Origin of the sequence: Methylobacterium sp. DB0501, from assembly GCF_011043735.1 — a bacterium.
Lineage (GTDB): Bacteria > Pseudomonadota > Alphaproteobacteria > Rhizobiales > Beijerinckiaceae > Methylobacterium > Methylobacterium alsaeris.
Map to the genome: position 1 here is coordinate 1 of NZ_JAAKGV010000005.1, position 57671 is coordinate 57671.

General features: G+C 66.2%; 48 protein-coding genes, 6 pseudogenes and 1 other annotated feature (1 of these 55 running past the window's edge). Of the genes and pseudogenes, 34 read left to right on the forward strand and 20 right to left on the reverse strand.

Features of this window, described 5'->3' with window-relative positions; all coding sequences use genetic code 11:
- The 5 genes and pseudogenes from G4G93_RS08885 to G4G93_RS08905 all read right to left on the reverse strand — a co-directional run.
- A pseudogene (locus tag G4G93_RS08885) lies at positions 1-893 on the reverse strand (glutamine--fructose-6-phosphate aminotransferase); the annotation flags it as partial.
- A gap of 287 nt (positions 894-1180) precedes the next feature.
- Complete coding sequence (locus G4G93_RS08890) at positions 1181-4108, reverse strand: polysaccharide deacetylase family protein (RefSeq protein ID WP_165083252.1); 2928 nt, start codon at positions 4106-4108, stop codon at positions 1181-1183.
- Positions 4109-4350: 242 nt separating this feature from the next.
- Complete coding sequence (locus tag G4G93_RS08895) at positions 4351-5373, reverse strand: NAD(P)-dependent oxidoreductase (RefSeq protein ID WP_165083254.1); 1023 nt, start codon at positions 5371-5373, stop codon at positions 4351-4353.
- A 4-nt stretch (positions 5374-5377) separates the two neighbouring features.
- Positions 5378-6217, reverse strand: coding sequence for a sugar phosphate nucleotidyltransferase (locus G4G93_RS08900; RefSeq protein WP_246736635.1), 840 nt, complete (start codon positions 6215-6217; stop codon positions 5378-5380).
- 268 nt (positions 6218-6485) lie between these two features.
- Positions 6486-7190 carry a LuxR C-terminal-related transcriptional regulator gene (locus G4G93_RS08905; protein WP_165083256.1) on the reverse strand — a complete coding sequence of 235 codons (705 nt, stop codon included), beginning with the start codon at positions 7188-7190 and terminating at the stop codon, positions 6486-6488.
- A 109-nt stretch (positions 7191-7299) separates the two neighbouring features.
- Between G4G93_RS08905 and G4G93_RS08910 the strand changes: the two genes are divergently transcribed.
- From G4G93_RS08910 to G4G93_RS35800, 5 genes and pseudogenes are all read left to right on the forward strand, one after another.
- The gene (locus G4G93_RS08910) at positions 7300-7755 is read left to right on the forward strand and encodes a hypothetical protein (RefSeq protein ID WP_165083258.1); all 456 of its coding nucleotides are present in this window, start codon (positions 7300-7302) and stop codon (positions 7753-7755) included.
- Positions 7756-7977: 222 nt separating this feature from the next.
- Complete coding sequence (locus G4G93_RS08915) at positions 7978-8844, forward strand: hypothetical protein (RefSeq protein ID WP_165083260.1); 867 nt, start codon at positions 7978-7980, stop codon at positions 8842-8844.
- Between the two features lie 29 nt (positions 8845-8873).
- Entirely contained in the window at positions 8874-10016 is a 1143-nt protein-coding gene (locus tag G4G93_RS08920; RefSeq protein WP_165083262.1) for a TAXI family TRAP transporter solute-binding subunit, read from the forward strand.
- Positions 10017-10559: 543 nt separating this feature from the next.
- On the forward strand, positions 10560-10772 hold the full coding sequence (locus tag G4G93_RS36725; RefSeq protein ID WP_395414428.1) for a DUF6894 family protein: 213 nt from the start codon (positions 10560-10562) through the stop codon (positions 10770-10772).
- 216 nt (positions 10773-10988) lie between these two features.
- Positions 10989-11222: pseudogene (locus G4G93_RS35800) on the forward strand (IS5/IS1182 family transposase); the annotation flags it as partial.
- Between the two features lie 382 nt (positions 11223-11604).
- On the opposite strand, the gene G4G93_RS08925 reads toward G4G93_RS35800, so the two are convergent.
- Both G4G93_RS08925 and G4G93_RS08930 read right to left on the reverse strand, forming a co-directional pair.
- Positions 11605-15723 carry a glycosyltransferase gene (locus G4G93_RS08925; protein ID WP_165083264.1) on the reverse strand — a complete coding sequence of 1373 codons (4119 nt, stop codon included), beginning with the start codon at positions 15721-15723 and terminating at the stop codon, positions 11605-11607.
- Positions 15724-15764: 41 nt separating this feature from the next.
- The gene (locus tag G4G93_RS08930) at positions 15765-16175 is read right to left on the reverse strand and encodes a hypothetical protein (protein ID WP_165083266.1); all 411 of its coding nucleotides are present in this window, start codon (positions 16173-16175) and stop codon (positions 15765-15767) included.
- 664 nt (positions 16176-16839) lie between these two features.
- On the opposite strand from G4G93_RS08930, the pseudogene G4G93_RS36730 reads away from it, so the two are divergent.
- The 8 genes and pseudogenes from G4G93_RS36730 to G4G93_RS35515 all read left to right on the forward strand — a co-directional run.
- Positions 16840-17091: pseudogene (locus G4G93_RS36730) on the forward strand (hypothetical protein); the annotation flags it as partial.
- A gap of 463 nt (positions 17092-17554) precedes the next feature.
- Complete coding sequence (locus tag G4G93_RS08945) at positions 17555-18397, forward strand: PaaX family transcriptional regulator C-terminal domain-containing protein (RefSeq protein ID WP_246736636.1); 843 nt, start codon at positions 17555-17557, stop codon at positions 18395-18397.
- A 218-nt stretch (positions 18398-18615) separates the two neighbouring features.
- Positions 18616-19617, forward strand: coding sequence for a 1,2-phenylacetyl-CoA epoxidase subunit PaaA (gene paaA / locus G4G93_RS08950; RefSeq protein WP_165083270.1), 1002 nt, complete (start codon positions 18616-18618; stop codon positions 19615-19617).
- A 62-nt stretch (positions 19618-19679) separates the two neighbouring features.
- A complete protein-coding gene (paaB, locus tag G4G93_RS08955) occupies positions 19680-19964 on the forward strand; it encodes a 1,2-phenylacetyl-CoA epoxidase subunit PaaB (protein WP_165083272.1) in 285 nt (94 codons plus the stop codon).
- Positions 19964-20845 carry a 1,2-phenylacetyl-CoA epoxidase subunit PaaC gene (paaC, locus tag G4G93_RS08960; protein ID WP_165083274.1) on the forward strand — a complete coding sequence of 294 codons (882 nt, stop codon included), beginning with the start codon at positions 19964-19966 and terminating at the stop codon, positions 20843-20845. The genes paaB and paaC overlap by 1 nt, the downstream gene beginning before the upstream one ends.
- Positions 20846-20851: 6 nt before the next feature.
- On the forward strand, positions 20852-21376 hold the full coding sequence (gene paaD / locus G4G93_RS08965) for a 1,2-phenylacetyl-CoA epoxidase subunit PaaD (RefSeq protein WP_165083276.1): 525 nt from the start codon (positions 20852-20854) through the stop codon (positions 21374-21376).
- 110 nt (positions 21377-21486) lie between these two features.
- Positions 21487-22563, forward strand: coding sequence for a 1,2-phenylacetyl-CoA epoxidase subunit PaaE (paaE, locus tag G4G93_RS08970; RefSeq protein WP_165083278.1), 1077 nt, complete (start codon positions 21487-21489; stop codon positions 22561-22563).
- A 17-nt stretch (positions 22564-22580) separates the two neighbouring features.
- Complete coding sequence (locus tag G4G93_RS35515; protein ID WP_312891826.1) at positions 22581-22883, forward strand: hypothetical protein; 303 nt, start codon at positions 22581-22583, stop codon at positions 22881-22883.
- On the opposite strand, the gene G4G93_RS08980 is transcribed toward G4G93_RS35515, so the two are convergent.
- Entirely contained in the window at positions 22871-23554 is a 684-nt protein-coding gene (locus tag G4G93_RS08980) for a VCBS domain-containing protein (RefSeq protein ID WP_165083280.1), read from the reverse strand. The two genes, G4G93_RS35515 and G4G93_RS08980, sit on opposite strands and share 13 nt — an antisense overlap.
- A gap of 279 nt (positions 23555-23833) precedes the next feature.
- On the opposite strand from G4G93_RS08980, the gene G4G93_RS08985 reads away from it, so the two are divergent.
- From G4G93_RS08985 to G4G93_RS08995, 3 genes are all read left to right on the forward strand, one after another.
- Positions 23834-24232 (forward strand): hypothetical protein, encoded by a 399-nt coding sequence (locus G4G93_RS08985; protein ID WP_165083282.1) that lies wholly within the window; start codon positions 23834-23836, stop codon positions 24230-24232.
- Positions 24233-24583: 351 nt separating this feature from the next.
- Positions 24584-25912: a hypothetical protein gene (locus tag G4G93_RS08990; RefSeq protein WP_165083284.1), complete on the forward strand. Its 1329-nt coding sequence runs from the start codon at positions 24584-24586 to the stop codon at positions 25910-25912.
- A 38-nt stretch (positions 25913-25950) separates the two neighbouring features.
- Positions 25951-26640: a glycosyltransferase family 2 protein gene (locus G4G93_RS08995; protein WP_165083718.1), complete on the forward strand. Its 690-nt coding sequence runs from the start codon at positions 25951-25953 to the stop codon at positions 26638-26640.
- A 26-nt stretch (positions 26641-26666) separates the two neighbouring features.
- On the opposite strand, the gene G4G93_RS09000 is transcribed toward G4G93_RS08995, so the two are convergent.
- Positions 26667-27551 carry an AraC family transcriptional regulator gene (locus G4G93_RS09000; RefSeq protein WP_165083286.1) on the reverse strand — a complete coding sequence of 295 codons (885 nt, stop codon included), beginning with the start codon at positions 27549-27551 and terminating at the stop codon, positions 26667-26669.
- 335 nt (positions 27552-27886) lie between these two features.
- On the opposite strand from G4G93_RS09000, the gene G4G93_RS09005 reads away from it, so the two are divergent.
- The 3 genes from G4G93_RS09005 (at position 27887) to G4G93_RS09015 (ending at position 30974) form a co-directional block, all read left to right on the forward strand.
- Positions 27887-28663 (forward strand): DUF2064 domain-containing protein, encoded by a 777-nt coding sequence (locus G4G93_RS09005; RefSeq protein WP_165083288.1) that lies wholly within the window; start codon positions 27887-27889, stop codon positions 28661-28663.
- 87 nt (positions 28664-28750) lie between these two features.
- On the forward strand, positions 28751-29815 hold the full coding sequence (locus tag G4G93_RS09010) for a radical SAM protein (RefSeq protein ID WP_165083290.1): 1065 nt from the start codon (positions 28751-28753) through the stop codon (positions 29813-29815).
- A gap of 19 nt (positions 29816-29834) precedes the next feature.
- Entirely contained in the window at positions 29835-30974 is a 1140-nt protein-coding gene (locus tag G4G93_RS09015) for a pyridoxal phosphate-dependent aminotransferase (RefSeq protein ID WP_165083292.1), read from the forward strand.
- A gap of 7 nt (positions 30975-30981) precedes the next feature.
- Here the strand turns inward: G4G93_RS09015 and G4G93_RS09020 are convergent, their stop codons facing one another.
- Positions 30982-31401, reverse strand: a complete 420-nt coding sequence (locus G4G93_RS09020) for a hypothetical protein (RefSeq protein ID WP_165083294.1) — start codon at positions 31399-31401, stop codon at positions 30982-30984.
- Between the two features lie 85 nt (positions 31402-31486).
- Between G4G93_RS09020 and G4G93_RS09025 the strand changes: the two genes are divergently transcribed.
- Together G4G93_RS09025 and G4G93_RS09030 are read left to right on the forward strand one after the other, a co-directional pair.
- Positions 31487-32125, forward strand: a complete 639-nt coding sequence (locus G4G93_RS09025) for a cytochrome b/b6 domain-containing protein (protein WP_165083297.1) — start codon at positions 31487-31489, stop codon at positions 32123-32125.
- A gap of 13 nt (positions 32126-32138) precedes the next feature.
- Complete coding sequence (locus tag G4G93_RS09030) at positions 32139-32912, forward strand: molybdopterin-dependent oxidoreductase (protein WP_165083299.1); 774 nt, start codon at positions 32139-32141, stop codon at positions 32910-32912.
- Between the two features lie 561 nt (positions 32913-33473).
- On the opposite strand, the gene G4G93_RS09035 is transcribed toward G4G93_RS09030, so the two are convergent.
- From G4G93_RS09035 to G4G93_RS09045, 3 genes and pseudogenes are all read right to left on the reverse strand, one after another.
- A complete protein-coding gene (locus G4G93_RS09035; protein ID WP_165083301.1) occupies positions 33474-35861 on the reverse strand; it encodes a bifunctional diguanylate cyclase/phosphodiesterase in 2388 nt (795 codons plus the stop codon).
- Positions 35862-35968: 107 nt separating this feature from the next.
- Positions 35969-36130, reverse strand: a pseudogene (locus tag G4G93_RS35805) (Hpt domain-containing protein); the annotation flags it as partial.
- 38 nt (positions 36131-36168) lie between these two features.
- Positions 36169-37647, reverse strand: coding sequence for a PAS domain-containing methyl-accepting chemotaxis protein (locus G4G93_RS09045; protein WP_165083305.1), 1479 nt, complete (start codon positions 37645-37647; stop codon positions 36169-36171).
- Between the two features lie 426 nt (positions 37648-38073).
- On the opposite strand from G4G93_RS09045, the gene G4G93_RS09050 reads away from it, so the two are divergent.
- Positions 38074-39192 (forward strand): PAS domain-containing protein, encoded by a 1119-nt coding sequence (locus G4G93_RS09050; RefSeq protein WP_165083307.1) that lies wholly within the window; start codon positions 38074-38076, stop codon positions 39190-39192.
- A gap of 159 nt (positions 39193-39351) precedes the next feature.
- Here the strand turns inward: G4G93_RS09050 and G4G93_RS09055 are convergent, their stop codons facing one another.
- Both G4G93_RS09055 and G4G93_RS09060 read right to left on the reverse strand, forming a co-directional pair.
- Positions 39352-39687, reverse strand: a complete 336-nt coding sequence (locus G4G93_RS09055) for a hypothetical protein (protein ID WP_165083309.1) — start codon at positions 39685-39687, stop codon at positions 39352-39354.
- A gap of 7 nt (positions 39688-39694) precedes the next feature.
- The gene (locus G4G93_RS09060) at positions 39695-41704 is read right to left on the reverse strand and encodes a PAS domain-containing methyl-accepting chemotaxis protein (protein WP_246736637.1); all 2010 of its coding nucleotides are present in this window, start codon (positions 41702-41704) and stop codon (positions 39695-39697) included.
- Positions 41705-41914: 210 nt separating this feature from the next.
- Between G4G93_RS09060 and G4G93_RS09065 the strand changes: the two genes are divergently transcribed.
- Positions 41915-42382: a PAS domain S-box protein gene (locus tag G4G93_RS09065; protein ID WP_165083311.1), complete on the forward strand. Its 468-nt coding sequence runs from the start codon at positions 41915-41917 to the stop codon at positions 42380-42382.
- Between the two features lies 1 nt (position 42383).
- Positions 42384-42488: pseudogene (locus G4G93_RS35810) on the forward strand (integrase); the annotation flags it as partial.
- A 421-nt stretch (positions 42489-42909) separates the two neighbouring features.
- Here the strand turns inward: G4G93_RS35810 and G4G93_RS36565 are convergent.
- Entirely contained in the window at positions 42910-43734 is an 825-nt protein-coding gene (locus G4G93_RS36565; RefSeq protein ID WP_165083313.1) for an AraC family transcriptional regulator, read from the reverse strand.
- Positions 43735-43961: 227 nt separating this feature from the next.
- On the opposite strand from G4G93_RS36565, the gene G4G93_RS09080 reads away from it, so the two are divergent.
- A complete protein-coding gene (locus G4G93_RS09080; protein WP_165083315.1) occupies positions 43962-44786 on the forward strand; it encodes a sterol desaturase family protein in 825 nt (274 codons plus the stop codon).
- Positions 44787-44805: 19 nt separating this feature from the next.
- Here the strand turns inward: G4G93_RS09080 and G4G93_RS09085 are convergent, their stop codons facing one another.
- A complete protein-coding gene (locus tag G4G93_RS09085; protein WP_165083317.1) occupies positions 44806-46521 on the reverse strand; it encodes a GMC family oxidoreductase in 1716 nt (571 codons plus the stop codon).
- 5 nt (positions 46522-46526) lie between these two features.
- Entirely contained in the window at positions 46527-47915 is a 1389-nt protein-coding gene (locus G4G93_RS09090; protein ID WP_165083319.1) for a UbiD family decarboxylase, read from the reverse strand.
- Between the two features lie 205 nt (positions 47916-48120).
- Between G4G93_RS09090 and G4G93_RS09095 the strand changes: the two genes are divergently transcribed.
- On the forward strand, positions 48121-49047 hold the full coding sequence (locus tag G4G93_RS09095; protein WP_165083321.1) for a LysR family transcriptional regulator: 927 nt from the start codon (positions 48121-48123) through the stop codon (positions 49045-49047).
- 204 nt (positions 49048-49251) lie between these two features.
- Here the strand turns inward: G4G93_RS09095 and G4G93_RS36735 are convergent, their stop codons facing one another.
- Both G4G93_RS36735 and G4G93_RS36740 read right to left on the reverse strand, forming a co-directional pair.
- Entirely contained in the window at positions 49252-49479 is a 228-nt protein-coding gene (locus G4G93_RS36735) for a hypothetical protein (RefSeq protein WP_395414398.1), read from the reverse strand.
- Positions 49405-49521, reverse strand: a sequence feature (AL1L pseudoknot). (Overlaps the previous gene by 75 nt.)
- 80 nt (positions 49522-49601) lie before the next feature.
- Positions 49602-49802 (reverse strand): annotated as a pseudogene (locus G4G93_RS36740) (IS3 family transposase); the annotation flags it as partial.
- Positions 49803-50166: 364 nt separating this feature from the next.
- Here G4G93_RS36740 and glnH point away from each other — a divergent pair.
- From glnH to G4G93_RS09140, 8 genes are all read left to right on the forward strand, one after another.
- The gene (glnH, locus tag G4G93_RS09105; RefSeq protein ID WP_165083323.1) at positions 50167-50913 is read left to right on the forward strand and encodes a glutamine ABC transporter substrate-binding protein GlnH; all 747 of its coding nucleotides are present in this window, start codon (positions 50167-50169) and stop codon (positions 50911-50913) included.
- Positions 50914-50980: 67 nt separating this feature from the next.
- Positions 50981-51637 (forward strand): glutamine ABC transporter permease GlnP, encoded by a 657-nt coding sequence (glnP, locus tag G4G93_RS09110; protein ID WP_165083325.1) that lies wholly within the window; start codon positions 50981-50983, stop codon positions 51635-51637.
- Positions 51634-52362 (forward strand): glutamine ABC transporter ATP-binding protein GlnQ, encoded by a 729-nt coding sequence (glnQ, locus tag G4G93_RS09115; RefSeq protein ID WP_165083327.1) that lies wholly within the window; start codon positions 51634-51636, stop codon positions 52360-52362. The genes glnP and glnQ overlap by 4 nt, the downstream gene beginning before the upstream one ends.
- The gene (locus G4G93_RS09120; RefSeq protein WP_165083329.1) at positions 52352-53374 is read left to right on the forward strand and encodes a C45 family peptidase; all 1023 of its coding nucleotides are present in this window, start codon (positions 52352-52354) and stop codon (positions 53372-53374) included. Before glnQ ends, G4G93_RS09120 begins: the two co-directional genes overlap by 11 nt.
- A gap of 19 nt (positions 53375-53393) precedes the next feature.
- Positions 53394-54329 carry a MurR/RpiR family transcriptional regulator gene (locus G4G93_RS09125; RefSeq protein WP_165083331.1) on the forward strand — a complete coding sequence of 312 codons (936 nt, stop codon included), beginning with the start codon at positions 53394-53396 and terminating at the stop codon, positions 54327-54329.
- 451 nt (positions 54330-54780) lie between these two features.
- Positions 54781-55671: a MurR/RpiR family transcriptional regulator gene (locus tag G4G93_RS09130; protein WP_165083333.1), complete on the forward strand. Its 891-nt coding sequence runs from the start codon at positions 54781-54783 to the stop codon at positions 55669-55671.
- Positions 55668-56999 (forward strand): aspartate aminotransferase family protein, encoded by a 1332-nt coding sequence (locus tag G4G93_RS09135; protein WP_165083335.1) that lies wholly within the window; start codon positions 55668-55670, stop codon positions 56997-56999. The genes G4G93_RS09130 and G4G93_RS09135 overlap by 4 nt, the downstream gene beginning before the upstream one ends.
- Positions 57000-57134: 135 nt before the next feature.
- Positions 57135-57671, forward strand: the 5' portion of a protein-coding gene (locus G4G93_RS09140) for a transporter substrate-binding domain-containing protein (RefSeq protein ID WP_165083337.1). The gene runs 363 nt beyond the window's last position; only the first 537 of its 900 coding nucleotides appear in the window; it begins with the start codon at positions 57135-57137; its stop codon lies beyond the right edge, outside the window.

Below are 57671 nucleotides of genomic sequence, written 5' to 3' on the forward strand. Positions count from 1 at the left end.
GGCGGTGATCGAGATCCGAGTGAGGGTCGCGAAGTCGAAGGGCAGCGCCTCCGGCAGGGCGACCCGGCCGGCGGCGAGGTCGACGTAATGGGCGAAGGTGCGGCCGACCACCTCGGGCTGCTCGTGGATTTCCTTGGCCATGAAGTGGCGGTAATTGCCCTTGTCGACCAGGAAGGCCTGGGTGGCGATCTTCTGGCGCGGGCGGGCGACGACGTGGCCGGCGCCGTCGCGGATCTCGGCGCCGTCGCGGGTCAGGATGGTCCAGTCGCCCTCGTCGAGATAGGTGATCTCGTCGGTGAGGGGGCGAGCGCCAGGGCATCGGAGCCGAGATAGGTCTCGCCGTCGCCGAAGCCGACGGCGAGCGGCGCGCCGTGGCGGGCGCCGATGAGGAAGTCCTCCTGGCCGGCGAACAGGAAGGCGAGGGCGAAGGCGCCGCGCAGGCGCGGCAGGGCGGCCTCGACGGCGGCGACGGGGCCGAGGCCGGTCCGCATCAGGTGGGAGACGAGCTGAGCGACGACCTCGGTGTCGGTCTCGGTCTCGAAGGCGCAGCCCTGGGCGGCGAGCTCGGCCTTGAGCTCGCGGAAGTTCTCGATGATGCCGTTATGGACGACCGCCAAGCGCTCGGTGGCGTGGGGATGGGCGTTGGTCTCGTTGGGCCGGCCGTGGGTGGCCCAGCGGGTATGGCCGATGCCGATGGCGCCGGCGAGGGGGTTCTGGAGCAGCTTGAGCTGGAGGTTCGACAGCTTGCCCTCGGCGCGCCGGCGCTCGAGGCGGCCGGCCTCCAGGGTGGCGATGCCGGCCGAGTCGTAGCCGCGGTACTCGAGCCGGCGCAGCGCGTCGACCACCTGTCCCGAGACCGCCTCACGCCCCACGATTCCCACGATCCCGCACATGCCGCCATGCTCCTGTTGCGGAGGGTGAATGACCTTCCGGACGACCCGAGGTATCGGGCCGGCCTGCTCGGGCGCCATCCGATCGCGCTGCCGTCGGATGGCGCGCCATGCCTTGGATTTCGCTGAAATTCCTTCGACGAACCGGCATGCGTTTCGTCGAAGGTGCTCCCGCGCGATCGGCTCGCGCGACATCCGCCGGCGCCGGAGGGGTCGAAGGGGAGGGTGGTCGATGCGGCAGCCCCGGTCGCCGTGTCCGACGACCGCGCAGGGTCCGATCGACGGGGTTGTCAGACGATCGCGAAGTCGCTCGCCGTCAGGGTCGGCTTGTTGTCCAGGGTTGCGAACAGCGTCGGATTGCTGCCGGCCTGTGATCCGTCGGCATCGTAGTAGAGCGTGCCCAGCGCCTTGTTGTACAGGATGCGTGTGGCGGGATTCTCGGCAGCATTGGTCACGCTGGCCGGATTCGTCGAGCTCATGCTCTTGAAGGCGGTGCTGGCGAGCGTGCCGGTCGGGATGTTGAACACGCTGCTCGACAACTGGATCGTGTCGTTATTGCCCGTGGCCGACGGGCTGAAATCGGTGATGTGGTCGGCGTTTCCCGTCACGAGTGCGGCGCTGAACGCGAAGGTGTCGTTGCCCGCGCCGCCCGTCAGGGTGTCGGCGCCTGCACCGCCGTCGATGAAGTCGTCGCCGCCGAGCCCGTTGATCGTATTGGCCGCCGCCGTCCCGAAGATCAGATCCCGCGCCGCCGTCATCGTCGGTGCCGAGACTTCGTTGACCGCGATCGTGTGCTGACCCAGGCCCGACACGTTGAGGTCGAGCAGGTTGCCGGACAGGCTGGCGCTGTCGGCGCCGGTCACCTGGACGAACTGGTTCTGCGGCGACTTCAAGGTGACCTGGAATTTTCCCTCGCCGACGGCGGTGAAGCTGAGATTGGTGCCGTCGCCCGTGACCGACACGAGATCGGAGCGGTCGGCCAGCTTCGAGAGGTGCGTCACGTCGTCGGGCGTCCCGCCGAGGGCGATGTTGAAGGTGCCGCCGTCGCGGTCGGCGAAGACGCTGTCCTTGTCGTAGGCGTACCATCCGCCGACGTTCTTGATCGTCTGGCCCGCGCCGAGATCGAGCGCGAACTTGCCGAGATCACCCGTCGTCGCCGTGGTGACGGTGGCCGTCAGCACGCTGGTCGCGGCGTTCCAAGAGGTGCTTACATCGGATTTCTCGAGCGTCGAGACGCGCTGCGCCAGGTCCCCCAGCGTCACGAATTCGGATCCGGCCTGGTACGCACGCTGGATGAAATCCGTGAACATCTGCTGGGTGTAGTTCGACGCGACGCCCGGATCGAGCGGCCAGTTGGTCGGGCCGTAATCGTGCCAGGGCCAGACCACCACCGGCATGTCCGAGTGGGTCGTGAGGTCGCTCCATTCCGATGCCCATTTGGCTTCGGCCTGTGCCGGCGTGAGCTTCTGGTAGCCGATGAGGGTGAAATCGAACGACGTGTTGGGGGCGATGTAGACCTTCGAATCCGCGGCCGCCGGGCTCAGGTAGCCGATCGCTCCCGGATACCCGGCCCCGATCATCGACGCGCCGCCGGTCATGTAGGGATAGTACTGGGCGATGTTGCGCGACGTGGTGATATTCTCGCCGGCCCCGGGAACGGCGACGCCGATATTCGTCAGGCCGAGCTGCTGCTCGATCACCTGCCGCGATTGCTGGAACTCGAACTGGTACTGGGCCGCCGTCAGGACGTTCGTGTCCTCCGGGTGCGTGTAGGAGTGCGAGCCGATCTCGTTGCCCATCGCGAGCAGCTGATTGTAATATTTTTTCGAATATGTCCAGTCCGTATACTCTCCGTTGGCCTGGTTGTTGCCGATGTCGATGTAGTACGAGCCGACGAAGTTATAATCCTTCTTCCACTGCGCCAGGATCGGCATCAGTGCGTCGTAGATGCCTGGGCCGGAGGCCGGCTTCACGTCGTCGATCTGCATGGCCTGATCCATGTCGACCCGGGCGGCGACCACCGCCTTGTCGCGGCTCAGATGCAGGCTGACCTGTGGTCCGCTGGCCGGCGCCGTCACCCAATCGATGGCGTGCTGGAGCATGTTGTTGTCGCCCAGCATCCCCTCGGTGGCGAAGTGGACGTTGTTGCCGCCGGTCTTCGTCGCCAGCACGGCCGCCTGGGACTGCCCGTTCACGATCTGGTTGGCGAGCGTGGTGCCGAGACCGTCGGTGCTGGTGAAGTAGGAGGTCGAGATGCCGGAGTAGTTGCGGATGACCTCGCCGGGCGTATAGCCGGCCATCATCGGGTTCGTGCTCGACCCGGCCGCCACCTGGACGTTCACGCCGCTGGCATATCCGGTGAGATTGACGTCGAGCAGGGCCTTCATGCGCGCGTAGGAATCGCCCGGCAGGGCGGCGCCGGTCGCGTCGTTGGTCATGAAGTTGCCGGCCGCGATGATCCCGGTATGGTAGTTCTTGGTCAGCGTGGTGAGCGTGTCGGTGATCGCCCCGACCTTGTCCGCCGCGACGTTCTGGAACGAGGGGAACACCAGCGCGTCGTAGTTGACCAGCTTCGACAGGTCGGTGAGGTCGGCTTCGGAGAGCAGGTCGTACGGCACGCCGGCCTGCGCGGCCTGGTCCTGCGCCGTCATGAACAGCTGCGAGTAGGCGGTCGCGCTGAAATACTTGCTGGCGCTCGTCTCCGAGTAGACGATGCCGATCTTGTGACCGGTATAGGTCCGAGCCGGCAGCGTCGATTTGTCGGCGAGGGCGTAGGGGCCGGCGCTGTAGTCGCCGGGCAGGTAGGTGTTGTTGTCGACGTCGGCGAGAACGTTGAGCGCGGTCGTGTTCCCGATCTGCGCCACCGGCACGGTCACCTCGACGGTGGTATGGTCGGCGCTGTAGGCGTAGGCGAGCGGGGTCGGGCTGACCAGGTTCTGGCCGTCGGCCCCGGTATAGAGATAGGGCACGCCGTTCGTGAAATTGATATTATAGTCGTAGCCCGGGAAAAGTCCCCAGATATTGTAGCCGGTCGCGGTCGACTTGTCGGTGTTGAGCCAGATCGTCGAGCCGGTCGTGAGCGCCGTCGGCGCCTTCATGGCGAAGGTCAGATAGCCGCCCGAGAGATCGCCGTAGAGCTGATAGCCGGCCGGCACGCCGGTCGTCGTCAGGAGGTCGGCGCTGGTCCAGTCGGACAGATTGCCATCGATCGTGCGCATCGCGGTAGACTTCCTGTCAGAGTTGCTCGGCCAGCCGATCCCGCGGACGGCCCGTGCTGCGAGCCGAAGCGCAACGATCGTCCGGTTTTCCGGCCTGGACGCCCAAGATGCCGCGCACCAAGTTGCAGAGCATCGAGTTGCTGATCAGGGGCGGGGCGTGTCGAAGTTTCGTTGTTGCGAAAGGGAAGACATCATCGCATGCCGGCGGCATTGCTGGATATAATACTGAGGGGTTACTGGAATTACGCCTTGAAGGAGGGCCGCTCGGCACGGCCGATTTCCACGGCCGGCGGCACGTCCGCGACGAGGCGATCCCGGACCGCTGCGCCCTCCGGCGCGCATGCGTCCTCTCTCCCCTCCGGACGAGGACCGCCGGCCGTCGACAGGACGAGGACCGCCGCTTCCCGCACGCTGCTTTGCGCTAGGCGACCCGTCCAGGCGCGCAGTCGCGACGTGTCGCCGACGATGATGCGCGGCTCGTGCGGTCTGTAGCGAGCCGGATCGGCGCAGGTCGCGACGGCCTTGCCGGAGGCGGCGATCATCGCGTCGAGCAGGTCGCCGAGCCGGGTCGGAACGCCGGTGCAGACGTTGCAGGGGCCGGTGGCGTCGCCGGAGGCTGCCAGGGCCTCGAGCGCGATCGCGACGTCGTCGACGTGGATGAAGTCCCGCTGCGCGTCGAGGTTGCCGGTGGTCAACCGCCCGCCTGCGGACGGCATCCGGGCGATCTGAGCCGCGAAATCCGCGAGGGCCAGGTGCGCGGGCATGCCGGCACCGACCGGATTGAAGATACGCGCCAAGACGACCCGCGACCGCGTTTCGTCGCCAAAGGCGAGCGCGGCCCGGCCCTGGGCGAGCTTGCTGCGCCCATAGGCCGTGTAGGGCTCGCAGACGGCGTCCTCCCTCACGGGGACCCCGTCATGCGCCGCCGCCCCGTATTCCGCCGCGCTCCCGGCGACGACCAGCGTCGGATGCAGGCCCGTCCCGCGGAGCGCGTCGAGGAGCGCCTCGGTGAGGCCGAGATTGACCGATCGAAGCGTCGGCTCGTCGCCCTGCATGGCGCCGGCGAGGTGATAGACGACGTCGGGCCGCGCGCGGTCGAGAGCATGGCGCCACCGCGCGACGGGCGAGGGCGCGACGCCGTCGCGACGGCCCCCCTCGTCGGCCCGGAGGCTGACCGTCGCGACCGGACCGCCGCTGGCGCGCAGACGGCGCGCCAGCGCCTGGCCGACGAACCCGCCGGCCCCGCTGATCAGGCTGCCACCCATGGGATCACGAGGCCAGGAACTGGTTGCGCTCGCTCACGAACATCTGCTGCGCGAGCGCGAAGTCGTCGGGCCGGCCGATATCGAGCCACACGCAATCCTCGTGGTAGCAGTTGATGTCGCCGCCGGTATCCTTCACGCTCATGATCAGGCTCGGCATATCGAGGTATTCGTCGCTGATCAGGTGGTTGCGCACCGCATCCCGACGCAAGGCATAGACACCCATGCTCACGAAATGGCTGCTCGTGGGCTTCTCGCGATAGGCGGTGAGGCGGCTGCGCTGGTCGATTTCGATGAGCCCGAAATCGATCTTGACCTCTCTCTTGTACACGCCGACGGAAATTGCGGCCTCCGACCGATAATGCGCGGCCATCATCCTCTCGAGGCTGAGAGTCGTGAGGAGATCTCCGTTCGTCACGAAGAAATCGTCGTCCAGCTCGTCGAGCATGCTGCCGAGAGCGCCGGCCGTTCCGAGCGGCTTGCTCTCCAGACGATAGCGGATCTTGAGGCCGAGACGGTCGCCATTGCCGAAGAACGCCTCGAGTAAGTGGCTGAGATGGTTGACGGCCAGGATCACGTCGGTGATTCCGGCAATCTTCATCTGCCGCAGCAGCAATTCGAGGACCGGCATATCGTTGAGCGGCATCAGAGGCTTGGGAAACAGGGCCGAATAGGGATGGAGCCGGGTTCCCTTTCCTCCGGCCATGATGACGGCCTGCGTGATCCTGGGCCTGGGCACGGCATGGATGAAGCCGCTCGGCACCATCGTTTCACTGTCGTCGCGGGAGAGGAGGTCGTCGTGCATTCCGCGCCGAAGGTCGGCGTAGTCGTCCAGCCTGTGAGACATCGTCATCTCCATTCCCGATAGCAGAGCAATTCAGCGCGGGCAGCACCTCTTCGCTGAATTATCCTCGTGATATGTCAGGATCGGCGCTTAATTTGCAAGTAAACCGATGTGGGTATACATTTATGAGGAGTTAACTGTCGATCGTGCGTAGCCCGGCGCGGCACGAGTTCCGATCCCGGTCGCAATTGTCTGATCCGTCCGCAGGCCACCGCGAGCGCCCTGCTCTTCGGGCAGGGCCGCCCGCGCCGGCCCACGCTCGGCACGTCACTCATGCCACCATCAAAGGCGAGTCTTTCGAAGACAAATCCTTGGCCCACAGCGCCGCTTGAGTGCGATTGTTGAAATTCAACTTTCTCAGTATGTGCCTCACATGAACCTTGACGGTCGCCTCCGTGATATTGTGCTTGCGCGCGATCACCTTGTTCGAGTTTCCCTCCGCCAGGGAGGAGAGAATCTCCCTCTCGCGCTGGGACAGGCCGCCGGCGACCGTGGCGCGGGGCGCGCGCTGATCGGGAAAGGCGCGGGCGAGCAGGATCGGCAGGTTGCCCCTCGGCCGGACCGCAGACGGTGGGTTGCCCTCGTCGAGGACGTCCGCAAGCGTCGGGTCATGAACGATGACGCCGGTCAATACCGCCTGTATCGTGATGAGCAGCTTCTTGGGACTGCTCGCACGGTCCAGCATCGCGGCGGCTCGTGCACGCACATCGGGGTGCAAGCAGGTATCCATGCGGCGATCCATGAGAATCACCAGCTTCGTATCGCTGGACATCCTGCCGAGACAATCAGCATCGGACAGGATCGATCCACCGCTATCCGAACATACGATGAGAAGATCGCACTCCATGTGATCCGGCAGTCGCGGGAGGCAGCCGCTGACAGTGTACTCCGCCGAGCGGAGGAGCAGCGCCAATCCTTCCCTCAGCAGCTCGTCGTCGCCGACCACGACGACATCTGGATGAATGTTCATGTCCATGGCGTTTCCCTTCAGAAGTCAAGAAAGCACAGAACGGCATTACGCCCGTGCGATAATATTCGCTCTGCTTCCTCTGCGCTGACTATATTCAGCATCATTGACCTTCTGGATGCGCCGTTCCCAGCGCGGCCTCATTTGTTTCTTTTTAATGAACGGCAAAATTGACATACATTCGAGCGGACATGTTGTCGTGCTCGCCCCGATGCGTGTCGGGCAAAACCTGCATTGTCAGGAAAAACCCGTAAAAAACGGTGATCCCGGAGTGGCCGCCAACCGCGTGCCGGCCAGGATGGCCGCTGAGTCGCGTCGGGGCGCGAAAAGCGGGCGGATCCTGTCCGGCCTCGCATACCCTCGCGCGGCGGGGCCGCCCTGCGCCCCACGGGCTGAGGCGATCCTCACGAAGCATTACGCCCAGCATTTGTTAATGTTCCCTGCCTCGGGCAATCTAAATTGGTTCGGAGAAATTTTTATATCACAGTGCTTATATCACAGTGCATGCGCTGATTTCTTGATTGAGAATTTGCTCCGCCACTTCGGATTCGGTGGCCGGATTCACTATCAGTAGCGATCTCGAGTCGGTCTCTGCCTGCAACATGCCGCCCTGCGGCATGTTGCAGGCAGCAAGTAAAAACGGGGAGGACGTACAATGCGGCATGGCTCACACGGGGTCCGCCGTCGACACGCGCGACGTGCGGCGACTCTCCTTCTGGCGACCTGGGTGGTCCCGGGTAGCCTTGCCGCGGCCGAGGGCGGCGGGCATCCCGGCGCGGCCGCCGGGCGCCCCTTCGTGTCCGCGCGGAACGTTGCGGGAGAAGCGGGCGCACCGATCCGGCTGGCCATCGAGGTCGTGCCGCCTTCCAACAAGCAGATCGCCAGCACCTACCTGCTCGGCCTGCCCCCCGGTGCCCGGGTGAGCGACGCCACCCATACCGCCGCCGCCGCCGAGGAGGAATCGGTCATCGAGGTGACGCGGTGGAACCTGCCGGAACTCTCCATCACCGTCCAGCCGGGGCAGGTCGGGACCTTTGCCATGCGCGTCGCGGCGATGTCCGACGCGGTGGACGGCGGTGCGCAACAGGTCGTGAGTTCCGGCTTCACCGTCAGCACGCAAGTCCCTGATCCGCACGCGCCCAGACACGCCGTCCGGACCCAGGTCTCGCTCATCGACAAATCGCCCACCGATGGGTCGTCCACCGATGGGGCGACCGTCTCGAGGAGTACGGCCATCCACGTTCCGGCTCCCGAGCCGGCCGCAGCCCCCCCCTCGACGCCTAAGCCGCCGCGCCCCGAGCCGCGCCCCGAAGCGATTGCGCCAACGCCTCCTGCAGCTCCGCCACCGGCGAGCGCGTCGTCTCCCTCGGCGGCGGCCCCGGTCGCAGCCGCGGAGCCGGGCGCGACGGCGCTCGTCGGGCGCGCGGAGCAGCTGATCCGCCGGGGTGACATCAGCGGTGCGCGGCTCGTGCTGGAACGGGCGCTGAGCCGGAACGAGCCGCGGGCCGCGCTCCTGCTCGCCCAGACCTACGATCCGATCGTGCTGCGCACGTGGAAGGTGCTGGGTCTGCGGCCCGACCCCGAACGCGCGCAAGCCCTCTACGCCCAGGCGGCGCGGGACAACCCTGCCCAGCCGACGAATCTCGCTGCCTCTCCCCGCTGACGCCTCGACGATGACGGAGCACGCCGACGATGCCGACCCGCTCTCCCCTGCCTGCCGTGTTCGCTGCGGCAATCCTGCTGACGGCACCATTCTGGCACGCCCGCGAGGCCGACGCGCAAGCGTCCGCGCCGCGTGAGGCGATGACGGAAGCGATGCTCGGCGAAGCGATGAACGCCAACACCGTGTCGGTGATCACGGGGACGGCCGGAGGCACGTACTTCCGCATCGGCGCCGATCTCGCCTTCGTCCTCAACGACGGCGACAAGATCCGGGTCCTGCCGATCCTCGGCAAGGGTGCCGGTGAGAATGCCTACGACCTGCGTTTCCTGAAAGGGATCGATCTCGCCTTCCTGCGAACGGACACCATCGAGCAGCTGCGCCAGGACAAGCGCCTGAAGAACGTCGAGCAGCATATCCAATACGTCGCAAAGCTGTTCGATGACGAGCTCCACGTCGTCGCCGCCAAGGAGATCGGCGATGTGCGTGGGCTCGCCGGCAAGCGCGTCACCTTCGACGTCAAGGGCAGCGGCACCGACTATAGCGGCCGCGCCATGTTCCGCGGCCTCGACATCGCGGTGACGGCGATCAACGTCGACCAGCCCACCGCCTTCACGATGCTGCAGAAAGGCGAGGTCGATGCCGTGGTCTCGGTGGCGGCCAAGCCCGTTTCGGTCGTCGCCGGCTTCGATCCGGGCGACCGCTTCCACCTCGTGAAGGTCCCGTATCCGGGATCGATCAGCGATGCCTACGTGCCCGCCACGCTCACCAGCACGGATTATCCGAAGCTCGTCGACGGGGCCGGACCCGTCGAAACGCTCGCGGTCGGGACCATCCTGGGGGCCTACAATCATCCGAAGGGCTCGGAGCGCTACCGCAAGCTCGAGCGGTTCGTGGAGGCCTTCTTCGGTCAGTTCGACAAGTTCCTCGCGCCGCAACGGCACGCCAAGTGGCGGGAGGTCAATCTCGCCGCCACGGTACCGGGCTGGACGCGCTTCCGGCCCGCCCAGGACTGGCTCGATGCGCGCCGGGAGGACGTCTCGCCCCGGGCCGATATCGAGCGTTTCCTCAGCGAGCAGCCGCAAGGGCTCAGGGCCGACAAGGACCAAGTCTACCAGGCCTACCTGACGTGGCGCCGTCTCAAGGATACGGCGCAAGGATCCGCGCGCCGCTGATCTCCCCGTGGAGGGATGGGGCCGAGCGTGACGCAGGCCGCCCCGGTTTCCAGGTACGGCGTCAGGTCCGCTCCGTGATCTTGCTCCGCGCCGGACCGTCGGCCCGTCGTCGAGGTCGGGATCCGCGCGACCCTGCGTCGATGTCGAGCGCCGAGGCTGCCGTGCCGCGAATAACGGGGCACGGAGCCCCATGAACCGTGAGCGGCGGGTTTCTTCCTTTCCCCGCCGCTCGTCATCCCCGCCTTCGTATCGTCGATCGGGTCGACCCTCCGTCCGGCGACGACATCGGTCTCATTCCTTCACGCGATACATGCGCCATCTTCGACCATCGCTGCCGAGGTACCGCCATTGTCGCAATTCAGCTGTGCTCATGATGGGAGCGTGATCGAGGGAATTCGATTATATTTTGGCCTATTGAAAATTTTCGTAGTTCTGTTGGAAGTGCATCGAGATATTTCTTATTGATTTCGATCACAATCATCGTTAATCAGATAAGCGAAATCTGATCGATTTGTTCGTGAAAATCTCTCGAAAGGGAATGTCATGCCCCGGTTTTACTTCGATTTATCTGACGAGATTCAGACGATTATCGATGAGCAGGGGGTGTGTGCCAATACAAGCTATGAGGCGATTCTCCACGCCCAAGAGGTCATTCGAGAAATGCGCGAAGAAGGCGACGAAAATTTTTTTGATAAGGGGTGGTCCTTCAAGATCAGATCGGAGGACGGAATGATCGTAAATGTGCTGCCAATTTAATTATGTTGAACGTAATTGGCGAAATATATTTTAATTTTAAAAATTAATTTTACTCTCTCGATTGAAATTGGCGCATAAGACCCAGTCCCATGACATGTCGAAATGTCGGAAAATATTTCCGACAATCGCACTGTTTTCCGATTGCCGGCATGTGATCGCAATGAGGTAGACGGAAGACATTGCAAGGGCCCGCTTGGTTGATCCTGGCCTTCGATCCTCTACCCGTTTCTCCTGAAGCTGTATGCGGATGGCGGGTGCCAGGTCCGGGAAGCGTTGGAACGGGTGTGCCCATCTGTGACGCTGGAGATCGTCAAGCGCCCGGATCACGCGGTCGAGTTCGATGCCCTGCCCAAGTGCGAGATCGTGGAACGGACGATCGGCTGGCTCAATCGGTGCCGGCGGGTGGCGGATCTACGCCTTGCTTCCGTCTGGGTCATGTTGAGAAAGCTTTACCAGAAATCAATGCAGCCTAGCACAAACACTTGGAGATTTAATTTTATCGGAAATAAAGCTTTCATAGAACTAGTTCGGGGGCATAAAACCCTCCTGACTACACCGCGTCGTAGCAGGCCCGCCGCAGGGGTGGCGGGTCCCACAAGATCCGCTTCGCGCAGCAGCTTGGCTGCACCGGGTCTCATCGCACGAGTGCGATGAGACCCGGACTCGCGGCTTGCCTAACCCCGCGCCCAGGACCGGTCAGCCAAACGTAGCGCCCGGTTTTCTGAATGCCGTGTTGGCGATCGGTCCATGCGCGTGGTTCACGCCCATGGACCGAAAGATCCCGCCGGCAGAACTCTGGCCTCTCGTGCAAAGCAAGTAAATTTGAGCATTATCAAAGAAAACCGATCCCTACACCAGTCTGCAGCAACGTTTCTCGGACATGCTTGGCGACTGCCGGCCAGGTAAAATTCTCAATGGTTGATGCAAATCCATCGCCACCAAACCGAGTGCATTTTTCGTCATTTATCATAATATCTTCCATTGCAGCAGTAAGCTCCTCATCGGACTCGACGAGATATCCCCCACCGGTCTTTTGTATCAACTCACGAAACGAATAGCATGCGGCGTTCGCGATGACGGGCTTCTTAAAAAGCCATGCCTCACATAACACTATCCCAAAACTCTCGCTGGTGCTCATAGAAATCAATCCTTTACAGGCCGACAGCGCTCCAAGCACCACATCTCGTGGCTGAGGACCGAGATAATATACACCGGCAACATCAATTACTTCCTTGTCTTCGTCTTGACCTATCATAACCAAGTCAAAGTCGCTCCTCGATTTGGATGCCATATATGCACGTATAGCAGCATCATATCCTTTAGAAGCAGTTTTGCGCCCTAAAATAAGATAAAATGGACGGGTGCTTTTGTGCGCGCTTCTAAAGCTTCGAATACAAGTTGGACTTCCAAGATCTCCAATATTTACACCCCCACCAGGTACCACCGTCGAGTAGCCATGACGACCCATCTGCTGAGCGACCACATCTGAAAAAAAGATATTGGCAGAGGAACGTTCGAAGGCCTGAAAGTAGCTATTCCAATAGTAAAATCTGTCATCACCATGAAAATGCGGCAAGGTAACAATTCTACCGCGGTAATTAATTGACTCAAGAGCATTAACAACTTCTGGTATAGTATTAAATGGAATCCCTTGTACAATTATGTGGGTATAATTGTGTGCAAATTCTTTTATCCAGCGAATCTGGTCGTTCGACGTCGGTCCGCGAACTTCATTAAATTTTGCATCAAGGGTCATGTTGCGCGCTGATGCAACTTTATCCAATGTTTCCATCCATTTTTCTAAATATTTGACGCCTATGATTTGATCGTTTCTGACGCTCAAGTCACACACTTGCGACTGATGCATATCATCAGATAAAACTTCGATGCGCTCAATATAAAGACCAAAGACTCGGTGATCGAGATCAGATGTATGTTCGGGAACTTCGATATGAATAGCCAATATATCAGGCCAAGAGTGCGTTTCAATCTTAATTTTCAACTCAAACCAAGTATCAAGCTGAACTGAAAAATTCTTTATTACCTTACCGTCGATATCACGAATGGAGACAAGTGCTGCCTTTGGCACACTGCCGAAACCTTTCAATATAACGTATCGAGAATTAGATTTGATTGCAAAAGCAAATCGTGGAGCGGACCATCTGCAAAAACCATTTTCGGTTCGCTCAGCGTCGTAGAACCCGCTCAACAAAGCGACTCCATGTTGACCAAGGAGAGCTTCTACAAAATGAGAAAAAACTAGTTCCTCTTCATTTTTCCAAAAAAGTTCGAGCTCCTGACAATTTTTAATAGCAGCAGATTTATCTATCTCAGACGGCATGAAGTAGAACTGTTGATCGAATAATTCAGCGACCCGTGAGCTTGCCCTCCCGGATTTAACGGTATATGTAGATCCAAAATGATATTGATTTGTAATATCATCAATATTTGTTGCGGATAAATCAATCCACTCAAAACTATCACGAATTTCTTTTAGAATTTCTATTAAGTATTCTTCAGCGCCCCCTCGCGAGGGTTCTGTGTACCTGTAAGTTACAACAAGCAATGACGGCTTATTTATAGTACGCTGTGCTCGAGGAAAATTATCAATATAAGATTTATAATCTTTACTTACAGCAGGCCATGTCAACGCTCGTTTCACATAAGAATAAGCATTCTTCGACATTCTATCTATTTCTTCGGGATATAGAGATAATCTTTTTATCTCCCGTGCGAATTCCGATCTCACAGCAATTTTTCCGGATCGTGTCTCTTCGATCCGGAACCCACGCGCCCCAGTCGGAGTATTTATTGTTGCAAGACCATGAGCCATGTAATCAGGAAGTTTCAAACTCGAACCACCACCTTCATCCACAGGATTGAGAGCAAGGTTCCATTTAAGCATTGTTTTTGTTTTTTCGAAATCATTAAGCACTCCCATTAGTGTAACGTTCGGCGGCACTACATCACTCAAGGCAGAACAGACGCCGCCGACTATTTCAAATTGGATATTAGGTAATTTTTTAGCAAGATCGTAACAGATAAACTTGGCCGCATCGATATTCGGGCTATGCGACGAAGCGACGAAACCACATACGAATGTACCAACTCGAGCGATTTTCGACTCAGATTCTGCCGACTCGATTAGGTTAGACCCATTGGCACAAACAATGACATGATTCCCCTTGGAGCGAAAAATTTCAGCATCCGCTTCCGTTACGCACACAACCATATCGGCAAACTTGCAAACCAATGCCTCCAGATCGTTAACAAAATCAGTTAGTTCAGTGAATGATCTATGATTTTGTAACAATTGCGTTTTAAGTGCAGATTCCACATTGTGTGCGCTATATATAATCGGAATATCTTGGGCATTGGATTTAATGACATCAATCAGAGATCCCATATAACAATGCTCAAGCACAATAACGTTAGTGCGACGTACAAAGTACTTGCACAAGCGCCGAAGAAGGTAGTTACTTGGAGCAAACAACGCAGCCACGATATCATTCGCCGAAACCTGCTCGCCCGCAGCAATTTTTCGTTCAAAATAAAGATGCGCAGGTGTTTTCGGTATAGTTACTTTTAAATTTTTTGGACCTATCAAATCGACCTTGAAGCTGTCACTAAAGGAAATTAGAATATTTCTTCCGCGCTGACAGTTAATGATCTGCATTATTCGGGCGGCTCCTCCCCATTCCCCTGTCCCAATATCATAATCATTAACAAATAAATTAACTCGATCGTCATAATACTCTTCACTGATCGACGTTCTTATGTTATTCTCGAAATGTTTGCATATTGCTTGCCAAGAGTAGGTACTCTGTACCTCGACTCGTGCCGCCAGAGCGACCGCACGTAACCGGTGTTTGTCAAAAATTAGCTCGTTTAGACGATCTGCAAACTGCGCCCGATCAGACACGAAGACACAATTCGCGGGGTCGATCTCTAGTCCGCGAATCCCTTCAACAGTTGTCAGCATCGGAACGCCAAAAGCCATTGCTTCAATTGATTTGAGGCTTGTACCAGATCCAAGTATAACTGGATTTATTAGAATTGTTGTTTTTGATAATAACAAAAACTTTTCTGACGGTTGTAGGTGTCCAACAATTTCGAGGTTTGATGGTGCTTCCAAGCCTTTGAGGTGATCGCATACAGCGCCTGCAATAATGAAATCGGCATCAGGAACTTCAGAAGCTATTGAAAATATCTGTTGCGCAGCTTCGACATTCGGATAATGCGCCGATCCTAAGAAGGAAACCACAGGTCTCTGATAAAAAATCGAATCTTGATTGCTTTGTCTTATGTCGTAAACTTTCTGTGCCTCGCTCTCATCATAACCGTTGGCACAGATCGATATCTTATGTGGAGACACGCCGTAAAAAACTTCAAATTTCTCTGCGTCGGCCTGAGATGTTGCAAATATCCGATGGGCGCGATGACAAAGATTTCCCTCGATTCGCATTAGTTTTAATATAGATTTATCAAACCCACTTCCTCTTACGACCGAAGATAGCAGGCTTGCCTCGAAATTGTGGGAATTATAGATCTCCGGGCCAAATATTCCATCAGAGAAAATTGGTTCCGAAAATGGAAACTCATGTATGATAAAATCGACCTCTGAAGCGATCTCTCGGGCCACCATCCTTAATTTGCAGCTGGAATCAGCGACAGCAAGTGCAAACGCGAGGCCGGACATTTCACCTTCAATTCCAAGATTTGTTAGTGCTTCATAGGCATTTCTCCAATCAATATCCTTAGGAAAACGTATTTCTTTAAATGATTGAGAGTGATTTATTTCTTCATAACGCGCGCCGAAATCAGTTGAGGTGATCATAATTATTTCATTAGATTTAGCCAATTGATTATACAAATAATACACTCGCATTTCGCCACCGCTGAGAGGCGGATAAAAGCAAGGAAAAAAATTGAGGACGAGAAATTTAGCCATTTGAGATTCAGCCTGTATTTCTTTATGATAGCCTAGTGATATTACAAACGTTCTTTTGTATATTTATAATAGACCCCCTGCTCAGCAAATTTGTTTAGCGCTTCTGCATATTTTATTACTAAATCTTCCACTGAAGATGCTTCTGTTAAAGAGCTTGAAAAAAAATTTGTAAATTCCGAATTTTCTTTCTGCGCAGACGCATGGATGAATTTAGAAATTTCTTGTGACGATGCGCTATCAGATATCTCTGAGATGGTTTCGGTACGGTAGGTGTTGTTTCCGGTATAATCTTTTATATAGCATATTATAGAAAATTTATATTCTTTTTTACTATCTATGCCTCGCGATATAATCGAAATTTCACTCTTATTGATTGATTTTGACACTAAGGCATCTCTCTCTAAACTATTCCGAATTGACTCCATATGTCGTGCTACTAAGGATTCAAACATCGAATGCTATCCTATACGAAATCTTTTTTTTTATATCATGCTTGGTGCTAACCAGGCAAGGACCCAATCCCCGATAATGACCAAACATAAACAATTGAGACAAAAGCGAATAGAAAAATATATTTGCCATATCTGCAAATATATAAATTGTTTATCAAAATTATATACTACATAAAAAGAGAATCGGGAATATGCTATAGTGAGCAAAAGCGCCTTATATTTCGCTTTATCTTGTAAACGGGCCGTGGACTCGTTCGCCTCCCTATTGTTTCGGCGATCTAACGCTCGCTTGATCGGAAGCATGTCGCATATGCGCTTCGTCGAATCATTCGCGGAGCGTGTTCGAGGAACTCCGCCAGAAGCGGTACGCGAGAAGGGATGACGCGGTTGGCATGAAAGCGTCGTATCGAGTTTGCCGAGACCGCTCAACGAGAGCGATATGCCATCGACAGCCCTGCCACCATCGTCCGGCTGCGTCGGCCTGAGGAAATCGACGATCCCCCTCGAGGTGCGGAGGGAAGGCGCCCGCTGCCTGCTGTGAGCAGGCAGCGAAAATTTCCCGGTCGGTGCCCTGGCCCGCGGCGGCGGGATGCCCCCGATCCCTCGGGCTCGTCCATCCTCAGCCACCATGCCAGTCGACGTGTATCGGTCGGGAGCGACGAGGATGGTCCTGCCCGGAGAACTCCTCATCATCCTGGACCTGCCCCGACAGGGCCTGTCCGTCACCGCCATCGCCCGCCGGACCGGCCGCGACCCCAAGGAAGGTCCGTATTGCCATCGGAAGCGGATTGTGGCTGCAATCCGGCCGGTCAGCAGGCTCACGTCGACTTCCCCCGCTTCGTCGTCACCGTCACGGGCGGCACCGGACACGGCCGGCGCCGTCCGGCCGTTCACGCCGGTGCTCGGCCATTCCCGGCCCCGCATTCGCCGGGCGGCGCAATCCGCGTCACGGTCAATCACAAGCGGCCCGCCCGCAAGCCCGAATACGGCGAGGTGCGCGGGAAGGTGGAGGTATTCAACCAGGACGGCGAGACGCCCGCCCGCTACGACCTTCTCACGATGCGCGTCCGGACCGGTGCCGCTTGAGCGGAACGGGTTTCCGCATCGCGAAAGCGGTGGGGCAGCGCTCGTCGGGCGATCGACCGGAGCCCCGATGCCCCCCTGGCAGCCCGGTTGTACGGCCGGGGGATTCGACGTAAGTCGCTGTGTTCGTTTCGTTCCACTTCGGTCGAGGACGGGGCGGGGAGGGCGGATGCCGGCGGTGCTGCGCTCGCCCGGGACGGGGAGACGGTGTGAGCGACGCGCGCGGATCCTCGGCGGATCGCAACGGAGAGGCCCGGGGAGAGGCTTTGGTCTCGCGCCTGTTGATGTCGCGTCTCATGGACACGCTGCCCCTGCGCTCGGGCGGCTTTATCGTGACCCTCTACGGCGACGTCGTCGAGCCGCGCGGCGGCCGCCTGTGGATGGGCAACATCGTCGAGACCTGCCGGATGGTCGGCATCAGCGAGACGCTGGTGCGGACCGCGGTGTCCCGGCTGGTGGCCGCGGGGCAGCTCACCGGCGAGCGCCAGGGCCGGCGCAGCTTCTACCAGCTCACCGAGGCGGCGCGGCGCGAGTTCCTGTCCGCCGCCCGGACCCTGTTCGAGCCGCAGCCGGAGACCGGCTGGCTGTTCGTCTGGCTCGGGCCCGACCAGGCCGGCGAGGCCGGGCCGGCCTTGGAGCGGGCGGGCTTCGCCCGCCTCGGGCCGCAATGGATGCTCGGGCCGGCCCGTCACCGGCCGGCGGATCCCGCTCTCGTGGTCTTCGAGGCCGGCGCCGCAACGGGGCCGAGGCTCCGGGACCTCGTCACCGCGCAGTGGGACCTTGCCGCCTTCGGGGCGGCCTACGATACCTTCCTGGCGGCCTTCGCGGGCATCAAAGACGCGCTCGATGCCGGTCTGCGCCTGGCGGATGCCGAGGCGCTGCAGCTCCGGCTGCTGCTGGTGCACGCCTATCGCCACGCGGCGCTGCGGGATGCGCGTCTGCCCGCCGCTACCCTGCCGCCCGACTGGAGCGGGCACCGTGCCCGCCGGCTGTTCGCCGACCTCTACCTGCGCCTTTCGCCCGCCGCCGACCGCTATGTCGGGCGCCACCTCCTGGCGGGCGACGGCCTGCTGCCGGCGCAGACGGCGGAGACGATCGGCCGGACCGCCTCCCTCGCCCGGATCCGCGACGAGGCCTGACCCGCTGCCGGCTTTCCCGCTCGCGGACGGTGCCGGATCGAGACATTACATCAAACCACAAAATTGGCTTTGCGATGTGATGCTTTCGATGATACACAATCGGGCAAACGACCGGTCCGGCCGGCATGGCCGCCCCCCATCAGGGAGAGCGGCGGAGCCACGGGCTTCGGGCCGGCTCCCGGGTTGCCCCGGTCCGCATTCCGACAGGAGGGTCTCGCATGTATGCGCAGCTGGTGAAGACGGACAGCACGCATGTCCGCGGTCTCGACGAGATGTCGGCCGAGGAGCGCGCGTTCCAGGAGCGGATCGACCGTGGCGAGAAGATCGAGCCGAAGGAATGGATGCCCGAGGGCTACCGCAAGACCCTGATCCGGCAGATCGGCCAGCACGCCCATTCGGAGATCGTCGGGCAATTGCCGGAGGGCAACTGGATCACCCGTGCGCCGACCCTGGAGCGCAAGACGATCCTGCTCGCCAAGGTTCAGGACGAGGCGGGCCACGGGCTCTACCTCTACTGCGCCGCCGAGACGCTCGGCGTCAGCCGCGACGAGCTGATGGAGCTGCTCCACGCCGGCAAGATGAAGTATTCGTCGATCTTCAACTACCCGACCCTGACCTGGGCCGACATGGGCGCGGTCGGCTGGCTTGTCGACGGCGCGGCGATCATGAACCAGGTGCCGCTGCAGCGGACCTCCTACGGCCCCTACAGCCGGGCGATGATCCGGATCTGCAAGGAGGAGAGCTTCCACCAGCGCCAGGGCTACGACATCATGATGACGATGGCGCGCGGCACCCCGGCCCAGAAGCACATGGCGCAGGACGCCCTCAACCGGTTCTGGTACCCGGCGCTGATGATGTTCGGCCCGTCCGACAAGGATTCGGTCCATTCGGCCCAGTCGATGGCCTGGAAGATCAAGATGAACACCAACGACGAGCTGCGCCAGAAGTTCGTCGACCAGACCGTGCCGCAGGCCGAGCATCTCGGCCTGACGGTTCCCGACGAGAACCTGCGCTGGAACGAGGAGAAGGGCGGCTACGACTTCTCCGAGCCGGACTGGAGCGAGTTTTTCGAAGTCATCGCCGGCAACGGCCCGTGCAACCGCGAGCGGCTGGGAGCCCGGGTGAAGGCCTGGGAGGACGGCGCCTGGTTCCGCGACGGGCTCAAGGCCCATGCCGACAAGGCGGCGCGCCGCCCCGCCATGGCCATCGCGGCCGAGTGACGGATTGAGCGGGCGGCCGGTCACCGGTCGCCCCGACGAAACTCATCCCGGGAGGTTCGAGAATGTCCAGCGAATGGCCGTTATGGGAGATCTTCATCCGCGGTCAGCACGGCCTGAACCACCGCCATGTCGGAAGCCTGCACGCGCCCGACGCGGAACTCGCGATCAAGAACGCCCGCGACGTCTACACGCGCCGCAACGAGGGCGTGAGCATCTGGGCGGTGCGATCGAGCGACATCGCGGCGTCGAGCCCGAGCGACAAGGGCCCGCTGTTCGAGCCGGCGAACAGCAAGGTCTACCGGCACCCGACCTTCTACGACATCCCGAACGACGTGGGGCATATGTGATGCCGTCCCTGCCCGACGTGATGACGCAAGACGCCGCCGCCCTCGCCGCAGCGGCCGCGGCCGCGGCCGGCACCCAGCCTGCCCCCGATGCGTCCCACGCGACGCCGCATGACGCTCCCCTGTCGCCGGCCCGCGCCGCCCTGTTCGAGTTCCTGACCCGCATGGGCGACAATACCCTCGTGCTCGGCCATCGCCTGTCGGAATGGTGCGGCCACGGCCCGGTGCTGGAGGAGGATATCGGCGTCGCCAACGTCGCCCTCGACCTGATCGGACAGACCCAGTTCTGGCTCGGCCTCGCCGGCGAGGTCGAGGGGAGGGGGCGCAGCGCGGACGACCTCGCCTTCCTGCGCGACGTCTGGGATTTTCGCAACGTCCTCCTGGTCGAATTGCCGAACGGCGATTTCGGCCGAACGATCATGCGCCAGTTCCTCTTCGACGCCTGGCACGCCGCGATGCTGCAGGCCCTGACGACCTCGTCGGAGGCGCGCGTGGCCGAGATCGCCGTGAAGGCGATCAAGGAGGTCCATTACCACCTCGAGAAGTCGGCCGACCTCGTCGTGCGCCTCGGCGACGGCACGCAGGAGAGCCGCCGCCGGATGCAGGATGCCCTCGACCTGCTCTGGGTCTATGCGGGCGAGTTCTTCCTGGGCGACGCCACCGACGCGGTCCTGGCGGAGGCCGGCATCGCGCCCGATCCGGCAAGCCTCCGGCCCGCCTTCGACGCCACGGTGCTGCCGGTCCTCGCCGAGGCGACGCTCGCGGTGCCGGCCGGATCCTTCGCCCAGAAGGGCGGACGGCGGGGCATCCACACCGAGCATCTCGGGCGGATGCTGGCCGAGATGCAGTTCCTGCAGCGCGCCTATCCCGGCGCGACCTGGTAGGGCGCCATGGACGCTCATGCCCGGCCGGCGCCCGACGAGATCCGAGGCTGGCTCGCCGAGGTGCCGGATCCCGAGATCCCGGTGATCTCGGTGGTCGATCTCGGGATCGTCCGCGACCTCGCCTGGGAGGGCGACACCCTGGTGGTCACGGTGACGCCGACCTACTCGGGGTGTCCCGCGACGGCGGTCATCAATTTCGCGATCGAGGAGGCGTTGCGCGCCCGCGGCATCGGGAGCGTGCGCATCGTGCGCTCGCTGACGCCGCCCTGGACCAGCGACTGGATCGGGGACGCCGCCCGGGAGAAATTGCGGGCCTACGGCATCGCCCCGCCGATCGACGGGACGGCGGCGGACGGCCGGCTGCTCGGGCGGATCGGCCGACTGACCGGGGGGTCGAACCTCACCGTCGCCTGCCCGCGCTGCGGCTCGAACCGGACCGAGCGGGTCAGCCAGTTCGGCTCGACCCCCTGCAAGGCGAGCTGGCGCTGCACCAACTGCCTCGAGCCGTTCGATTACTTCAAGTGTATCTAGAGCAGTACGCGATCGGGCGCTGTTCCCGGTCTTCGATCTGATCGCATTGTCTTCGACGAACCGGTTCAGGCGTCGTCGGACCATGCTCCAACCTGGGAATGCCGGCGGTCATGGCACGCTTCTATCCCCTCGACGTCGCGGACGTCCGACGTGAAACCCGGGACGCGGTGGTTCTCACCCTGAAGCCGCGCGAGGGCGACGCCGCGGCCTTCGCGTTCACGCAAGGCCAGTACCTCACCTTCCGGCGCGCCTTCGACGGCGTCGAGCTGCGCCGCTCGTACTCGATCTGCGCCGGCCGGGACGAGGGCGCCCTGCGGGTGGGCATCAAGCGCGTCGAGGGCGGCGCGTTCTCGACCTGGGCCAACCACGAGCTGAGGCCCGGCGACGTGCTGGAGGCGATGCCGCCGATGGGGGCGTTCCACACGCCGATCGAGCCGGAGGTCGCCAAGCACTATCTCGGCTTCGCCGGCGGCAGCGGCATCACGCCCCTGCTGTCGATCCTCAAGACGGTCCTGGTCCGCGAGCCGCGCTCGCGCTTCACGCTGGTCTACGCCAACCGTCAGATCTCCTCGATCATGTTCCGTGAGGAGTTGGACGACCTCAAGAATACCTATCTCGGCCGGCTGTCGGTCGTCCACGTGCTCGAGAGCGAGACGCAGGACATCGACCTGTTCACCGGGCGCGTCGACGCCGCGAAGTGCGCCGAGCTGTTCCGGCTCTGGGTCGACGTCAAGTCCGTCGATACCGCCTTCATCTGCGGGCCGGAGCCGATGATGCTCGGCATCGCGGCCTCGTTGCGCGAGCACGGCCTGCAGGATTCGCAGATCAAGTTCGAGCTGTTCGCCTCCGGCCAGCCCGGCCGTGCCAAGGCGCGTGCGGCCGCGACGGCGGCCTCGGCCTCGGACTCGCAATGCGAGGCGACGGTGACCCTCGACGGCGCGACGCGCACGTTCCGGATGCCGAAACAAGGCCAGAGCCTGCTCGACGCGGCGCTCGCCAACAGCATGGACGCCCCTTACGCCTGCAAGGCCGGCGTCTGCTCGACCTGCCGCGCCAAGGTACTGGAGGGCGAGGCCGAGATGATCGCCAACCACGCGCTCGAGGATTACGAGGTGCGGCAGGGCTACATCCTGACCTGCCAATGCTACCCGACGACCGACCAGCTGGTCGTGAGCTACGATCACTAAGTCGGGCTGGGGAAATCATGTCCCAGACGATGGAGATCGAGGAGTACCTCTTCAGGGCGAAGTGCCGACCAACCCGTCGAACGCCCCGCCGCGCTATCGCGCCGGGCCTCGAGGCGCGGATCGCAGCCTCGCGGATCGTGCTCGAGACGACCGATCACGCCGAGCGCGTACTCGACCTGATGGGCACCTTCGGGCCCGACACCGCCCGCTACGCCGTCCATCACCCCTGGCTGGCCGCCTCGACCGCGACGTCGATCTCGGCGCGCGCCGCGGCTCGTGGTCGCGACCGGCGCCCGGAACAGCGGCGTCATACCGAGTAGCCTAGGAATGGCTCGCCCCGACCGAGCGTCCGCTGCTGGGCGAGGCTCGTCTGCAGCTTGTCGTCAGCGATCACGGCCTTGAACAGCGGCTTCGGAACGGCGCGGATCTCCTCCAGGTTCTGCCCCTGGGGACGCAGCGTACTGGCGCCGCTGGGCGAGGCGAGCTCGGTCACCGCGCCGGCGAGCTTGGCGACGCCAATCACCGGCGCGTCGTTGGTGCCCGTGCTGGTCACGGTCACGGGCTGGCTCGCGGTGGCGCCCTGGTCGTCCGTCACCAGGACCGTGAAGGTCTCGCTGCGGCTCTCGCCAGCTGCGAGGCTCTCGAGCCTCGTCGCATCGACCGTGTAGGCCCAGGCGACGCTGCCGCCCGTGCCGGCCGTCACCCTGGCCGTCAGGCCGCTGAGGGTCGTGCCCGCGGCGGTGACGGAGGCGGGGTACCCGTCGCCGAGATCGACGTCAGAGAAGCCGATGGTCCCGCTGCTCGACAGGGTGCCGGCCGGGGCCGAGGTGACGGCACCGAGGCTGCCGGTCGCGGTGCCGGACAGTTCCAGCGTTCCCGCCTTCAGGAACGTCCCGCCGGTGAACGTGCTGGCACCGCTCAGGGTCAGCGTGCCGGACCCGGTCGTCTCGAGCGCGCCCGCCCCGCTGAACACGGTGGGCGCGTGGTTCACGTCGACGTCGGTGTGCAGCTCGACGACCGCGCCGGCCCGGATCGCGACGGCGCCCGATCCGAACGCGGCGCCGATGCCGCGCTCGACGAGCCCATCGTCAACAATTACGATCTCGTCGTCGGCCGCGACTAAGCCGGTGTCGGCCGGATCGCCGGGTCCGGCGCGATCGCAATCAGCAACCTGAACGGTACGAGCGCCGGCAGCGGCGGCGTCATCTACGCCCAGGGTTCGGCCGAGTCCGGCTGGGGCGCCTTCAACGCTTCAGGCGGCGGCCTGACGGTGACGAACGAGAGCGCGGCCAAGATCGTCGGCAGCCTCTCCGGCGTCTACGGTACCGCCGCAGCCTCGACCGTCACCGACGCCGGCACGATCGCCTCGGGCAGCTACAACACCGCCACCGTCGCGATTACCGCCGGCGGCACGGCGGGCATCCAACGCGATGCCGGCGGAACGGTCGTCAACCAGGCCCGGGGCTGCAACGACGCCATCTGCGCGGGCGGCGCGCTCGCCCTGACCAATGCCGGCAGCATCCGCAGCCAGGGCGACGCCGTCGTCGCGAATGGCGGCGGCAGCGTCCTCAACACCGGGAGCATCGCCAGTGTCAGCCGAAATTGGTTGCCGAGACGCCGCCGCTGCTGTCGCCGCGCGCGTCGATGCCGATGGCAAAATCGGCGGTGATCGCGCCGCTGTTGGTGACCGAGACCGCCGTCTGGACGCCGTTGAGCGACCCCGAGGTGCCATTCCGGGCGTAGAGCGCGGTGCCACCGCCGCCGACACCGGCCGCGCGGGTCAGGGTCGCGGCGTTGTCGATCTGGATGTCGCCGGTCCCTGAAGTGCCGTGGGACGCGCCGATGATGCCGACGCCCGCATTCCGCGTCGACAGCCTGGTGTGCGTCCCGGAGGCCCTTTCGGGCCGCTCCGGATGATGGACACGCGAAACTGCGTGGGGCAGATCACACGGCGAGATCGCCGCGGGGATGGGAGCATGGTTGGACGCTGGACCACCGCGGCCGCGACGGCGCCGCTCCCGTGACCGGCGTCTCGGCGTCTCCGCGGAGCGGCCTCCTCCTCCTCGGCGTCATCCTCGTGGCGCTGACCCTCGGCGCCCTCGCGCTGCACGTGCCGGGTGCTGACACGGTGGGATCGCCGCTGCGAGCCAACCTCTTCGTGGGCGTGCTGGCGGTCTCGGTGGGTGTCTACCTGCTCGCCGTCCGCGTCGTGCTGCGGCACGCCCTGCCCGTCTCGGCGACGGCGCCCGTCCTCGCGCTGGCGGTGCTCATGCGCCTCATGCTGCTGCTCCAGCCGCCCTTCCTGTCGAGCGACATCTACCGCTACGTCTGGGACGGGCAGGTACAGGCGGCCGGCATCAACCCCTACCTGTATGTGCCGGCCGATCCGGCGCTGACCTCCCTGCGCGACCCCGCCGTCTTTCCGCTCATCAACCGGGCCGATTACGCTCGCACGATCTACCCGCCGGCAGCGCAGGCCTTCTTCGCGATCGTCGGCCGCGTCAGCGCGAGCGTGACCGGGATGAAAGCCGCGATGCTCCTGTGCGAGGGCGTCGCGGTGCTCTGCCTGCTCGCGCTCCTCGCGTGCGCCGGGCTGCCGCGGGTGCAGATCCTGATCTACGTCTGGAACCCTCTGGTGCTGTGGTCCTTCGCCCTCGACGGCCACGTGGACGCGCTGGCGGTCGGGCTGCTCGCGCTGGCCCTCCTTGCCCGTGCGCGCCACCGCGACGGGCTGGCCGGCGCGATCCTCGCCGGAGCGGTCCTGGTCAAGTTCCTGCCGGTCGTCGTGGCGCCGGCCTTCGTGCGGGGCGGGCGACTGTGGCGCCCGGCGCTGGCGGGCCTCGCGGTCATCATCGCGCTCTACGCCCCCTATCTCTCGGCCGGCGCGGGCGTGGTCGGCTTCCTGCCGGCCTACGGGGCGGAGGAGGGCTTCGATACCGGCCAGGGCTTCTGGCTGCTCGCCGGTCTCTCGCACCTCGTGGCCCTTCCCTCGGCGGCGGCCCGGATCTACGCGCTGGTCGTCGCAGCGGCATTCGCGGTCCTGTCCGTGTGTGTTGCGACCCGGACGGCGCCGAGGGACGTGCCGGGCGCGGTCGTGCTGTGCGGCGACGCCGGGCTGCTGGCGGCGCTCGCCACGGCGGCCGCCAGCCCGCATTACGCGTGGTACTATGCGTGGCTGGCGCTGCCCGCCTGCGTCGCGCCGAGCCCGGTCGTGATCTGGCTGTCGGCCGCCCCGGTCCTGTTCTACGTCGATCCGTTCAACGAGCGCTTCGTCTGGCCGGGCCTCGTGTTCGGGCCGGCTCTGATCCTGGCGCTGCGCACCCTCGTGGGATGGAGGAGGACGTCGTGACGCCTCCCGATGCCGGCGTCGAGTCGATCGCCAAGGCCGTGAGCGTCGTCATCCCGACGCTGAACGAGGCCGCGACCATCGGCGCCGTCCTCGCCGAGATCCCGCGCGCGTTCGCGGGCGATCTCATCGTGGCGGATGGCGGCAGCCGCGACGGCACCCGGGAGGTCGCCGCCGCCGCGGGCGCCCGCGTGATCGAGGCGGGGCGCGGCTACGGGCGGGCCTGCGCGGCCGGTGCGGCGGCGGCGCGGCCGGAAAGCCGCGTGATCGTATTCCTCGACGGCGATGGGGCCGACCGTGCCGACCTCATCGACGCGGTGGCCGGCCCGGTGCTCGCCAAAGAGAAGGACTTCGTCCTCGCCTCCCGGACGCGAGGTCGGCGCGAGCCCGGATCGATGATCTGGCACCAGGTGCTCGCCGGGCGCCTCGCGGGCCTCGGCATCGGCGCGCTCACCGGCGTGTCCTACTCCGACATGTGCGCCTTCCGGGCGATCGATCGGGCGGCGCTCGCCCGGCTGGAATTGCGGGAGATGACATACGGCTGGAACATCGAGATGCAGATGCAGGCCGCCCGCGCGGGCCTGCGCATCACGGAGGTCCCCTTGCCCTATCGGTGCCGAGCGGGGGGAGCCTCGAAGGTTGCGGGCTCGCTCGGCGGCACCCTGCGGGCGGGAGGCCGGATCGTGACGACCTTCCTGCGCGTGGCGACCGGCCCAGCGCCGCGGCGGTGAGGCAACCTCTTGGCGGGCGCGGGAGCTCAGCTCATCCGCTCGCGGCGCCAGGCTGCGGGCGTCATCCCGGTCGCCTGCCGGAAGGCGGTCGTGAAGTGCGACTGGCTCGCGAAGCCGAGCGCCAGGGCGATCTCGCTGAGGGGCTCGCGGCCCAGCAGGCGCTCCTGTGCGCGGGCGCAGCGGCGGCGCAGGACGTACCGGTAGGGCGCCTCCCCGGTCGAGGTCCGGAACGCGTGGGAGAAGTAGGGGATCGACAGGCCGACGAGGTCGGCGAGTTCGCCAACCGATAGATCCCGGTCGAGATTGTCCTCGACATGGGCGCGCACGCGTCCGAGTGCGGCCGGCCGCAAGCCGCCGCGCGGCGCCGCCTCCCGCGGCACGGCCTGCCGCAGCAGCCAGCAAGCGACGAGCCCGACGGCATGGTCGATTTCGGCGGCCGAGGCTGCGACCGTACCGCGGCCGATGGCGGCGAGATGAAGGACGAGGCCCTCGACCAGGGGCTCGTACCGGGGCGCCCGCGCGAGCGGGATCAGGTCGGGCAAGCCGGGAAGGCCGGCATCGTCCGCCGCGCGGGCGAGCAGCCGGTCGGGGATCACAAGGTTGAGGTCGCGGATCAGGTCGCGCCAGGCCCAGTCGCCCGGACTGCGTGCGGGCGTGATGCAGACCTGGCCTGGCCGGGCCAATGTGGCGCGGCGCCCGTCGCCGATGTCGCGCGACGCCTCGACCGGCGGGTGACCCGGTACGAGCACGTGGATGACCGTCTCGAGCGAGCCCGGGACGTGCCCGCTCCACGCGGTCATCTCGGCTTCGACGACGGTCGCGCCCGACCGCCCGAGGGACAATCGCTCCCAGGCGCGCCACCTCTGCGCCACGGCCGGGTTGAGGTAGGGAACGTGGCCGATCCGGGACATGCGCGGCCTCCTCACCTCTCTCCGGGAGTGCGTCGCAGCACAGGAAACATTCGCCCGCGTTCGCGTGCAAGCATCCGTAGAGCGTATTCCCCCAGGGGAGCGTCCCCCCGGGCCGTGGATCCCCGGTTCACGAAGTAGCGAGCCTCCGCCGGAACGGCGTACCGGAGGCGAGTTTTTCGCAAGTGCAGCAGGATCTCGAAAGCGAGGCGCGGCCGCGGCCGGTAGTTTGGAAGCCGTTGCCGGCGCGGGCTGCGGCATGAGCGCGATCGTCGCGCCGGCACCAACGAGGGCGGGGACGGGCGGGCCGCATTGCCCGCAACGGAGACGCGGAATCGATGAGTGCGCGACAGGCGTCCTGCGGCGTGGCGGTGATGGCGAAGGCCTCGGCCCCCGGACGGACCAAGACCCGTCTGGTGCCGCCCCTCACCTACGAGGAGGCCGCGGGCCTCAACACGGCGTTCCTGAGGGACGTCGTTGCCAACCTCACGGCCGCCCGCGCAGCAGGGGCGCCGCTGGCGAGCTACATGGCCCACGGCCCCCCCGGCAGCGAGAGCTTCTTTCGCGATGCGCTGCCGCCGGGGACCGGGCTCATCGAGACCTGGCTCCCGGGCTTCGGCGCGTGCCTCTTCCACGCCGTCACCGCGCTGTTCGAGCGGGGCCACGACGCCGCCTGCGTGCTGAACGCGGACAGCCCGACGCTGCCGACCGGCCTGCTGGTGGAACTGACGGACCGGCTGGCGCGCCCCGGCGACCGTGCGGTGCTCGGTCCGGCGGAGGATGGCGGGTACTGGGTCCTCGGCCTCAAGGCGCCCCATCGCCGGCTGTTCGAGGCGATCGACTGGTCGACGGAGCGCGTCGCAGCCCAGACCCTTGCGCGCGCCGCGGAGATCGGGCTGCCGGTCGAGATCCTGCCGACATGGTACGACGTCGACGACCGCGCCGGCCTGCGCCGGCTCGTCGCCGAGGTTCTCCACGGCGATCATCCGGGCCCGGAGATGCCCGCCCTGCACCCGGCGCCGGCTACCGCCGCCTTTCTGCGCGACGCCTTCGCCCGCACCGACCTCGCGGACGGCTTGAACGTCGCCCGCCCGCGGGAGCCGGAGATCGTCTGATGCGACAGGTCCACCGCAGGAAGCCTGCCCCGCGCACGCCGTCGCCGTGTGCGGACACGCCCCCGACCCTCTCTCCGGACGAGCCTCATGACGCATGCCGTCGCCCTCGCGACCGACCCGCGCCGCTACCACGACGCCGCCCCGGCCCGGGTCGGAACCCGCGCCGACGCACCGCCGGTCTGCCTCTACCTGGAGGTCACGAACCGCTGCAACCTGCTCTGCACCACCTGCCCGCGCACCTACGAGGAACTCGAACCGCCGGCTGACATGAGCTGGGAGCTGTTCACCCGCATCGTCGACCAGGTGCCGGGCCTGCATCGCGCGGTCCTGCACGGGGTCGGCGAGCCGATGCTGGTCAAGGACCTGCCGCGCATGGTCCGTTACCTCAAGGAGCGGGGCACCTACGTCCTGTTCAATACCAACGGAACGGTACTCACCGAGAAGAAGGGCCGCGCCGTCATGGAGGCGGGCCTCGACGAGTTGCGGGTCTCCCTCGATGCCGCCAGCGCGGCGTCCTACCGGGCCATCCGGGGCAAGGACTATTTCGGCCGCATCCTGCGCAACGTGCGCACCTTCCGCGAGATGCAGGTGCGCGAGGGGCGGGAGCGCCCACGCGTCTCGGCCTGGCTCACGGGTCTCAAGGAGACGCTCCACGAGCTGCCCGCCTTCGTGCGGGTCGCGGCGGAGATCGGCGTCGGCGAAGTCCATCTCCAGCGCCTCGTCTTCTTCGAGGACGCGGCGACGGGCCTCGCGCGGCCCGACCAGGCGCTCTACGAGCGCATGACGCGGGAGGATGCGGCGATGCTGGAGGAGGCCGCTGCGCTTGCCTCCTCGCTCGGGCTCGCCTTCTCGGCTTCCGGCGCCGCATCCGAGCCGGGCCTGAGTGTCCGGCGGACGGAGGACAAGGCGTCCTGGTCCCTCTGCCGCCGGCCCTGGACGGTGATGTACGTCACCGCCAACGGCCGGGCACTGCCCTGCTGTATCGCTCCGTTCTCGCAGCGCGGCTACGGGAACTACACGCTCGGCGACGCGACCCGGGACGAGCTGCGGGCGATCTGGAACGGGCCGGCCTACCGGGACTTCCGGGCGGCGCTGCTCTCCGACGACCCGCCCCGCGCCTGCGCCGGCTGCGGCCTGCGCTGGAGCCTCTGACATGAGCGGAGCGGCGGCCATGACTGCGAGCTTCGCCCTTGCCGCCTTCTTGACCCGCTGGGCGCCGGGGATCCGCCACGACCTCACGGCGAGCGAGAGCGAGCCCCTCGCCCTCGCCGACCTGCTGGCGCGCGCGGACGACGAGGACCGGGCGCGATGGGAGCGCCTGAGTCTCGGCTACCCGGATCCGCGGGGGGCGTGCTGGCTGCGGGCGGCGGTGGCGGCGCGCCACGCGGTCCTGTCGGGGGACGAGGTCGTGTGCTGTAGCGGCGCGCAGGAGGCCCTGTCCTGCACGGTGGCGTCGCTCGTGCGGCCCGGCGACCACGCGGTCGTCGTCCTGCCGATCTACCAGCCGGCGGAGCAAGCCGTGACCTCGCTCTGCGCGACGACGGGCGTGCCGCTGCGCGAGGAGGCCGGCACCTGGCGCCTCGACGCGGACCGCATCGCAGCCGCCCTCCGGCCCGAGACGCGCCTGGTGCTGATGAACCTGCCGAACTCGCCCACCGGTGCGCAACTCGACACCCGAGGGCTCGAGGACCTGGTGCGTCTCTGCCGCGTGCGCGGGATCTGGCTCGTCAACGACGAGGTCTACGGCCTGACCGCAACGACAGACTCGCTGCCGGCGGTGGCGGACTTCTACGAGCGGGGTGTCAGCGTCAACGGCCTGTCCAAGGGCTTCGGCCTGCCGGGCCTGCGGGTCGGCTGGGCCGCAACCCGCGATCGGGAGCTGCTGGCCCGGATCGTCGTTGCCAAGAGCAGATCGTCGAGCTGCCTCTCCGCGACGAGCGAGGTGCTCGCCCACGTCGCGCTGAAATCCGAGGCGGGCATCCGCGGCCGCAACCGCGCCATCGGCACTCGGAATGCCTCGCGCCTTCGGCAGGTCGCCGCGGGCTGGCCCGGCCTCCTGGAGATGGGCCCGGCCCAGAACCTCGCCTTCGCCTTCGTGCGCTACCGCGGCGCGGACTCGAGCGAGGCCTTCGCCCGCGAGCTGGCGGGGAAGGCCGGCATCCTCGTGCTGCCCGGCTCGCTCTGGCGCTCGCCCCTCGCGCCGGTGGCCGAGGACGGCCTGCGGATCGGCCTCGGCCGGCGCGCGAGCGAGCGCGCTCTCGGGGCGCTCGCCGCCCACCTGTCGCGCCGCGCCGCGGCGCCGGCGGCGTGAGGGGGCCTCAATGGAACGGCTTCGCCAGCCCGACCCGGATCGTTTCCTCCGGCGAGACCGCCGGAGCGGGGCCTGCGTCGGGCAGGGTCTGCAGCTGCTCGGGCGTCAGGTCGAGGAGCGCCACGTGCTCGCCGAGCAGCCCCACCGCCTCGGTCGGAACCAGCACGGTGCGGCCGGAGAGCCAGCCGGTCTCGACGCGGAGGTCGACACCGCCATCCGCCCGCCGTACGGCGCCGCGCACGCGCCCGAGCACGGTCTGCCGCTCCGCCGGTTCGAGGAGGCGCCGGCCCATCAGGTCGCCGGCCCGCACCGCTTGCGGGAAGCGTCGCGCCGCCTTCGCGGCCAGGGCGGGCAGGTCGATCGCCGGCACCGCCGCCACGGCCGGTGCTGTGAGAGCCAACAGGATCATCAACGGATAGCGTCGCACCGGATCCTCCTTCGTGCGGTGACGATCACATAAAATAAAAATCACACTTAGTAAACAAAATAACTCTGTTGTTGGAGCTTACAATATGAATATCCTTGCAATCGATGCCGCGCCCGCGCGAGCGCGACGGCTGCATCCGCTTGCTGTCCGGGTCATGCACTGGACCAACGCGGCCGCGATGATCGTGCTGATCGGATCGGGCTGGGGGATCTACAACGACTCGGTGATCTTTCACGGGCTCCACTTTCCGGTGAAGATCGGGTCCTGGGCGGCCGAGAGCCTGCTCTGGCACTTCGCGGCGATGTGGGTGCTGGTTCTCAACGGCGGCACCTACCTGGTCTACGGCATCGCGACCGGGCGCCTGCGCGAGCGCCTGCTCCCGATCCGCGTCGCCGACGTCGCCGAGACCGTGCGCGAGACGCTGCATCTCAAGCTCGCCCACGAGGACCTGACGACGTACAACGCGGTGCAGAAGATCCTCTACATCGTGGTCATCCTCGCGGGGCTTGCGCAGGTCGTGTCCGGCCTGGCGATCTGGAAGCCCGTGCAGTTCTCAGGACTCGCCGACCTCCTCGGAGGCTTCCAGTCGGCCCGCCTGATCCACTTCCTCGGCATGGCGGTGATCGTCGGCTTCCTCGTCGTCCACGTCGCCCTCTCGCTGCTGGTGCCGCGCACGCTGTGGGCGATGCTGACCGGCGGCCCCGAACTCCCCGCGCGGCGCTAAGGAGCCCTGAGCGATGCGGTCCCTCTTTCGTCCCTCCGTGCTGCCCGACCCGGGGATCCTCGACGATCACCGCCCGCTGATCCGATCGCTGGAAAGGCGGGGGTTCCTGCGCGGGGGGCTGTCGCTCGGCGCGCTGACGATGCTCACCGGCTGCGACGTCAGCGACTCGACCTCGGTCGGAAAGGCCCTGCGGGCCATCTCGGCCTTCAACGACGGCGTCCAGGCGGCCCTGTTCGACCCGAACAAGCTCGCGCCCGAATATCCGTCTTCAGCGGTTCTGAAGCCGCCCCGCTTCAACGCCTACTACCCGGTCGAGGACGTGAAGCCGGTGGACGGGGCCGCCTGGAAGCTGGAACTCGCAGGCCTCATCCAGGACAGGAGCCCCTGGAGGCGGGAGATGATCGCGGCCCTGCCGCAGCGCGAGACGATCATCCGGCACATCTGCGTCGAGGGCTGGGACTATATCGGGCAGTGGTCCGGCGTGCCTCTCCGGACCTTCCTGGAGCGGGTCGGCGCGGATCTCCGGGCGAAGTACGTCGCCTTCAAGACGGCCGACGATTACCCGAGCAGCATCGACATGGCGACCGCGCTGCATCCCCAGACGCTGCTCGCCACCACCTACGCAGGCGAGACGCTGCCCGACCCGTTCGGCTATCCGCTGCGGCTGCGCATGTCGACGAAGCTCGGGTTCAAGAACCCGAAATGGATCACCGCCATCGAGGTGACGAACACTTACCCGGGCGGATACTGGGAGGATAAGGGCTTCAACTGGTTTAGCGGGATCTAGTCCAACGTATGGTGGCGCGCTTTTTGCGATATTTAAAACACGGTGAAGTTCGGGGGCACACGATGACCAGTCTCGCCTCTGTCCGCGGCGGCTGCCGCTGACTCTGTCGCGGCCTCGGTCCCAATGATCGAGTTGCGGTTCTGCGCCGTGGCCTCGACGACGTTATCGTGCTTCAGGAGCATGTTCTTCGGACGAGCAATTTGGACGTCGACGATGTGCTGAACCTTTCGTTCAGTTCGTCAAACACGCCATGCGCTTGGTAGACGGTCCACCCAGCCACGGTTGCCGCCAGCAAAAGCGGAATCGTTGTCTTGGTGGCCGCCTTAAGATCCGAGATCCTTTTTGACCTGATCGACAGTATTCATGGCCTCTTCGTCGTTACGAATTCCGCTCTGCGACACCGGAATGAGACAGCGGATATATATCTGTGGCGAATAGTCAGGCGCGCTTTTATTACGCGATCGTTGATGACGTGCTTTTGGGAAGTGCGTTTTATCTGCCCAATCGAGAGGACGAGACGTCATGTCTGCCTGTCCGCCAGGGCGGCGCATGCCGGGCCGGTCACGAGACGCAAGCCAGCGACAGGGGCGGGCGCACGGCGGTCGGGTCGCCCTCGACCGCGCGCGGGGGGGCTGCGCCCTCGATCCGCCTGATGAGACCGGCGACCTCGGAGACGGGCCGTGCCGGGCTGTAGAGAAAGCCCTGTGCGACGTCGCAGCGCTTGTCCCTGAGGACGTCGAGCTGCTGGACCGTCTCGACGCCCTCGACCGTCACGTTCATCGACAGGGCGCGCGCCATCCGGGCGATGGCCTCGACCACCGCAGCCTTCTCGGGGCGACCGTGCAGGTCGCGCACGAAGGAGCGATCGACCTTCACCTTGTCGAACGGGAACTCGGTCAGGTAGCTCAAGGACGAATAGCCGGTGCCGAAGTCGTCCAGCGCGATGCGCACGCCCGTCGCGCGCAGCCGCCTCAGGTTCTCCAGCACCTCCGGCCCGTGGTCGAGCAGCACCGACTCGGTGATCTCGATCTCCAGGAGCCCCGGCGCGAGCCCGGTCTCCCGCAGCGCGGCGGCCACCTCCTCGTGGAAGCCCGGCATGCGCATGTGGATGGAGGAGATGTTCACCGCCACCCTCAGGTCGGGCCAGCCCCGGGCGTCGGTGCATGCGCGCCTGAGCGCCCAGCGCCCGATCTCGACGATGAATCCGGTAGCCTCGGCGATGGGAATGATCTCGCCCGGCGAGATCCAGCCGTGCCCAGGCTTGTTCCAGCGCAGCAGCGCCTCGAAGCCGGTGACGCGGCCGCTGCGCATGTCGACGAGCGGTTGATAGTGCAGCTCCATCTCGTCCGCCGCGAGGGCCGCGCGCATGTCGACGTCGAGCTGGCGCTGGCGGACCACCCGCTCCTCCAGCGACGGATCGAAGCAGCGCCAGCAGCCCTTGCCGTCCGCCTTGGCGGCGTAGAGGGCAAGGTCGGCGCGCATGAGCAAGCTTTCCGGCTCGATGGCGTCGTCCGGGACGTAGGCGATGCCGACGCTGACACCGATCTCGAGCATGGCCTCATCGATCCGGAAGGGGTGGCGCAACTCGGCCACGATGCGCGAGGCCAGGGTCTCGGCCTCGGGGCGCCCGAGGTCGCGAGCCACCACCGCGAACTCGTCGCCGCCCAGGCGGAACACGCCGTGCGGGCCGCCGACGGCGAGGAGCCGCGCCGCCGCCTCCTGGAGGAGGCGGTCGCCGACGAGATGGCCGCGGTTGTCGTTGACCGCCTTGAAGCCGTCGAGGTCGAGGTAGAACAGGCCGCTCCGGCGCTCGGACGAGCGGACCTCCCGACAAAGCGCCGTGAGCGTCGCCTGGAAGCCGCCGCGATTGGGCAGCCCGGTCAGGGGGTCGTGGCCGGCGAGGAAGGCGATGCGGGCCTGCGCCTCCCGGCTCTCGGTGGCGTCGGAGCCGACGCCGCGGTAGCCGGCGAACGCCCCCTGCTCGTCGAGGACGGGCTTGCCGTTGAGCGTGATCCACCGCGTGCCGCGGGCGGTGGCGAGACGCACGGTCCGGTCTCGGAAGGACGTGCGGGCCTCGATGGCCGTCGCGACCGCCTCGGCGTCCGCGCCGCCGTCGGGTTCGGCGAACTCCCGCAGGATGGCGGGCAGGGTCCGGTGGCGCAGGTCGGCGGGGTCGAGGCCGAGCAGGACGGCCATCGCCGCGCTTGCCTGGCGCAGACGGCCCGACTTGTCGGTTTCCCACAGCCAGTCGCTTGTGCCCTCGGCGAAGTCCTTGAGCAGGAGCCCGATGGTCTCGCTCTGGGCCTGCACCATGACGCGGTCGCGGATGCGCTGGTAGGAGTGACGGCACATCCGGCGCGCGCTCACGAACACGAAGGCCGCGTAGAGGGACAGCAGGACCGCGACGGACCGGCCGACCGGCCCCTCGCAGCCGGCGAGCCCGACGAACATGCCGGCGACCACGGGCGCTACCGCCAGGAGCGCCAAGGAGAAGATCGGACCGGCGACGTAGGCGTGCGAGATCAGGGCGGCGCAGACGGCGCCGACCACGAACCTGTGGGCGTTGTCGAGCGAGGGCAGCAGGACCGCCGGCATGCTCGCCCAGGCGAGGCCCCGTCCGAGCGCCAGACCGTGCAGGACCCGGAACGCCTCGCGCGCACGCGCGCCGTCGTCGCCGAGGCTTCCGCGGTAGCGCCGCGTCGCGACGATGGCCGAGGCGCAGAGCGCCGTCACCGCGACGGCCAGGCCGGCGAGGTAGGCGTGCGAAATCAAGTTCCAGAACATGCCAGCGAGCGCCAGGACGACCGCGGCCTGGGTGACGGCGGAGTACCGGCCGAGCTGCAGCGTCTCGGCAAGCATCGCCGCGCGCGCCGCCTCCTGCATGCGCGCGTTCCCGTCGGACGCGCCTGCCTCGTCCCCGGCATCCGCGGGCAGGATGATGTTGCCCATGGCCGTCCTCACGCGGCCATGGGCGCCGGCTCGCCGAAGGCGAGCAGCGCGTCGACGTCGAGAACGACGAGCAGGCGTCCGTCGACGCGGGACACCCCGGACGCCGGCCCGGGGAAGCCGCAGGTGCCCTTGATGGTGTGCAGGAGTCGGAAGACGTGCCGCATGACGGCCCGGTCGGTGGGGTCGCGGTCGAAGCGGACGATCGCCGCGTCGACGATGTCGAGGTGCTCGGCGCTCTCCGTCGGGAGCTCGCGCAGGATGTCGTCCATCGGTCTTGTCCTCGGGTCGGTGCGGGGGGCGGCAGCCTTCAGGCCGCCATGCTGCGCGAAGCGTCGCGGACGAGGCGCGCCGAAGCGTCCACCTCCCGGGTGGAGGCCGCGATCAGGCCGACGCTCCGGCTGATCTCGGAGACGGCCTGCGTCATGGCCTGCATGCTGGCGGACATCTCCTGCGCGACCGCGGCCTGCTGCTCGACGGCCGTCGAGATGGCGGAGGAGATCTCGTTGACCTCGCCGATGGTTTCGCCGATGCCCGAGATGGCGGCGGCCGCCCGGTTCGCCGCGGCCTGCGTTTCGGCGATCTGGCCGCTGATGCTCTGGGTCGCCTTCGCGGTCTGCGCAGCGAGCTCCTTCACCTCGGCGGCCACCACCGCGAAGCCCTTGCCGGCCTCGCCGGCGCGGGCGGCCTCGATGGTGGCGTTGAGGGCCAGGAGATTGGTCTGCGAGGCGATGCCCGAGATCAGGCCCGCCACGTCGCCGATGCGCTGGGCCGCGGAGGCGAGCCCGGCCACCACGGCCGAGGTGGCGCTTGCCTGCTCGACGGCGCGTCCGGTCACCTGCAAGGCGCGGTTGACCTGCCGGCCGATCTCACCGACCGACGAGGCCAGCTCCTCGGCCCCCGATGCGACGCCTTGGGTGTTGCCCGACGCCTGCTCGGCCGCGCTCGCCGCACCGACGGCCTGCCGCGAGGCCTCCGAGATGGACGCGGCGATGCCATCGAGGTCGCGGTCGATGCCGCGGTGGAGCTCGGCCCGGTGCAGGCGTTCCTCCACCGAAGCGGTGATGTCGACGGCGAACTTGACCACCTTCACGAGGCGGTCGGACGCGTCGCGGACGGGGTTGTAGGTAGCCTGTATCCAGACCTCGCGGCCGCCCTTGCCGACGCGCTTGTACTCGGCCTGCTGGTACTCGCCGCGGCGCAGCCCGTCCCAGAAGGCGCGGTAGGCGGCGCTCCCGCGTTCCGCCGCGTCGACGAACATCGAGTGATGCTTGCCCCTCACCTCGTCGAGGGCGTAGCCGACCACTGCCAGGAAGTTGGCGTTGGCGGTGATGACGGTGCCGTCGAGCCCGAACTCGATGATGCCCTGCGATCGGTCGAGGGCCTTGAGCTTCCCCTCGAAGTCGGCGTTGCGCAGCTTCTGCGCCGTGATGTCGGTCGCGCACTTGAACACGCCGTAGGGCTGGCCGTTGCGCCCGACGAGCGGGTTGTAGCTCGCCTGTATCCAGACCTCGCGGCCGCCCTTGCCGACGCGCTTGTACTCGGCCATCTGGTGCTCGCCCCGGCGCAGGGCCGCCCAGAATTGCCGGTAGGCGTCGCCCTCGCGCTCGGCCGGATCGACGAACATGGAGTGGTGCTGCCCGCGGATCTCCTCCAGCCGGTAGCCCAGGGCCGCCAGGAAGTTGGCGTTGGCCGTCACGACCCTGCCGTCGAGGTCGAACTCGATCAGCGCCTGCGATGCGTCGAGAGCGCTCAACTTGGCCTTGAGCTCGGTGTTCGGAAACAACATCTGACATCCCCGGGCGGAAGGAGTCTGTGCTCCTCTCTTGCCGCCAGGATGGGCGTCCTTTGCTGCCAGGGCCTCAAGCCGATTGGTGAAACACAGGCGTATGCGGCTATTTTTCCCGTCAAGATTCCTGTCTTTTCGGCTGCCTCCCCCCGGCGCAGACGCCGTTCGGCACCTTTCGTGCCATTTCTCCGTATCCGTTTCCCCGCCGGCCTGTGCGTTCGTTACCGGAACCTGACCCCGATCACCGTGCGTCATCTGCTCAGTATCTGACATCCCGTCCAGAGCATCTTTTTGCGCTCGCGGATGCGCATGGGGCTGGAACATATCAACCCTCGTGACCTGTAAGCCGCTTTTTTAACGTGTCCTGCAGCATGCGTATGGCATGTCATCTCGCATCGGCCAGGCTGGGAAACGGAGAACGGGGCGATGCCGACACGTGGACTGATGCGGCGCCCGGCATCGACCGAGACCGGGGCAAGCCCTCGCACCGTATCGTCGCGTCACTTCCTCAGGCTGGTCGAGGATACCGGCAAGGTCGGCTTCTGGTCCGCCGACCTGCGCACGGAGCGCCTGGACGCCTCGCTCGGCCTCTACCGCATCCTCGGCCTCGACCCGGCGTCCGAGATGACGTTCGGCTTCGGCCTCGACATGATCCATCCCGAGGACCAGCCCGCGCACCGCGACCAGATCGCGGTCCTGCGCTCCGGGCAGCCGATCAGCCGCGAGTTCCGCATCATCCGGCCGGACCGGACCCAGCGCTGGATCCTGCACCATGCCGAGGTGATCTTCGGCGCCGACGGCCTCCCGTCCCAGGGCATGGGCGTCGTCTTCGACGTGACCGAGCGGCACGACGCCATGAACGCGCTCATGCAGCGCCACGACCGGCTCAACGCGCTTATCGCCGCCACCGCCTCGGTCTTCTGGGTCAACAAGGCCAACGGCGAGCCGAGCGAGATGCCGCAATGGATGGCCTTGACCGGCCAGACCCACGCGCAGATGCAGGGCCTGGGCTGGCTCGACGCCGTGCACCCGGACGACCGGACCCGGACCCAGGCCGCGTGGATGACGGCGGTCGAGCACACGGAGCCCTACAACACCGATTACCGCGTCCTGTGCGCCGACGGAATCTACCGCTGGTTCAACGCCCGCGGCGCCCCCGTACTCAACCGCGACGGCTCGGTGCGCGAGTGGGTCGGCGTCTGCCTGAAGATGCCGGGCCGGAGCCGCTACGGCGCCCCGATGCCCAGGACCGATGCCGCCGCCTCGCCGGCCGCGGCGGTCGCGGCCCAGCCCGGGACTTCGAGCGTCGACGAGCTTCCCACCGCGGGGCAGATCCGTGCGGCGCGCGGACTCACCGGCCTGTCGAAGGACGACCTGGCGGCAGCGGCCAAGGTCTCGGTCTCCACCCTGAACCGGCTGGAGGACCCCGCCTCCTCCGTCCGCCCGCGGCCCGATACGCTGCTGGCCGTGCGCCGCGCGCTTGAGGAGGCCGGCGTCGAATTCATCTTCGAACCCGGCAAGAAGCCCGGCATCCGGGAGGCGTGAGGACGACGCCGGCCGTTGCCTCGCCTCGCCTGGCCTAAATAGAAACTGGCTCATACGAAATCCGACCGACTGCTCGGCGATCGCTGCGCAATCGCGTTCGCAACGCGGATTTCGGCTTCGTTCAGACGCCGCGCGGGCCGGTGATCCCATTTCCGGAAGTCATCGTCCGCAAATGGGATCATGCCTCTCCGGGAGCGGTAGGGCGCCCGGGCCGGCCGCGCCAGCCATCACGGCTTCGGCGATCCGGGTCATGCCGGTCGCGGCGTCGCGGAGGTTCAATGCCAGCGGATCGTTCGCCGGCATCTCCGAGAGCGCCTTCCCGACGGCTTCCCGGAGCTGGTGCAGGGACCGCGCGAGCGAGCCGGACAGGCAGGCGATCTGCGCCTGGCGCGAGCCGGGATCGAGCCCGGCCGCCAGATCCCGTTCCAGCTGGATGCGAAGGCGGTGCACGCCCTCGGCGGACAGGTCGAGGGGGAGGGCGAGGACGTCGGCCATCGCCGCCTCACGCTGCGCGGATCTTGGAGAGGAACCGGGCGACCTCGCCGCCCAGGTGCTCGGACTGCCGCGACAGGTCCGAGGCCGCCGTCAGCACCTGTGCGGCCGCCGCGCCGGTTTCCTCGGCCGCCCGGGCCACGCCCGTGACGTTGCTCGTCACCTCCCCGGTGCCGGTGGCCGCCTCCAAGACGTTGCGCGCGATTTCCTGAGTCGCCGCCCCCTGCTGCTGGACGGCGGCGGCGATGGAGGTCGCCACACCGTTGATTTCCTGGATGCGCCGGCGGATGCCGTCGATAGCCCCCACGGCACTCCCCGTCGCGCCCTGGATGCGCCCGATCTGGGCGGTGATGTCCTCCGTGGCGCGCGCCGTCTGGCCCGCCAGCTCCTTCACCTCCGAGGCCACCACGGCGAAGCCGCGCCCGGCCTCGCCGGCCCGCGCCGCCTCGATGGTCGCGTTGAGGGCCAGGAGGTTGGTCTGGCTGGCGATGGCGGAGATCATGGCGACCACGTCGCCGATCTTGCGCACCGCCTCGCTCAACTCCTGCACCAGCGACGCCGTCTGCTCCGCCTCGCGGACCGCCTGCCCGGCGAGCTCCTCGGAGCCCGCGACCTGCCGCCCGATCTCGTCGACCGAGGCGCCGAGCTCCTCGGCCGCCGCCGCCACGGTGCCGACATTGGCCGATGCCTGATCGGCCGCCGCGGCGACGGCCGTCGATTGCCGCGCGGTCTCGCTCGCGATGCCCGCCATGCTCGACGCCGTCGCCTGCAACTCGGCGGCGGCGGAGGCGACCGAGGTCAGGACCGAGCCGACCGTCCGCTCGAACGCGTCGGCCATTTCCTCGAGGTCGGCCTTGTGCCGCGCCTCGGCTTCGGCGCGCTCCCGGGCGGCGGCCTGCTCCAGGCGGCGCACCCGCTCGCGCTGCTCGACTTGCGCGGTGACGTCGATGGCGAACTTCGTCACGTGTACCGGCCGCCGGTCGGCGTCGAGCACCGGGTTGTAGCTGGCTTCGATCCAGACCTCGCGGCCGCCCTGGCCGAGGCGGCGGAACTGGCCGGCCTGGTACTCGCCGCGCCGCAGCGCCTCCCAGAAGCGGGCGTACTCGGCACCGGCGCGGTAATCGGGGTCGACGAACATGCCGTGATGCTGCCCGACCACCTCGGCGGCCGTGTAGCCCATCGCGGTCAGGAAGTTGGCGTTCGCCTCCAGCACCCGTCCGTCGAGGTCGAAGCTGATCACCGCCTGCGACCTGCGGATGGCATCGACCTGGCCCTTCAGGGCGGCGGTCTCGACGGTCTGCGCGGTGATGTCGGTGGCATACTTCACGACCCGCGCGACCTGCCCCGACCCGTCGCGGATCGGGTTGTAGGAGCCCTTGATCCACACCGCCGTGCCGTCCTTGGCGACGCGCTTGAACTCCGCCACCTCGGCCCGCCCCGCGCGCAGCCCGTCCCAGAAGGCGGCGTAGGCCCGGCCGTCTCGGGTGGCCGGCTCGACGAACATGCCGTGATGGCGCCCCCGGACCTCGTCGAGCGCGTAGCCCATCAGGTCGAGGAAGGCCGCGTTGGCCGAGAGGATGGTGCCGTCGGGCAGGAACTCGATGACGGCCTGCGACGCCTCGACCGCGGCGAGGCGGCGAGCCTGGTCCTCGCGCTCCAGGCGCGGGGCGGCGTCGGTCCACTCCAGGGCGTGGCCGAGGAAACCACGCCCGCCGGCCACCGGTGCGGCCACGACGTCGAAGCGGCGCCCGCCCAGCGCAACCACGGTCGCGGCGCCCTGCCCGGGCCGGGCCGCGAGCGACCGGCCGTCGGTGTCCCGGCACAGCCCGTCGACGTGGTGGCCGACGACGTCCTCCGCCCGGAAGCCGGACGGACCGTCCGCCACCCGCCGCAGCAGGTCGGCCATGGCCGGGTTGACCGCGACGACGACCCCGTTCGCGTCGAGGTTCATCACCGGCGTGCCGATGGCGGCGAGTGTCGCGGCCCCGGTCCGGCACCGTCTACCCATGACGTCGAGCATGGCAGAGTTTCCCTTTGTCCCGTGGGAAGCGCGGCGCCGACGACTGGTTTCGTGTCGGCCCGAGCGGTATCCCATGATCGCCGTCCCGGGATTGCGGAACTCTGAATTGAATTCTCCATACCTCGCGTGGAACATGCCATTGCGGTGGCATAAGTCGTTAACAGATCCTGATTTATTGCTCCCGGGCACGCTCATGGGAGAAAACGTGCCATGGAACTCACAGACCTGGTGCGGATGTTCGCCGAGCCGCTGGACCTGGCGGTCGTGGTGACCGACGCCGATCTGGAGCGACCCGGGCCGACCGTGCTCTACGCCAATCCGGCCTTCGCGCGCATGAGCGGTTACGCACTTGCGGAGGTGATGGGCGCCACGCCGCGCATCCTACAGGGATCGGACACGAATCGAGAGGCCACGCGGTACCTGCGGCGGCTCCTGCGGGCGGAGGGGCGTTTCGTGGGTTGCCTGCGGAACTACCGCAAGGGCGGTGACGAGTACCTGTGCGAGATCGACATCCGACCGATCCTGGGTCGGAACGGCATCCCGCAGGCCTACATCGCCTTCGAGCGCGAGGTCGTCCGGCGCCGCGGCAGGCCTCCGGACGGGGGGACCCGGCGCTACCGTTCGATCGTCCAGTCACCTCTGCCATGGGTGGGTGACGGCATGACGCTCTTTGCCTGATGCCTATCAAATACTGCTTGGCCATACCAAGCTGGAGAGCACGGTGCGCGACCTCGGCATCGAAGTCGATGACGCGCTGATACTGTCTGAGCAGACTGAGATATGATTTGGATGCTGCGGTCGAATTGACCGCGGCGTCTCAAGGAGGAGATTTGCTTCCAGGTTTCAAAATGACCAGAAGCAGCCCTCCATGACGCGTATAAGACGTGCCCGGTGGCAAGCAGCTTCAGGACATTTGGGTTCGGGGATGTCGCGGAGATAGATGATTCATGGTCCGTTGAGACGTGCGACGTCGATCTTGAGTATAGACTTCGATTTATTAGCAAGGTAGTGCTTGCCTCAGAGTCTGTTGACAACCTGAGAGGTCGCGAATTCTCGTCTTCTGCAGTAAATATGTCCCTTTAGTCCGATGTCGGCGGTGAGGAATGAGCACTGGTCGCCCCATTCACGACCTTTCATCGGGTGACAGCTTCCCGGCTCCCGATCGGCCTACTCGCTACTCAAGTGCAATTTTAGCACCAGCGCAATTACGGAAGTTCATCAACGACACGCCTAAACTGACTGGGTATTGTACCGGTATGTTGCTGAAAGAAGCGGGTGAAGTTGGCCGGTGCGCTGAAGCCCAAATCGTCAGAGACCACGGCAAGGGCCGTCGCGGGGTCTAGGATCGCTGCGACAGCGGCTTCGACGCGCGCGGCGTTGGCGTAGACGGCGGGGCTCAGCCCCGTGCAGCGGCGGAAAAGCGTGTTGAAGTGCGGCCGCGACAGACCGACCGACCTCGCGACGGCGTCGAGATCGCGGGGTACGGCACCCGATTCCCCCATAAGTTGGAGGGCCCGCCGGATGCGGTGATCGGTCAACAGCGCCACACGCGGGGGCTGCCGATCTCCATAGCGATGCGCCAGGGCGACGATCAGGGCACCGATCCGGTCTTCGAGCGTTGCAGCGTCAGTGTCGTGGCAACTCATGCGCCGTACAAGGTCCTCGCGCGCGCGCCACAGGGTGCCGTCGAGTGGCACGCAGGACCCTTCGAAAAAGCGGCCGGCGCCGCAGGGCCGGAACGCGCGATCGATCCCACCGAGCCAAGCGGGCTCGATGTAGAGGGCGAGGAAGACCGTCCGCTGCAGCCCACCCCGGTGCAGGTAGCGGTGCGGCTCCCAACTGTTGATCAAGATCGCGGTGTCGTCGCGTACGGGTAGCACCTGGCCCGCGACGATAAAATCCTGGTCGGGGCCGCTCGCCTTCAGGATCACGTGGCAATGATGGTGCGCGTGATCAACGAGGGAGGTGTCCATGTCGAGGAGCGCCACCCGGCCGAACGCGCCGCGCAGGATTCCGAGAGCCTGGGTCACGATCCGCGATCGCCTTCCCTGCCGGCCCGGGCCGGCATCACCATAGTTCCGATCGGCGACATTAACCCATGCGCACGCACTCCACCTCGGGTAGCCGCGAGAAAATCATCCGGATTGATAAGTCGGCATCCGGAGTGATCAGGGTTCTGCGCGCCGTCCGCGCCACACTCCACTTCTCGCAAGGAAGTTCCCCGTCCGAGAGGGACAGCGAGACGAGGAGGAAACCAATGACACCCACCTTCCAAAGCCCGGAGCGCGACCGGCGCGAGCAGGAGCGCCAGAGCACTTTTCGCGAACGCTTCGTGGCCGAAACCCCGCCCTGGTACCACGGCGCGATCCACCTCGGCTTCACGCTGCTGATCACCGGCGGCACGGTCCTGTACTGTTGGAACCGGATCGAGGCCGCCTCGGCCTGGGAGTGGCTGCTGGTCGTGCCGATCGTGCTTCTCGGCAATTGGTGCGAGTGGGCCGCGCACCGCTACGTGCTGCACCGCCCGGTGCCCGAGCTCACGATGATCTATAAGCGCCACTGCACAGTGCACCACCAGTTCTTCACGCACCATGACCTTGGCTATAGCGGCCATAAGGAATGGCGGGCCCTGCTGTTTCCGCCCTTCGCCCCGATCGGCTTCGTGCTCGCCGCCCTGCCGCCGGCGCTTCTGGCCGGCTGGCTGATTTCGTCGAATGCCGGGTACATCGTCGTGCTCACGATGGCCGCCTACTACCTGCTCTACGAGGGCCTGCACACGCTCTCACACCTCGACGACACGCGGCATCCCTACCTGCGGCACATCCCCCTGGTGAACACCGTGCGGCGAATGCACTACATTCATCACGTGCTCGGGTTCATGCAGACCCGCAACTTCAACCTGACATTCCCGATCTGCGACGCACTGTTCGGCACCAGCGACCTCGACCGATCCCTCGTCGGGACGCTGTTCAACGGCGCGTCGCACGACCACATGCGGGCCGACATCCGGTCGGCGGATCCGGATCTTTCGGCGACCAGCATCGAGGAGGCCGAGCGGCGTACGCGGGCTCGCCTCGCCTGACGCCCGGGTGCCGGCGGCCTCAGGCCCCGGCTCCCAGCCGCGCGACGAGGTGATCGGCGATCTTCTCGCCGATCATGATGGTCGGCACGTTGGTGTTGGCACTCGGCAAGCTCGGCATCACCGAGGCGTCCGCGACGGAGAGCCCCTCGACGCCGATTACCCGCCCGGTCGGATCGACCACCGCACCCCTGTCGGCAGAATCGCCCATGCGGCAGGTGCCGCTCGCATGCCAAACGCCGAACACCGTCTCGCGCACGAAGTCCCGTAGGGCCGCGTCGTCGGCAGCGATCCGGCCGAGATCGATCCCACCGGACACGGCGCGTAGCATCAGCCGGCGCAAGGGGGCAGGACCGTCGAGGAGCCGGGCCAGCAGGGCGGTGACGCGCCGGTTGCGAGGCGTAACCCGGCTGAGCCGCTTGATTGCAGGCGTGAAGCTCGCCGGGAAGAGCGCCGCGGGATCCGGGTTGAGCTGGGGCGAGACCGCGAGCGCCACGAGGTCGCGCAGGCCCGTCGCCAGCCGTTCGAGATCGCGCGGGTCGGACAGGAGTCCGAGGTCGACGTCCGGACGGCCCGCTGGGTTGGCCGGGTCGAGGCGCAGCCGCCCGACCGAGTATGGCTGGTTCACCCACAGGAAATAGAGGGCGAGGCTCGCCCCGAGCGCGTGCCAGCCGCCGCGGGCGGAGGCGGTGAGGTACATGTCGGAGGGAGTACCGCCCGGCAGGCCGGAGGAGGAGCGCAGGGCGACGAAGCTCGCCCGTCTGTAGCTCAGCGGCAGGCGAAGCCGACGGGGCAGGTATTGTGCGATGGTCAGGGCTGGGTGGTCGCGCAGGTTCTCGCCGACCCCGGGCCGGTCCGCGAGAACGGTCACGCCGCTGGCACGCAGGTGTTCTGCGGGGCCGATCCCGGCGCGCAGGAGCAGGACCGGCGATTGCAGCGCGCCTGCGCAGACCACCACCTCCCGCGCCGCCACGCGCTGCCCGCGTCCGTCCGCTCGGCGCAGCTGCGCGCCGACGGCGCGCCGTCCGTCGAACACCAGGTCGGTGACCTGCATGTGCGCGGCGATGACGAGGTTCTCGCGCGCCCGCGTGCGCGCGTCGAGATAGGCCGCGGCCGAGGAAACCCTGGCGTCCTCCCGGTTGGAGAAGGCCGGCGGGAAGATCCCGTCCTCGAACTCGCCGTTCTGATCGAGGCGCCGCGGCAGGCCGGTCGCGTCGAGGGCCTTCGCGACCGCGTGTGCGAAGGGCGGCCAGGCCGGTTCGAGGATGCGTCGGATCGGCAGGGGACCGTCGCGCCCGTGCAGCGGGCCGTCGCAGTCGAGATCGGTCTCGAGCTTGCGGAAGTAGGGCAGGACGTCGTCCCACCCCCAGCCCCTCGCCCCGGCCGCCGCCCAGGCATCGTAGTCGCGCGGGAGCCCGCGGTTGGCCGCCTGCACGTTGATGCTCGACGAGCCGCCCATCACGCGGCCCTGCTCGTAGGCCCGGCGCCGGATCCGCCCATCGGCCCCGCGGGTGACGGCCGCGTCGAGGCCGGGCCAGATGTAGGTGTCGCCGAAGAACAGCGGCATTGGGTAGCTGTCGAGGATCTCGGCCGGCACCTGTCCGGGGGGCGTGTCACAGCCGGCCTCGACGAGAAGCACCCGCCGCTTCGGATCGGCCGAGAGGCGGTTGGCGAGGACGCAGCCGGCCGAGCCGCCACCGACGACGAGCACGTCGACCTCATGGGGCAAATCGCTCATGCGCGTCAGCCCCCGAGTGCGGCGCGCCAGTCCGCGTCCGGCACGACCACGGCCGCGAGGTCGATCTCGGCCTGGCCCGGCACGCGGATGCGGGTGAACTTCATCGGCGGCGCGTCCAGCGGTGCCGTGGCGTCGAGGCCCATCTTGGCGCCCACACCCTCGCGCGCGGAAGGGTCAAGCTTCGAGCCCTGCGAATGCGCTACCACCACGAGGTCGCGGTCGGCCTGGAAGCGGGTGGCCACTGCCCACTCGACCTCCTTCGGGTCGTGGATGTCCACGTCCATGTCGACGACGACCGCGTGCTTGATGTCGTAATGGGCCGCGAAGGCCCCGAGCAGGACGTTCTTGGCCTCGCCTTCCTGCGTCTTGCGCAGCTTCACGTAGAGGTGGTAGCGGCCGACCCCGCCGAGGGAGAGGTGGACGTCCTCGACACCTGGGAAACTGCGCTTGAGGGTTGCCAGGATCGTGGCCTCGCGGGGGATTGCCCCGAGCAGCAGGTGCTCGAGTCCGCCCCCGACGATCATGTGGAAGAGCGGCCGCTCGCGGTGGGTGACGGCGTCGACCTGCATGACGTGGCGTTTGGCCCGCTCGCCGTAATATTGCGGAAATTCGCCGAACGGTCCTTCCGGCTCGCGCAGCGCCGGCAGGATTCTTCCCTCGATCACGATCTCGGCTTCGGCCGGCACCCGCACGTCGTTCGTGAGGCACTTCACCACGTCGAGGGGAGCGCCCGTGAGCGCGCCCGCGATCTCGAGCTCGTCCTGGCCGAGCGGCACGATCGCCTGGGAGGCGAGCAGGCAGGCGGGATCGACGCCCACGACGAGCGCGACCTCCAGGCCGCGGCCGGCGGCTTCGGCGCGGCGGTAGAAATGATCGGTGTGGCGCGGCAGCACGAGAACGCCGATGCGGTCGGGCCCGTTGATCTGGCAGCGCAGGATGGCGACGTTCTGCGCGTCGGTCTCGGAATCGCGCGAGATCATCAGCCCCGCCGAGATGTAGGGACCTCCATCGTGCTCGTTGAGCGTCGGCACGGGCAGCAGCCGCAGGAGATCGATGTCGGTGCGGTGGACGATGCTCTGGGCTGGTCCGGTCTTGCGCTCGCGCCAGGGCAGCGGCTCCGCACAGGCCTGCTGAACGTGCGCGACGAGGCGGTCCTCCGTCGTCCCGAGCGCTTCGGCCATCCAGGCCCGGCTGGAGACGAGGCCCGAGACGATGATGCCGTCCTGGCCCTCTGGGTGGGGAAATAGGGTGGCGCTGCGCCCGTCGAGTCGGTTCGCCACTGCCGCGGCCTCGTGGCAAAGCCCGATGCCCGAACGTGTCACGCTGAGGCGCCCGCTCTCCCCGAGGCGGGCGAGCCAGTCGCGCAGGGATCGGGCTGGGGCCGGCACGCTCATGTTGTCCTCCCGGTCGCAGCCCGCGCGGGGCGCGCTCGTCCCATCTCGTTAGGCCGCTGCGGCGACGGACTGAAATAAGGATTGCTGATGGAGCCGATCAGGCGGTCTGAATTGCCGTGGCTGCAGGCTTATGCTCCTGTGATACGGCGTGTTTTCGACGGCCGACCGCCGCACCGGAGCGCCGCCGGAAGCCGGGATTCCGCACGTGGATTTGCGCCAGATCTCCTACTTCGTCGCTCTGTTCGAAGAAGGCAGCGTGACGCGCGCGGCGCAGCGGATGAACGTGGTGCAGCCAGCGCTCAGCATGCAGATCGCCAAGCTTGAGCGCGAACTGGACCAGCGGCTCTTCGAGCGGCAACCCAAGGCAATGGTGCCGACCGCCGCAGGCCGGCTGCTGCACCGGCTCGTGCAGCCGATCCTACACGACGTTGCCGAGGCCCGGGCCACGATGGCGCAGCTCTCCCAGAGCGTGTCGGGGCGGGTGACCGCGGGCATCCTGTCGTCGCTCTCGATGAGCGTGGTGCCGAGCGTGCTGGCGCGCTTCGCGGCCACCTACCCGCAGGTGGAGCTGTCTCTGGCGGACGGCTATTCCTCGACCTTCATCGACGGCGTTGGCGACGGCAGCCTCGACCTGGCGGTGATCAACAAGCCCAACCGCCGCCTCGGCCTGATGATGGAACCGCTTCTCGACGAAGAGATGGTGGTGGTTGGCGCGAGCGCGACGCCGCTGCCAATCCCCATGCCGGTGCGCATGCGCGATATCGTCGGACTCGACCTCGTCCTGCCCTCGGCCCGCCACGGCCTGCGCCTGGAGCTCGACCGGAGGGTCGGCGCGGAGGACATCACCCTGAGCCCGCAGATCGAACTCGACCTGCCCTCCGCGATCGCGGATTTCGTCGCGCGCTCGAACCGCTTCACGGTCCTTCCCAGCATCGCGGTGAGCCGGCAGCTCGTGGAGGGCTCGCTCAGGGCCTACCGCATCGTGGCACCCCGGATCACGCGCCAGCTCGTCATCATCCATCACCCGAAATCCCCGCTCACCCCCGCGGCGCGGCGCTTCGTCGAGATCCTGGGCGAGGAGCTGTCGGCCGCCGCCGCCGCCCTCCAGGCCCATATCGTCACGGGTCCCTGATTGCTTGGTGGCGGAACGTTGTTGGGATGCGGCGCCTTGAAGTGGCGGTTGACCCGGTCGAGGGGGCAAGCTGCTGCCCGGGGATCGTGGTGCGGACGGGTCTGCCACGCTCCATCCCCGCCAGGCCCATCTTGCGCATAAGATACCCCACCGTGCATCGCGCGACCACGATCCCTCCCGAGCCAGTTGCCGCGAGACCCCGGATCAAGTCCGGGGCAAGCTCTTTCGCACGCCGTAAACGCGGAAGTTGGCCTCGAACACGCGTTCGATCTCGATCATCAACACGGCGTCGCTGCGAGCACGAACTGGTTGCTTGTCGGGATCGGCACGCCGGGCGGCATGCAGGGAGTAGGTCGACGGGGCGATCGGCAGTACCCTGCAGATCGGCTCGACCCCGTAGACCTCCCGGTGCTCGTCGATGAAGCTGATCATGGCCGCGACCGGCGGTCGAGCTCGGCAAAAGCAAAATACGCCGACGCCTTGCGCAGGATCCCGTTGGCTTGGCGTAGCTCACGGTTTTCCCGTTCCAGCACCTTGATCCGCTCGCGCTCGTCCGTCGTCTGTCCGGGTCGCACGCCCTGATCACGCTCGGACCGGCGCACCCAGTTCCTCAGCGTCTCACCCGGGCAGCCGATCTTGGCGGCAATCGACTGGATTGCCGACCACTGCGACCCGTGCTCGCCCTCATGGTCGCGCACCATCCGCACGGCGCGCTCGCGCACCTCGGGGGAAAACGGGGCTGTTCGCTTCGTCATGGCTCCATCCTCTGAGAAGTTGGAGCTCCCGGGAAACCCGGAGCGGTTCAGCGCCGGAACAGGGTCCGCCGCCTATGACCTCACCCAATCTCTGCAGACCTGGATGCATTGGGCGCGCGACCGACTCCCGATCTTCGTGGTCTTCCCCCGGGCAGGTCGCGGACACGAACAACGCCTGCGAGCGCGACCCGCTGCCGACGTTGATCCGGCTGACATCCCCCCTGCAAACAGCGAAGGCATCGCGCCGCATCTTTGATCACCCAAGTCGCAAAATATGATTGCTACTAACATCGTTATGCATTCTAAATTTGCATGACGGAGCGGTGCCAGTCGGCGGTGCCGCCACGAACAAGGACAAGGATCGATGCGCCCTTCCGCTTACCTCGCCTCGGCCGTCATGACCGTCGCTCTTCTCTTCGCGGCGCCAGCCCGCGCCGCTGACTTGGTCGTCGCCACCGACACCGCGTTCGTGCCGTTCGAGTTCAAACAGGGCGACAAGTATGTCGGCTTTGACATCGACCTATGGGACGCCGTCGCCAAGGATATCGGAGCCACTTACACGCTCCAGCCGATGGACTTCAACGGCATCATCCCGGCGCTGCAGACCAGGCAGGTCGATGTCGGCCTCGCCGGCATCACGATCAAGGATGAGCGGAAGAAGGCCGTCGACTTCTCGGACGGCTACTACGACAGCGGCTTCCTGCTCATGGTGCCGGCGTCGAGCGACATCAAGGGTCCGGCCGACCTGAAGGGAAAGGTCGTCGCGATCAAGACCGGCACCTCGGCGGCCGACTACGCCAAGGCGAATTTCAAGGATGCCGAGCTGCGGCAGTTCCCGAACGTCGACAACGCCTATCTCGAAGTGATGACCGGCAAGGCCGCCGCGGCGATGCACGACACCCCGAACGTTCTCTACTACATCAAGACCAACGGCGGGGGTAAGGTGAAGACCGTCGGCGAGCAGATGATGGCGCAGCAATACGGCATGGCGTTTCCGAAGGGCAGCGCCCTCGTCGCCAAGGTCAACGCGTCGCTTGCCAAGCTGAAGGCGAACGGCACCTACGACGCCATCTACGAGAAGTGGTTCGGGGCCAAGCCCTCGAAGTCCTGATCCGGCCCCCGCACATGCCGCGCGGGCCTGGTAGTTCGCGCGGCCCCCTACGAGAGGGACCGCTTCCATGGAATTCGACTGGTCCGTGATCTGGGCCACCCTGCCGGAGCTGCTCCGCGGAGCCCGGCTCACGATCCTCATCGCGCTCGCAGGCCTTGCCGGCGGCCTCGTGCTCGGCCTGCTCGCCGGCCTGATGCGCGCCTACGGCAATATCGTCCTGAACACGATCGCCCTCGTCTATGTCGAGCTGATCCGCGGTACGCCGATCATCGTGCAGGTGATGTTCATCTACTTCGCCCTGCCGCTGATCCTCGATATCCGCATTAATCCGCTGACCGCGGCGATCACCGCGATCGTGATCAATGCCGGCGCCTACATCGCCGAGATCGTCCGCGGCTCCTTCCTGTCAATCCACCGCGGGCTGCGCGAGGCCGGCCTGGCGCTGGGGCTGCCGTTCTGGAAGGTGCTTGTGTTCGTCGTTGGCCCGCTGGCCTTCCGGCGCATGATCCCGGCGCTCGGCAACCAGTTCATCGTGAGCCTCAAGGACACCTCGCTGTTCATCATCATCGGCGTCGGCGAGCTGACGCGCCAGGGCCAGGAGATCATGGCCTCGAACTTCCGGGCGGTGGAGATCTGGTCGGCGGTCGCGGTCCTCTACCTCGTCATGACCGGGATCCTGACGCTCGCCCTTCGCCTCACCGAGAAGAGGATGCGGATCCTGTGAGCATCGTCGCCTTCCAGCGGGTCACGAAGCGCTTCGGCGCGACCACCATCCTCGAGGGGGTCGACCTCTCGATCGAGCAGGGTGAGAAGGTCGTCCTCATCGGCCCGTCCGGCTCGGGCAAGTCGACGCTCCTGCGCTGCATCAACGCGCTTGAGGCGATCGACGGCGGCGACCTCCTCGTCGACGGCCTCAGCGTGCGCGGCGGCGCCGGCACCGTCCGACTGATCCGCCAGGAAGCCGGCATGGTGTTCCAGCAGTTCGACCTGTTTCCCCAGATGACCGCGCTGCAGAACGTCGCCTTCGGGCCGCGGCGGGTGCGCGGTACCCCGAAGCGCCAGGCCGAGGAGGAGGCCCGCGCGCTGCTGGCCAAGGTCGGCCTGGCGGAGCGGGCGGGGCATTACCCCGGCGAATTGTCCGGCGGCCAGCAGCAGCGCGTCGCGATCGCCCGGGCTCTCGCGGTGCGGCCCAAGCTGATGCTGTTCGACGAGCCGACCTCCGCCCTCGACCCCGAACTGCGCCAGGAGGTGCTGCGGGTGATGCAGGAGCTGGCCGAGGACGGCATGACGATGATCGTCGTCACCCACGAGATGGCCTTCGCCCGCAAGGTCGGCACCCGCCTGATCTTCATGGAAGGCGGCAGGATCACCGTCGACGGGCCACCCGCCGCCCTCCTGGACCAGCCCGACAATCCCCGCCTGCGCGAGTTCCTGCAGCATGTCCACTGACCGCACCGACTCCTTGCGCCTCGTCGAGGCTGCGGGAAGCCCGCACGAGATCGGCCTTCAGCTCGGCCGCTTCGGCGCTGCGGCCGTCCACGGCCACCTCGTCGGCACCCGAGCCTGGGCGGCAATCACAGCGCACCGGCACGACGAGCGGGTCCGGGGCATGGCGGCACAGGTCCGCAGCCGGTTCCCGGCGATCATGGCCGAGATCGAGGGCCTGGCGGAGGGGCTGGAGCTTCCCGTCGACGCGGTCTTCGCCTGGAACTGCCGCGGCGACATCTCGGCCATGGCCCCGGACGGCTGCACGACCGTGCAGGTGCCCGGCCCGCGGATCGTCGTCGCCCACAACGAGGACGGCGATCCGGGCTTCCGGGGCGCCTGCGGCCTGATGCGGGCTCGGCCAGACCAGGGCATCGGCTTCACCGCCTTCGTCTATCCAGGATCGATCCCGGGCCATACCTTCGCGGCGACGGAGGCCGGCCTGGTCCAGACCGTCAACAACATCCGCTCGCGCCGGATGGGGAGCGGCCTGCCCCGGATGGTCCTCACCCGGGCCGTCCTCGACTGCGCGAGCCTCGACGCGGCGGTGGCGCTGGTCGAGGAGGGGCCGCGGGCCGGGGCCTTCCACCTGACGCTGGCTCAAGGAGGCGATCCCCGCCTGCTCGGGGTCGAATTCACCGGCGCGCGCGCCTCGGTGCGGCGGATCTTGGAGCCGGCGCTCCACGCCAACCACCTCATCCATGACGACATGGCGGGCGAGCCGCAGATCATCACCGACTCGTCCGGATCGCGCCAGATCCGGGGCGACGCCCTCGTGGTACAGGGCCAGGCGGCGCGCGATCCCCTCGCGACCTTGCGCGATACCGGCGGCGCGGGCTTGCCGATCCGGCGCGACGACCCGCATGATCCCGACGACGAGAACACGCTCGCGACAGGGGTATTCGTGATCGAGGGCGACCGGGTCGACTGGTCCGTCCACGGCGCGGCCGAGGAGCTGGCGCGGTTCCACGGGTGAGGGGTTAGTCGGCGGCCGTATGAGGAATGAGGACGAGGACGGCGCGGGGGGGAATCGGGAGGATCCGCCCCGCACCATCGAGGCGTTGCGCGCGCTGGCCCTCGATATCGGGCGGGACGAGGCCGCCATCTCGCTCGGGACCAAGGCGCACGGGGTGCTGGCGCGGCTCGTCGGTATGCCGGAGCAGGCGGCGGTGCGCTCGATCACCGAGCTGGCCGCCCTGCTCGACGTCAACGCCTCGACCCTGACCCGGCTCGCCAAGCGCCTCGGCTTCCTGGGCTTCTCCGATTTCCAGAGCGTCTTTCGGGACGCCATCGCGGACGATGCTCGCTACTTCTACAGTCGTCAGGTCGGGCGGCTCCTGAAGGCGGAGGCGGGCCCCGTGGCCGAGATCGCCCCTTTCGCACGCCTCGCCGAGGAGAGTGCGGCCAATGTGCAGGGCTTCCTCGCGGAGCTGGAGCCCGCCGTGCTCGCTGGGGCAGCACAGGCCCTCGCGCGGGCCCGGCGGGTGCGGGTTCACGGCGTCCGGCAGTTCCACGCCCTGGCGAGCTTCCTCGCCTACGGGCTTGGCCTGGTGCGCAGCGACATCGCGCTCCTCGACGCGCCCCGGCTCGGCGTCGCCGAGGCCCTGGCTCAACTCGAACCCGGCGATGTCGTCGTGGTGGCGAGCTGCGCGCCCTACACGCGCAGCGTCGCGCGGGTCGCGGAGGTCGCGGCGGCGGGCGGGCTCGCCGTGATCGCCATCACCGACACTCGGTCCTCGCCCCTGGCGGGGCCAGCGCGGCACGCCTTCTTCATCCCGCACACGAGCAGCTTCTACTCCAACTCGATGGCTGCCTACGTGGTCTTCGCCGAGGGCCTGCTCAACCTCGTCGCCCGTGAACTCGGCGAGGAGGCCGCCACGGCCCTGGCCGAGCGCGAGCGGTGGATTGGCGGGATGAACGTCGAGATGTGAGGTGGCGACGGGTGGCTCGTGTGTCCCTCGGAGGCGGGTTCGGCGACGCCCAACGAAGGTCAGTCGTCGAGATTTGAGCGTATCTGGTGAAGATTGAGAGAATTCGGCCCATCCCACACTGGCGCATCATCTTGATGTGTTGATCCCTCAATGAGGAAATGATCTCGAAGGATGGCTCCAGGGATCGCGAGACTTCTCGAGGAATCCTTCGAGGTCAGCCGATCTCCAATCGGCTAATACCTCAGGACGACGTCGTGGGTGGGATGGAATGCGCATGCGATGCCGAGAAAAGCTGTGGCGTGTCCGAACCGGCGACGGGTTGCACCGGCAGCGGTGACGGGCATCCGTGCCTCCCGCCGCAGCATTCTGCCCGCTTGTGATACAAATATTGCATAAAATCTCATATGCAACGCTCGTTGCATATGGCGCCTCGGAAGGATACACCCAGCCCATGGAACACGGTCCGCTCACCGATCCGATCGTCGAGGCCTTCGAGGGCCTGGGGCCGCAGCTGAAGACGGCGGCGCGTTTCATCCTCGATCAGCCGAACGAGGTCGCCCTGCTCTCGATGCGCGAGCAAGCCAAGCGCGCCGGCGTCCAGCCCCACACCATGACCCGCCTCGCCCAACGCCTCGGCTTCGCCGGCTACGACGACGTCCGGGCGCTCTATGCCGGCGCCGTGCGAGAAGGGGCCCTCGGCTTCTCCGGCCGGGCGGACTTGCAGGTCGCCAACCAGAAGGCGAAGGGCGAGCGTGCCGTGGCACTCGACATCGTCGCGTCCGTCGGCGCACAGGTGCAAAGGCTGGCCGAGCCCGCGGCGCTCGACCGGCTGGTCGCCGCCGCCGACCTCCTCGCCTCGGCCGAGCGGATCTACTGCCTGGGCTTACGCTCGTGCCATCCGGTCGTCGCGCATTTCGCCTACGTGATGTCCTTCCTCGGCGAGCGCGCGGTGCTGCTCGATGCCGGGGCCGGCACCGGTCTCGACCCGATCCGCGCGGCCTCGTCGAAGGATGTCCTGCTCGCGACCTCGGTCGCCCCCTACACCCGGGCCACCATCGAGACTGCCCGCTATGCGAACGAGCGGGGCGTGCCGATCGTGGCGGTGACCGACAGCCCCGTCTCGCCGCTGGCGGGGATGGCCCGGGAGACCGTCATGGTCCCGGCCGACAGCCCGTCCTTCTTCCACACCATCGCCCCGGCCCTGGTGGTCGGGGAGATCCTGGCCGCCCTCGTCGCCGGCCGCGGCGGCGAGGCTTCGCTCGCGGCGATCAAGCGCAGCGAGGCGCAACTCACCGCCTTCGGCATCCACTGGTCACCCCCGACCGCGAGAACGACCTCATGACCCGTATCCTGCACCGACAGATCAACGCCGACCTGCGCGTCGCTTCCGGCGGAAAGGGGGTCGAACTCTTCGATCAGCATGGGCGCGGCTATATCGATGCGTCGGGAGGGGCGGCGGTGTCCTGCCTCGGCCACGGTCATCCCGACGTGATCGCCGCGATGCACGCCCAGGCCGACAAGCTCGCCTACGCCCATACCAGCTTCTTCACCAGCGAGGCCGCCGAGGCCCTGGCCGAGCGCCTGGTCGCCGACGCGCCGGCTGGGCTCGACTACGTCTATTTCGTCTCGGGCGGCTCGGAGGCGGTCGAGGCCGCGCTCAAGATGGCTCGGCAATACTTCGTCGAGATCGGCCAGCCACAGCGGGCGAAGATCATCGCCCGGCGCCAGAGCTACCACGGCAACACCCTCGGCGCATTGGCGGCGGGCGGCAATGCCTGGCGGCGCGCCCAGTTCCAGCCGTTGCTCGCCGAGACCCACCACATCGATCCCTGCTACGCATACCGCTACCAGGAACCCGGCGAGACCGAGGACGCGTACGGCCTGCGCGCCGCCCAGGCGCTCGAGGACAAGATCCTGGAACTCGGCCCCGAGACGGTGATGGCTTTCGTGGCCGAGCCGGTCGTCGGCGCGACGGCCGGCGCCGTCCCGGCCGTGCCGGGCTACCTGAAGCGCATCCGCGAGATCTGCGACCGCTACGGCGTGCTGCTGTTGCTCGACGAGGTGATGTGCGGCATGGGCCGCACCGGGACGCTGCACGCCTGCGAGCAGGACGGCGTCGCCCCCGACCTGATGACGGTGGCCAAGGGGCTCGGCGGCGGCTACCAGCCGATCGGCGCGACCTTCCTGTCGGGGCGGATCTACGAGGCCTTCGCCAAGGGCTCGGGCCTGTTCCAGCATGGGCACACCTATATCTGCCACCCGATGGCCTGCGCTGCGGCGCTCGCCGTACAGGAGGTGATCGCCCGCGACCAGCTGCTCGACAACGTCAAGGCGATGGGTGCCGATCTCGCGCGGCGGCTCGGCGAGCGCTTCGGCAACCACCCGCATGTCGGCGATGTGCGCGGCCGCGGCCTGTTCATGGGGGTCGAGCTGGTCGAGGACCGGGGCACGAAGGCCGCCTTCGATCCGGCCCTGAAGCTCAACGCGCGCATCAAGCGCGAGGCGATGAACCGTGGGCTGGCGGTCTACCCGGCCGGCGGCACCATCGACGGGGTGCGCGGCGACCACATCCTGCTGGCCCCGCCCTTCATCATCGACGCCGCGACCGTGGACACGGTGGTGGAGCGCCTCGGCGAGGCGGTCGACGCCGCCATCGCCCAGGCCGCCTGAAATCGCTCCCCTCGAGGCGTTGGACCAAGACACGCCGCGGACCAAGACACGCCGCCCCCGGGCGGCGTGAGCCAAAGATCCTGACACCAGGATCCGCAGCGGGTCGGCCTTGACCCAACTCTAGGACAATCGACAATGCGAAGCCTGAAGCAAGCGGCTGCGGCCGCAACGATGACGCTTGCCCTGATGATGGGGGCACGCGCAGACGACCTCACCGGCACGCTGAAGAAGATTAAGGACACCGGCACGATCACCCTCGGCTACCGGGAGACCTCAGTGCCGTTCTCCTATCTCGATGCCAACCAAAAGCCGGTCGGGTTCTCGATCGACCTGTGCGGCCAGGTCGTCGAGGCCGTCCGCAAGAAGCTCGGGATGCCCGACCTGAAGGTGGTCTACAACCCGGTCAACTCGGCGACCCGCCTTCCCCTCGTCGCCAACGGCACCGTCGACCTCGAATGCGGCTCGACCGCCAACCAGCTCGCCCGCCAGAAGCAGGTGGCGTTCTCGGTCTCGACCTTCGTGGCGCAGTTCAAGTGGCTCACCCGCAGCGACAGCGGCATCGCCGCCCCGGACGACCTCAAGGGCAAGACCGTCGCCGTCACCTCCGGGACCAACACGTCGCAGTTCCTGAACAAGCTCAACCAGGATGAAGGGCTGAAGCTCTCGATCTCG

Coding starts and splice junctions, on each gene's coding strand:
- G4G93_RS09050 (WP_165083307.1), top strand. CDS start 38,074: ATGCCGACACGTGGACTGATGCGGCGCCCGGCATCGACCGAGACCGGG.
- G4G93_RS09125 (WP_165083331.1), top strand. CDS start 53,394: ATGAGGAATGAGGACGAGGACGGCGCGGGGGGGAATCGGGAGGATCCG.
- G4G93_RS35515 (WP_312891826.1), top strand. CDS start 22,581: ATGTCCCAGACGATGGAGATCGAGGAGTACCTCTTCAGGGCGAAGTGC.
- paaB (WP_165083272.1), top strand. CDS start 19,680: ATGTCCAGCGAATGGCCGTTATGGGAGATCTTCATCCGCGGTCAGCAC.
- G4G93_RS09010 (WP_165083290.1), top strand. CDS start 28,751: ATGACGCATGCCGTCGCCCTCGCGACCGACCCGCGCCGCTACCACGAC.
- G4G93_RS09025 (WP_165083297.1), top strand. CDS start 31,487: ATGAATATCCTTGCAATCGATGCCGCGCCCGCGCGAGCGCGACGGCTG.
- G4G93_RS09090 (WP_165083319.1), bottom strand. CDS start 47,915: ATGAGCGTGCCGGCCCCAGCCCGATCCCTGCGCGACTGGCTCGCCCGC.
- G4G93_RS36725 (WP_395414428.1), top strand. CDS start 10,560: ATGCCCCGGTTTTACTTCGATTTATCTGACGAGATTCAGACGATTATC.
- G4G93_RS09045 (WP_165083305.1), bottom strand. CDS start 37,647: ATGTTGTTTCCGAACACCGAGCTCAAGGCCAAGTTGAGCGCTCTCGAC.
- G4G93_RS09030 (WP_165083299.1), top strand. CDS start 32,139: ATGCGGTCCCTCTTTCGTCCCTCCGTGCTGCCCGACCCGGGGATCCTC.
- glnP (WP_165083325.1), top strand. CDS start 50,981: ATGGAATTCGACTGGTCCGTGATCTGGGCCACCCTGCCGGAGCTGCTC.
- G4G93_RS08930 (WP_165083266.1), bottom strand. CDS start 16,175: ATGTTTGAATCCTTAGTAGCACGACATATGGAGTCAATTCGGAATAGT.
- G4G93_RS09035 (WP_165083301.1), bottom strand. CDS start 35,861: ATGGGCAACATCATCCTGCCCGCGGATGCCGGGGACGAGGCAGGCGCG.
- G4G93_RS08895 (WP_165083254.1), bottom strand. CDS start 5,373: ATGGGTGGCAGCCTGATCAGCGGGGCCGGCGGGTTCGTCGGCCAGGCG.
- paaD (WP_165083276.1), top strand. CDS start 20,852: ATGGACGCTCATGCCCGGCCGGCGCCCGACGAGATCCGAGGCTGGCTC.
- G4G93_RS09015 (WP_165083292.1), top strand. CDS start 29,835: ATGACTGCGAGCTTCGCCCTTGCCGCCTTCTTGACCCGCTGGGCGCCG.
- G4G93_RS09065 (WP_165083311.1), top strand. CDS start 41,915: ATGGAACTCACAGACCTGGTGCGGATGTTCGCCGAGCCGCTGGACCTG.
- G4G93_RS09120 (WP_165083329.1), top strand. CDS start 52,352: ATGTCCACTGACCGCACCGACTCCTTGCGCCTCGTCGAGGCTGCGGGA.
- G4G93_RS09085 (WP_165083317.1), bottom strand. CDS start 46,521: ATGAGCGATTTGCCCCATGAGGTCGACGTGCTCGTCGTCGGTGGCGGC.
- G4G93_RS08905 (WP_165083256.1), bottom strand. CDS start 7,190: ATGGACATGAACATTCATCCAGATGTCGTCGTGGTCGGCGACGACGAG.
- paaE (WP_165083278.1), top strand. CDS start 21,487: ATGGCACGCTTCTATCCCCTCGACGTCGCGGACGTCCGACGTGAAACC.
- G4G93_RS08925 (WP_165083264.1), bottom strand. CDS start 15,723: ATGGCTAAATTTCTCGTCCTCAATTTTTTTCCTTGCTTTTATCCGCCT.
- G4G93_RS08900 (WP_246736635.1), bottom strand. CDS start 6,217: ATGTCTCACAGGCTGGACGACTACGCCGACCTTCGGCGCGGAATGCAC.
- G4G93_RS36735 (WP_395414398.1), bottom strand. CDS start 49,479: ATGATCAGCTTCATCGACGAGCACCGGGAGGTCTACGGGGTCGAGCCG.
- G4G93_RS08910 (WP_165083258.1), top strand. CDS start 7,300: ATGCGCCGTTCCCAGCGCGGCCTCATTTGTTTCTTTTTAATGAACGGC.
- G4G93_RS09130 (WP_165083333.1), top strand. CDS start 54,781: ATGGAACACGGTCCGCTCACCGATCCGATCGTCGAGGCCTTCGAGGGC.
- G4G93_RS08945 (WP_246736636.1), top strand. CDS start 17,555: ATGGACACGCTGCCCCTGCGCTCGGGCGGCTTTATCGTGACCCTCTAC.
- G4G93_RS09055 (WP_165083309.1), bottom strand. CDS start 39,687: ATGGCCGACGTCCTCGCCCTCCCCCTCGACCTGTCCGCCGAGGGCGTG.
- G4G93_RS09080 (WP_165083315.1), top strand. CDS start 43,962: ATGACACCCACCTTCCAAAGCCCGGAGCGCGACCGGCGCGAGCAGGAG.
- G4G93_RS09135 (WP_165083335.1), top strand. CDS start 55,668: ATGACCCGTATCCTGCACCGACAGATCAACGCCGACCTGCGCGTCGCT.
- paaA (WP_165083270.1), top strand. CDS start 18,616: ATGTATGCGCAGCTGGTGAAGACGGACAGCACGCATGTCCGCGGTCTC.
- G4G93_RS09060 (WP_246736637.1), bottom strand. CDS start 41,704: ATGCTCGACGTCATGGGTAGACGGTGCCGGACCGGGGCCGCGACACTC.
- glnH (WP_165083323.1), top strand. CDS start 50,167: ATGCGCCCTTCCGCTTACCTCGCCTCGGCCGTCATGACCGTCGCTCTT.
- paaC (WP_165083274.1), top strand. CDS start 19,964: ATGCCGTCCCTGCCCGACGTGATGACGCAAGACGCCGCCGCCCTCGCC.
- G4G93_RS08890 (WP_165083252.1), bottom strand. CDS start 4,108: ATGCGCACGATCGATGGCAATCTGTCCGACTGGACCAGCGCCGACCTC.
- G4G93_RS09000 (WP_165083286.1), bottom strand. CDS start 27,551: ATGTCCCGGATCGGCCACGTTCCCTACCTCAACCCGGCCGTGGCGCAG.
- G4G93_RS08920 (WP_165083262.1), top strand. CDS start 8,874: ATGCCGACCCGCTCTCCCCTGCCTGCCGTGTTCGCTGCGGCAATCCTG.
- G4G93_RS09005 (WP_165083288.1), top strand. CDS start 27,887: ATGAGTGCGCGACAGGCGTCCTGCGGCGTGGCGGTGATGGCGAAGGCC.